Source organism: Nonomuraea soli, assembly GCF_013761175.1.
Lineage (GTDB): Bacteria > Actinomycetota > Actinomycetes > Streptosporangiales > Streptosporangiaceae > Nonomuraea > Nonomuraea soli.
This window is the reverse complement of sequence record NZ_JACDUR010000015.1, coordinates 1-54,224: the sequence shown is the minus strand read 5'-3', so window position 1 is coordinate 54,224 and position 54,224 is coordinate 1. Positions and strand designations below refer to the sequence as shown.

Annotated in this window: 62 protein-coding genes and 1 pseudogene (1 of these 63 running past the window's edge); 17 read left to right on the top strand and 46 right to left on the bottom strand. The window is 69.1% G+C overall.

Features of this window, described 5'->3' with window-relative positions; genetic code table 11:
- Positions 1–679, bottom strand: partial view of an acyltransferase family protein gene (locus tag HNR30_RS46365; RefSeq protein ID WP_181616637.1) — the 5' portion only. Its footprint begins 431 nt before the window's first position; only the first 679 of its 1,110 coding nucleotides appear in the window; its start codon is at positions 677–679; its stop codon lies off the left edge, out of view.
- A gap of 234 nt (positions 680–913) precedes the next feature.
- Here HNR30_RS46365 and HNR30_RS46360 point away from each other — a divergent pair, with 234 nt between their 5' ends.
- The 4 genes from HNR30_RS46360 to rfbC are packed head-to-tail and all read left to right on the top strand — an operon-like array spanning position 914 to position 4,583.
- Positions 914–1,975 carry an NAD-dependent epimerase/dehydratase family protein gene (locus HNR30_RS46360; RefSeq protein ID WP_281390021.1) on the top strand — a complete coding sequence of 354 codons (1,062 nt, stop codon included), beginning with the start codon at positions 914–916 and terminating at the stop codon, positions 1,973–1,975.
- Entirely contained in the window at positions 1,965–2,915 is a 951-nt protein-coding gene (locus tag HNR30_RS46355; RefSeq protein ID WP_181616635.1) for an NAD-dependent epimerase/dehydratase family protein, read from the top strand. Before HNR30_RS46360 ends, HNR30_RS46355 begins: the two co-directional genes overlap by 11 nt.
- Complete coding sequence (locus HNR30_RS46350) at positions 2,908–4,011, top strand: aminotransferase class V-fold PLP-dependent enzyme (protein ID WP_181616634.1); 1,104 nt, start codon at positions 2,908–2,910, stop codon at positions 4,009–4,011. The genes HNR30_RS46355 and HNR30_RS46350 overlap by 8 nt, the downstream gene beginning before the upstream one ends.
- Complete coding sequence (gene rfbC, locus HNR30_RS46345) at positions 3,999–4,583, top strand: dTDP-4-dehydrorhamnose 3,5-epimerase (protein WP_181616633.1); 585 nt, start codon at positions 3,999–4,001, stop codon at positions 4,581–4,583. Before HNR30_RS46350 ends, rfbC begins: the two co-directional genes overlap by 13 nt.
- Here the strand turns inward: rfbC and rfbD are convergent.
- From rfbD to HNR30_RS46325, 4 genes are read right to left on the bottom strand one after another with little or no spacing between them, the layout of a single operon-like run.
- Positions 4,527–5,336 carry a dTDP-4-dehydrorhamnose reductase gene (gene rfbD, locus HNR30_RS46340; protein WP_181616632.1) on the bottom strand — a complete coding sequence of 270 codons (810 nt, stop codon included), beginning with the start codon at positions 5,334–5,336 and terminating at the stop codon, positions 4,527–4,529. The two genes, rfbC and rfbD, sit on opposite strands and share 57 nt — an antisense overlap.
- Positions 5,333–6,265, bottom strand: coding sequence for a dTDP-glucose 4,6-dehydratase (gene rfbB, locus HNR30_RS46335; RefSeq protein WP_181616631.1), 933 nt, complete (start codon positions 6,263–6,265; stop codon positions 5,333–5,335). Before rfbB ends, rfbD begins: the two co-directional genes overlap by 4 nt.
- Positions 6,262–7,323, bottom strand: a complete 1,062-nt coding sequence (locus HNR30_RS46330) for a glucose-1-phosphate thymidylyltransferase (protein WP_181616630.1) — start codon at positions 7,321–7,323, stop codon at positions 6,262–6,264. The genes rfbB and HNR30_RS46330 overlap by 4 nt, the downstream gene beginning before the upstream one ends.
- The gene (locus HNR30_RS46325) at positions 7,323–8,690 is read right to left on the bottom strand and encodes a sugar transferase (RefSeq protein WP_312895078.1); all 1,368 of its coding nucleotides are present in this window, start codon (positions 8,688–8,690) and stop codon (positions 7,323–7,325) included. The genes HNR30_RS46330 and HNR30_RS46325 overlap by 1 nt, the downstream gene beginning before the upstream one ends.
- Before the next feature lie 332 nt (positions 8,691–9,022).
- Here HNR30_RS46325 and HNR30_RS46320 point away from each other — a divergent pair, with 332 nt between their 5' ends.
- Entirely contained in the window at positions 9,023–9,832 is an 810-nt protein-coding gene (locus HNR30_RS46320) for a glycosyltransferase (RefSeq protein WP_220134771.1), read from the top strand.
- On the opposite strand, the gene HNR30_RS46315 is transcribed toward HNR30_RS46320, so the two are convergent.
- The 5 genes from HNR30_RS46315 to HNR30_RS46295 all read right to left on the bottom strand — a co-directional run bounded on the left by HNR30_RS46315 (position 9,784) and on the right by HNR30_RS46295 (position 13,630).
- The gene (locus tag HNR30_RS46315) at positions 9,784–10,902 is read right to left on the bottom strand and encodes a hypothetical protein (RefSeq protein WP_181616628.1); all 1,119 of its coding nucleotides are present in this window, start codon (positions 10,900–10,902) and stop codon (positions 9,784–9,786) included. The genes HNR30_RS46320 and HNR30_RS46315 overlap by 49 nt on opposite strands.
- On the bottom strand, positions 10,899–11,642 hold the full coding sequence (locus tag HNR30_RS46310) for a WecB/TagA/CpsF family glycosyltransferase (RefSeq protein ID WP_181616627.1): 744 nt from the start codon (positions 11,640–11,642) through the stop codon (positions 10,899–10,901). Before HNR30_RS46310 ends, HNR30_RS46315 begins: the two co-directional genes overlap by 4 nt.
- Before the next feature lie 79 nt (positions 11,643–11,721).
- Positions 11,722–12,072, bottom strand: coding sequence for a hypothetical protein (locus tag HNR30_RS46305; protein ID WP_181616626.1), 351 nt, complete (start codon positions 12,070–12,072; stop codon positions 11,722–11,724).
- 42 nt (positions 12,073–12,114) lie between these two features.
- Positions 12,115–12,717 carry a GntR family transcriptional regulator gene (locus HNR30_RS46300; RefSeq protein ID WP_181616625.1) on the bottom strand — a complete coding sequence of 201 codons (603 nt, stop codon included), beginning with the start codon at positions 12,715–12,717 and terminating at the stop codon, positions 12,115–12,117.
- Positions 12,680–13,630 carry an EamA family transporter gene (locus HNR30_RS46295; RefSeq protein WP_181616624.1) on the bottom strand — a complete coding sequence of 317 codons (951 nt, stop codon included), beginning with the start codon at positions 13,628–13,630 and terminating at the stop codon, positions 12,680–12,682. Before HNR30_RS46295 ends, HNR30_RS46300 begins: the two co-directional genes overlap by 38 nt.
- Before the next feature lie 62 nt (positions 13,631–13,692).
- Here HNR30_RS46295 and HNR30_RS46290 point away from each other — a divergent pair, with 62 nt between their 5' ends.
- Positions 13,693–14,121, top strand: coding sequence for a guanyl-specific ribonuclease (locus HNR30_RS46290; protein WP_312895077.1), 429 nt, complete (start codon positions 13,693–13,695; stop codon positions 14,119–14,121).
- Positions 14,118–14,411, top strand: coding sequence for a barstar family protein (locus tag HNR30_RS46285; protein WP_181616623.1), 294 nt, complete (start codon positions 14,118–14,120; stop codon positions 14,409–14,411). The genes HNR30_RS46290 and HNR30_RS46285 overlap by 4 nt, the downstream gene beginning before the upstream one ends.
- Positions 14,412–14,590: 179 nt before the next feature.
- Here HNR30_RS46285 and HNR30_RS46280 read toward each other — a convergent pair whose 3' ends face one another.
- From HNR30_RS46280 to HNR30_RS46270, 3 genes are read right to left on the bottom strand one after another with little or no spacing between them, the layout of a single operon-like run.
- Positions 14,591–15,073, bottom strand: a complete 483-nt coding sequence (locus HNR30_RS46280; RefSeq protein ID WP_181616622.1) for a GNAT family N-acetyltransferase — start codon at positions 15,071–15,073, stop codon at positions 14,591–14,593.
- A 10-nt stretch (positions 15,074–15,083) separates the two neighbouring features.
- Positions 15,084–15,977: a phosphotransferase gene (locus HNR30_RS46275; protein WP_181616621.1), complete on the bottom strand. Its 894-nt coding sequence runs from the start codon at positions 15,975–15,977 to the stop codon at positions 15,084–15,086.
- Positions 15,978–16,028: 51 nt separating this feature from the next.
- A complete protein-coding gene (locus tag HNR30_RS46270; RefSeq protein WP_181616620.1) occupies positions 16,029–16,373 on the bottom strand; it encodes an MmcQ/YjbR family DNA-binding protein in 345 nt (114 codons plus the stop codon).
- 78 nt (positions 16,374–16,451) lie between these two features.
- Between HNR30_RS46270 and HNR30_RS46265 the strand changes: the two genes are divergently transcribed.
- Positions 16,452–16,841 (top strand): hypothetical protein, encoded by a 390-nt coding sequence (locus tag HNR30_RS46265; protein ID WP_181616619.1) that lies wholly within the window; start codon positions 16,452–16,454, stop codon positions 16,839–16,841.
- A gap of 45 nt (positions 16,842–16,886) precedes the next feature.
- Here HNR30_RS46265 and HNR30_RS46260 read toward each other — a convergent pair whose 3' ends face one another.
- Together HNR30_RS46260 and HNR30_RS46255 are read right to left on the bottom strand one after the other, a co-directional pair.
- The gene (locus tag HNR30_RS46260; RefSeq protein ID WP_181616618.1) at positions 16,887–18,452 is read right to left on the bottom strand and encodes an ABC transporter permease; all 1,566 of its coding nucleotides are present in this window, start codon (positions 18,450–18,452) and stop codon (positions 16,887–16,889) included.
- Entirely contained in the window at positions 18,449–19,333 is an 885-nt protein-coding gene (locus tag HNR30_RS46255) for an ABC transporter ATP-binding protein (protein ID WP_181616617.1), read from the bottom strand. Before HNR30_RS46255 ends, HNR30_RS46260 begins: the two co-directional genes overlap by 4 nt.
- 74 nt (positions 19,334–19,407) lie before the next feature.
- On the opposite strand from HNR30_RS46255, the gene HNR30_RS46250 reads away from it, so the two are divergent.
- Complete coding sequence (locus tag HNR30_RS46250; RefSeq protein WP_181616616.1) at positions 19,408–20,691, top strand: FG-GAP-like repeat-containing protein; 1,284 nt, start codon at positions 19,408–19,410, stop codon at positions 20,689–20,691.
- A 17-nt stretch (positions 20,692–20,708) separates the two neighbouring features.
- Here the strand turns inward: HNR30_RS46250 and HNR30_RS46245 are convergent, their stop codons facing one another.
- Positions 20,709–21,170: a winged helix-turn-helix transcriptional regulator gene (locus HNR30_RS46245; RefSeq protein ID WP_220134770.1), complete on the bottom strand. Its 462-nt coding sequence runs from the start codon at positions 21,168–21,170 to the stop codon at positions 20,709–20,711.
- A 48-nt stretch (positions 21,171–21,218) separates the two neighbouring features.
- Between HNR30_RS46245 and HNR30_RS46240 the strand changes: the two genes are divergently transcribed.
- On the top strand, positions 21,219–22,019 hold the full coding sequence (locus tag HNR30_RS46240) for an SDR family NAD(P)-dependent oxidoreductase (protein ID WP_312895076.1): 801 nt from the start codon (positions 21,219–21,221) through the stop codon (positions 22,017–22,019).
- Between the two features lie 448 nt (positions 22,020–22,467).
- Here HNR30_RS46240 and HNR30_RS50830 read toward each other — a convergent pair.
- The 4 genes and pseudogenes from HNR30_RS50830 to msrA form a co-directional block, all read right to left on the bottom strand.
- Positions 22,468–22,575, bottom strand: a pseudogene (locus tag HNR30_RS50830) (peptide-methionine (S)-S-oxide reductase MsrA); the annotation flags it as partial.
- 13 nt (positions 22,576–22,588) lie between these two features.
- A complete protein-coding gene (locus HNR30_RS46235; protein ID WP_181616614.1) occupies positions 22,589–23,005 on the bottom strand; it encodes a type II toxin-antitoxin system VapC family toxin in 417 nt (138 codons plus the stop codon).
- Positions 23,002–23,208, bottom strand: coding sequence for a hypothetical protein (locus HNR30_RS46230; RefSeq protein ID WP_181616613.1), 207 nt, complete (start codon positions 23,206–23,208; stop codon positions 23,002–23,004). The genes HNR30_RS46235 and HNR30_RS46230 overlap by 4 nt, the downstream gene beginning before the upstream one ends.
- A 48-nt stretch (positions 23,209–23,256) precedes the next feature.
- Entirely contained in the window at positions 23,257–23,919 is a 663-nt protein-coding gene (gene msrA / locus HNR30_RS46225) for a peptide-methionine (S)-S-oxide reductase MsrA (protein WP_181616612.1), read from the bottom strand.
- Positions 23,920–24,017: 98 nt separating this feature from the next.
- Here msrA and rarD point away from each other — a divergent pair, with 98 nt between their 5' ends.
- Both rarD and HNR30_RS46215 read left to right on the top strand, forming a co-directional pair.
- The gene (rarD, locus tag HNR30_RS46220; protein WP_181616611.1) at positions 24,018–24,938 is read left to right on the top strand and encodes an EamA family transporter RarD; all 921 of its coding nucleotides are present in this window, start codon (positions 24,018–24,020) and stop codon (positions 24,936–24,938) included.
- Positions 24,935–25,288, top strand: a complete 354-nt coding sequence (locus HNR30_RS46215) for a hypothetical protein (protein ID WP_181616610.1) — start codon at positions 24,935–24,937, stop codon at positions 25,286–25,288. Before rarD ends, HNR30_RS46215 begins: the two co-directional genes overlap by 4 nt.
- Positions 25,289–25,799: 511 nt before the next feature.
- Here HNR30_RS46215 and HNR30_RS46210 read toward each other — a convergent pair.
- The 17 genes from HNR30_RS46210 to HNR30_RS46130 all read right to left on the bottom strand — a co-directional run bounded on the left by HNR30_RS46210 (position 25,800) and on the right by HNR30_RS46130 (position 44,062).
- Positions 25,800–26,789 (bottom strand): polyprenyl synthetase family protein, encoded by a 990-nt coding sequence (locus tag HNR30_RS46210; RefSeq protein WP_181616609.1) that lies wholly within the window; start codon positions 26,787–26,789, stop codon positions 25,800–25,802.
- 15 nt (positions 26,790–26,804) lie between these two features.
- Positions 26,805–28,388 carry an NADH-quinone oxidoreductase subunit NuoN gene (nuoN, locus tag HNR30_RS46205; protein WP_181616608.1) on the bottom strand — a complete coding sequence of 528 codons (1,584 nt, stop codon included), beginning with the start codon at positions 28,386–28,388 and terminating at the stop codon, positions 26,805–26,807.
- Positions 28,385–29,962 carry an NADH-quinone oxidoreductase subunit M gene (locus tag HNR30_RS46200; protein WP_181616607.1) on the bottom strand — a complete coding sequence of 526 codons (1,578 nt, stop codon included), beginning with the start codon at positions 29,960–29,962 and terminating at the stop codon, positions 28,385–28,387. The genes nuoN and HNR30_RS46200 overlap by 4 nt, the downstream gene beginning before the upstream one ends.
- Positions 29,962–31,806, bottom strand: coding sequence for an NADH-quinone oxidoreductase subunit L (gene nuoL / locus HNR30_RS46195; RefSeq protein WP_181616656.1), 1,845 nt, complete (start codon positions 31,804–31,806; stop codon positions 29,962–29,964). Before nuoL ends, HNR30_RS46200 begins: the two co-directional genes overlap by 1 nt.
- Positions 31,807–31,879: 73 nt before the next feature.
- Positions 31,880–32,176: an NADH-quinone oxidoreductase subunit NuoK gene (gene nuoK / locus HNR30_RS46190; RefSeq protein WP_181616606.1), complete on the bottom strand. Its 297-nt coding sequence runs from the start codon at positions 32,174–32,176 to the stop codon at positions 31,880–31,882.
- Positions 32,173–33,000, bottom strand: coding sequence for an NADH-quinone oxidoreductase subunit J (locus tag HNR30_RS46185; protein ID WP_181616605.1), 828 nt, complete (start codon positions 32,998–33,000; stop codon positions 32,173–32,175). The genes nuoK and HNR30_RS46185 overlap by 4 nt, the downstream gene beginning before the upstream one ends.
- Positions 32,993–33,508, bottom strand: a complete 516-nt coding sequence (gene nuoI / locus HNR30_RS46180; protein ID WP_181616604.1) for an NADH-quinone oxidoreductase subunit NuoI — start codon at positions 33,506–33,508, stop codon at positions 32,993–32,995. The genes HNR30_RS46185 and nuoI overlap by 8 nt, the downstream gene beginning before the upstream one ends.
- Positions 33,495–34,790: an NADH-quinone oxidoreductase subunit NuoH gene (gene nuoH, locus HNR30_RS46175; RefSeq protein WP_181616603.1), complete on the bottom strand. Its 1,296-nt coding sequence runs from the start codon at positions 34,788–34,790 to the stop codon at positions 33,495–33,497. The genes nuoI and nuoH overlap by 14 nt, the downstream gene beginning before the upstream one ends.
- Positions 34,787–37,150, bottom strand: coding sequence for an NADH-quinone oxidoreductase subunit G (locus tag HNR30_RS46170; protein WP_181616602.1), 2,364 nt, complete (start codon positions 37,148–37,150; stop codon positions 34,787–34,789). The genes nuoH and HNR30_RS46170 overlap by 4 nt, the downstream gene beginning before the upstream one ends.
- Positions 37,147–38,436, bottom strand: a complete 1,290-nt coding sequence (nuoF, locus tag HNR30_RS46165) for an NADH-quinone oxidoreductase subunit NuoF (protein ID WP_181616601.1) — start codon at positions 38,434–38,436, stop codon at positions 37,147–37,149. Before nuoF ends, HNR30_RS46170 begins: the two co-directional genes overlap by 4 nt.
- Complete coding sequence (gene nuoE, locus HNR30_RS46160; protein ID WP_181616600.1) at positions 38,433–39,089, bottom strand: NADH-quinone oxidoreductase subunit NuoE; 657 nt, start codon at positions 39,087–39,089, stop codon at positions 38,433–38,435. The genes nuoF and nuoE overlap by 4 nt, the downstream gene beginning before the upstream one ends.
- Positions 39,086–40,396, bottom strand: coding sequence for an NADH-quinone oxidoreductase subunit D (locus HNR30_RS46155; RefSeq protein ID WP_181616599.1), 1,311 nt, complete (start codon positions 40,394–40,396; stop codon positions 39,086–39,088). The genes nuoE and HNR30_RS46155 overlap by 4 nt, the downstream gene beginning before the upstream one ends.
- Complete coding sequence (locus HNR30_RS46150; protein ID WP_181616598.1) at positions 40,393–41,043, bottom strand: NADH-quinone oxidoreductase subunit C; 651 nt, start codon at positions 41,041–41,043, stop codon at positions 40,393–40,395. The genes HNR30_RS46155 and HNR30_RS46150 overlap by 4 nt, the downstream gene beginning before the upstream one ends.
- Entirely contained in the window at positions 41,040–41,591 is a 552-nt protein-coding gene (locus HNR30_RS46145; RefSeq protein WP_181616597.1) for a NuoB/complex I 20 kDa subunit family protein, read from the bottom strand. Before HNR30_RS46145 ends, HNR30_RS46150 begins: the two co-directional genes overlap by 4 nt.
- 3 nt (positions 41,592–41,594) lie before the next feature.
- Positions 41,595–41,954 (bottom strand): NADH-quinone oxidoreductase subunit A, encoded by a 360-nt coding sequence (locus HNR30_RS46140; protein ID WP_181616596.1) that lies wholly within the window; start codon positions 41,952–41,954, stop codon positions 41,595–41,597.
- A gap of 55 nt (positions 41,955–42,009) precedes the next feature.
- Complete coding sequence (locus tag HNR30_RS46135; RefSeq protein WP_181616595.1) at positions 42,010–43,263, bottom strand: geranylgeranyl reductase family protein; 1,254 nt, start codon at positions 43,261–43,263, stop codon at positions 42,010–42,012.
- Between the two features lie 85 nt (positions 43,264–43,348).
- On the bottom strand, positions 43,349–44,062 hold the full coding sequence (locus HNR30_RS46130) for a demethylmenaquinone methyltransferase (protein ID WP_181616594.1): 714 nt from the start codon (positions 44,060–44,062) through the stop codon (positions 43,349–43,351).
- A gap of 119 nt (positions 44,063–44,181) precedes the next feature.
- Here HNR30_RS46130 and HNR30_RS46125 point away from each other — a divergent pair, with 119 nt between their 5' ends.
- Positions 44,182–45,369 carry a hypothetical protein gene (locus HNR30_RS46125; protein WP_181616593.1) on the top strand — a complete coding sequence of 396 codons (1,188 nt, stop codon included), beginning with the start codon at positions 44,182–44,184 and terminating at the stop codon, positions 45,367–45,369.
- Here the strand turns inward: HNR30_RS46125 and HNR30_RS46120 are convergent.
- Entirely contained in the window at positions 45,366–45,584 is a 219-nt protein-coding gene (locus HNR30_RS46120) for a DUF4229 domain-containing protein (RefSeq protein WP_181616592.1), read from the bottom strand. The genes HNR30_RS46125 and HNR30_RS46120 overlap by 4 nt on opposite strands.
- Positions 45,585–45,839: 255 nt before the next feature.
- Between HNR30_RS46120 and HNR30_RS46115 the strand changes: the two genes are divergently transcribed.
- Positions 45,840–46,061 carry a BldC family transcriptional regulator gene (locus HNR30_RS46115; protein WP_181616591.1) on the top strand — a complete coding sequence of 74 codons (222 nt, stop codon included), beginning with the start codon at positions 45,840–45,842 and terminating at the stop codon, positions 46,059–46,061.
- Positions 46,062–46,099: 38 nt separating this feature from the next.
- On the opposite strand, the gene HNR30_RS46110 is transcribed toward HNR30_RS46115, so the two are convergent.
- Positions 46,100–46,357 carry a hypothetical protein gene (locus HNR30_RS46110; RefSeq protein ID WP_181616590.1) on the bottom strand — a complete coding sequence of 86 codons (258 nt, stop codon included), beginning with the start codon at positions 46,355–46,357 and terminating at the stop codon, positions 46,100–46,102.
- 10 nt (positions 46,358–46,367) lie between these two features.
- A complete protein-coding gene (locus tag HNR30_RS46105; protein ID WP_181616589.1) occupies positions 46,368–47,216 on the bottom strand; it encodes a hypothetical protein in 849 nt (282 codons plus the stop codon).
- Between the two features lie 77 nt (positions 47,217–47,293).
- Between HNR30_RS46105 and HNR30_RS46100 the strand changes: the two genes are divergently transcribed.
- The gene (locus HNR30_RS46100) at positions 47,294–47,605 is read left to right on the top strand and encodes a PLDc N-terminal domain-containing protein (RefSeq protein WP_246380410.1); all 312 of its coding nucleotides are present in this window, start codon (positions 47,294–47,296) and stop codon (positions 47,603–47,605) included.
- On the opposite strand, the gene HNR30_RS46095 is transcribed toward HNR30_RS46100, so the two are convergent.
- Positions 47,602–47,928 carry a winged helix-turn-helix transcriptional regulator gene (locus HNR30_RS46095; RefSeq protein WP_181616587.1) on the bottom strand — a complete coding sequence of 109 codons (327 nt, stop codon included), beginning with the start codon at positions 47,926–47,928 and terminating at the stop codon, positions 47,602–47,604. The genes HNR30_RS46100 and HNR30_RS46095 overlap by 4 nt on opposite strands.
- A 75-nt stretch (positions 47,929–48,003) precedes the next feature.
- Between HNR30_RS46095 and HNR30_RS46090 the strand changes: the two genes are divergently transcribed.
- Positions 48,004–48,867, top strand: a complete 864-nt coding sequence (locus HNR30_RS46090; RefSeq protein ID WP_181616586.1) for an NAD(P)-dependent oxidoreductase — start codon at positions 48,004–48,006, stop codon at positions 48,865–48,867.
- Here HNR30_RS46090 and ccsB read toward each other — a convergent pair.
- Genes ccsB through HNR30_RS46065 form a run of 5 tightly spaced genes read right to left on the bottom strand, consistent with a single transcriptional unit; the run spans position 48,844 to position 53,231 of the window.
- Complete coding sequence (gene ccsB, locus HNR30_RS46085; protein ID WP_181616585.1) at positions 48,844–49,764, bottom strand: c-type cytochrome biogenesis protein CcsB; 921 nt, start codon at positions 49,762–49,764, stop codon at positions 48,844–48,846. The genes HNR30_RS46090 and ccsB overlap by 24 nt on opposite strands.
- Positions 49,754–51,244, bottom strand: a complete 1,491-nt coding sequence (resB, locus tag HNR30_RS46080) for a cytochrome c biogenesis protein ResB (protein ID WP_181616584.1) — start codon at positions 51,242–51,244, stop codon at positions 49,754–49,756. The genes ccsB and resB overlap by 11 nt, the downstream gene beginning before the upstream one ends.
- Entirely contained in the window at positions 51,244–51,987 is a 744-nt protein-coding gene (locus HNR30_RS46075) for a cytochrome c biogenesis CcdA family protein (protein WP_181616583.1), read from the bottom strand. The genes resB and HNR30_RS46075 overlap by 1 nt, the downstream gene beginning before the upstream one ends.
- Positions 51,980–52,546, bottom strand: coding sequence for a TlpA family protein disulfide reductase (locus tag HNR30_RS46070; protein ID WP_181616582.1), 567 nt, complete (start codon positions 52,544–52,546; stop codon positions 51,980–51,982). The genes HNR30_RS46075 and HNR30_RS46070 overlap by 8 nt, the downstream gene beginning before the upstream one ends.
- A 55-nt stretch (positions 52,547–52,601) precedes the next feature.
- Complete coding sequence (locus HNR30_RS46065) at positions 52,602–53,231, bottom strand: histidine phosphatase family protein (protein WP_181616581.1); 630 nt, start codon at positions 53,229–53,231, stop codon at positions 52,602–52,604.
- A gap of 47 nt (positions 53,232–53,278) precedes the next feature.
- Between HNR30_RS46065 and HNR30_RS46060 the strand changes: the two genes are divergently transcribed.
- Positions 53,279–54,133, top strand: coding sequence for a DMT family transporter (locus tag HNR30_RS46060; protein WP_181616580.1), 855 nt, complete (start codon positions 53,279–53,281; stop codon positions 54,131–54,133).
- The last annotated feature ends 91 nt before the right edge of the window (positions 54,134–54,224 follow it).

The window sequence follows — 54,224 nt, the reverse complement described above, 5'->3', positions numbered from 1 at the left end:
GGCCCCGCCAGGTGCCCCGCTGGATCATCAGCGCGACCGCCATGCCCAGCGCGAACTCCAGCATGCGCGAGAAGGGCAGCACCCACACCAGGTAGTACGCCGGGTCGTGCGGCATCACCAGGAACAGCAGCGGCAGCGCCCAGATGGCGGCCAGCAGCCCGGCGGCGGCGATCCACATGCGCCGCACCCGCTTGAGCAGCGGCAGCAGCAGCGGGAAGGAGGCGTAGAAGAGCGCTTCGGCCGAGAGCGACCAGGCCGGGGTGTTGACGCCGAAGACGTAGTCGAAGTCGGGGATCCAGGCCTGGACCAGGAAGAGCCCGCTGACCACCTGGCCCGCGTTGGGCGCCGCCTCGCTGCTCAGGACCGTGAGACCGATCGCTACAACGATCCAAGTGACGACGTGGTTGGGATAGACGCGGGCGACGCGGCGGCGCCAGAAGGACGAGGGCCGGTCGCCGGGCTTGGCCGACCAGGTCAGCACCAGGCCGGACAGCAGGAAGAAGAAGGGGACGCCCACCGTGCCCGGCCAGAACAGGACACGGACGATCTCGGAGTAGACGGCGTTGTCGGAGATCTTGAGCTGGTCGATGTGGAAGCCGAAGACGACGAAGGCCGCGATCCACCGGAGCCCGGTTAAGGAGTGCAGGCGCACTGGAGTACCGGAGGCGGCCTCGGTCATGGTTTCCCCCTGATCAGAGCGGACGTACCCGTTCGATTGGAGCACAAGGACGGGGCTCAGGCTACAACTCGAAAATAATATTCATTCCCTACCTGTTAGCTATGTTTTGAACCGTTCCAGGCCGCGTGGACATGGCCCTGACATGTGTGCTTTGATCCCAGGGGTTACTGGCATTTCGGGGGAATGCGAAATCTGTAGAGTTCCTGCGAACTTTCGCGAGGGGGGAACGTCTCCATGCCCACAGAATTTGACAGCGAGTTATCCGATTCCCTGACTCTGGTCACAGGCGGAATGGGCTTCATCGGCTCGTATCTCACGGCGAGACTTCTCGCCCTGGGAGGCCGTGTCGTGGTCGTCGACTGCGACACCGACCCCGGCCGGCAGTCGCTTCTCCACGAGCTGCCGCAAGACCAGCGTTCCGGGCTGGAGATCGTGCACCTGGACCTGCGTGACCGCGACGCGGTGGCGGCGCTGATCCATGGCAGGAACTTCGACTACGTCTTCCACCTGGCCGGTTACTCGGTCATCGAGAAGTCGACGGCCTTCCCGTACGACTCGCTGATGACCAACGCCATCGGCGGGCTCAACGTCTTCGACGCCGTGCGCCGCAGCGATACGCCGCCGCGCCGCGTCGTCATCACCTCGACCGACAAGGTCTACGGCGAGATGGACGGCAGCCACTACCTGGAGGACTCGCCGCTGCGCGGCATCGGCATCTACGACGCGGGCAAGCTGACCGCCGATGTCATGGCACGCAGTCATTTCCACACCTTCGGCACCCCCATGTCGGTGCTGCGGCTGTGCAACGTCTTCGGCCCGCACGACTACAACGTCGGCTACCGGCTGTTCCCCAAGTCGCTGAGCAAGATCTTCAACCCGGTCGCGCCCGAGCCTCCGGTGCTCTACTACGAGTCCATGGACCACTGGCGCGACTACGTCTTCGTCGAGGACGTCATCGACGCGCTGATCACCATGGCCTGCCACGAGCAGTCGCTGGGCGAGGTCTTCAACATGAGCTCGGTGGTCCACCTGTCGACGCCCAGCGTCATCAAGGAGATCATCGACACCAGCGTCCGCATCCTGTCCGAGGTCGACCCGTATCGGGCCGAGCTGGTCGAGAAGAACGGCATGCAGGTCACCACCTACGGCCAGGGCGCTCTGGCGATCCAGCGGCAGCGGCTCGACCACACCAAGATCGCCCAGCGGCTCGGTTTCAGGACCTCCGTCACCTTCGAGCAGGGACTGGAGCGGACCATCACCCATCACACCGAACGGCTCCTCCGCAATGGCCACTAGGACCTGCCTGGTCACCGGTTCCGCCGGCTTCGTCGGCTCCGTCCTGGCCCGCACCCTCGTCTCGCGCGGGTGGCGGGTCGTCGGCGTCGACCGCGAGCCCGTGCCGTCCTGGCGCGAGTGCCCGGACGTCTCGCAGGTCCAGCTCGACCTGTGCGACCTGGAGGCGGTCCTCGCCCTCGTCGGCGAGACCGGGCCAGAGGTGATCTTCCACCTGGCCGCGCAGCCGTTCGTGCCTGTCAGCGTCGCCGAGCCGTACGCCACCGTCCGCGACAACGTGCTGGCCACCACCTCCGTCCTGGAGGCGGCCAGGCTGCACGGCGTCGCCCGGGTCGTGCACGCCTCCAGCGGCGCGATCTACGGCTCGGAGCCCGGAGAGCACACCTACTTCGAGAGCGACGAGCCCAAGGTGGGCGCCAACCTCTACGGCCCCTCGAAGATCGCGGCCGAGAACATCGTGCTGGCCTACTCCCGCACGTTCGGCCTCGACGTGCGGATCGGGCGCTTCATGAACACCTACGGCCCGGGCGACACCAGCCCGAGCCGCATCGTGCCCACCGCCGTCTGCCAGGCGCTGGGCGGCGACTGTTACGACTTCGGCGACCGCGACGACGGTTCCACCGCGCTCGACTTCGTCTACGTCGACGACGTCGTGGCCGGCTACCTGGCGGCGGCCGAGGTGGACGACGGGGCGCTGCAGGGCGTCTACAACTTCGGCACCTGCGACCCGGTCAGCGTGCGCGACCTGGTCCGCGCGGTCAGCCGCCTCGCCGACGGCACCGAGCGCGAGCCGGTCTTCCGCGGCCCGGTCGCCGACAACCCGCGGCGCAAGTGCCTCGACGCCGGCCGGGCGCGCAAGGAGCTCGACTGGGAGCCGCGCACCGACCTGATGACCGGGCTGCGGGCGACCGTGGACTGGTACCGGGAGCACCTCCATGCTTGATCGGCTCGTCGAGGAGCGCGAGCTCGAGTTCCCGATCACCCGAAGCCGGATCTTCATGGCCCACGCGGCCTTCTCGCCGCTGCCCGCCCGGGTGGCGGCCGCCGTGTGCGACCTGGCCACCGCGCTCGCCGAGCGCGGCCAGGGGTCGTTCCTGGAGGATCCGATCGAGCGCGGCGCCCGGGAGGCGGCCGGCCGCATGCTGGCGGTCCCGGCCCGCGACGTCGCGTTCGTCCTCAACACCTCGACCGGCGTCTCGCTGGCCGCCTCGGCGATCGACTGGCGGCCGGGCGACAACGTCGTGGTGGCGGCGGGCGACTTCCCCTCGGCCTCCGACCCGTGGCGGCGTCACGGGATCGAGGTGCGGGAGGCGGACGTGTGGAGCGGCCCCTTCCTCGACCTCGTCGACAACCGCACCAGGGCGGTCTGCGTCTCCACCGTCAACTTCGCCTCCGGGCAGGCCGTACGCGGCCTGGAGGAGCTGCGCGACCGGGGCGTGCTGACGGTCGTGGACGCCATCCAGACGCTGGGCACGCGCCCCTTCGACGCCTCGCCGTACGACGTGGTGGTGGCCGACGGGCACAAGTGGCTGCTGGCCCCCAAGGGCTGCGCGCTCATGTACGTCTCGCCGCGGGCGGCCGAGCAACTGGCCCCTCCGGTGGTCGGCTGGCGCAACATGACGACGGAGCGCCCGTACGGCCCCGGCCTCGACCTGGTCGCGGGAGCCGGGCGGTTCGAGGCGGGCTCGCCCAACGTGCTGGGCATCGCCGGCATGGGCGAGGCGCTGCGCATGTTCGGCGAGGTCGGGCTCGGCGCGATCGAGGAGCGGCTGGCCGAGCTGCGCTCGGCGCTCGTCACGATCCTGCTGAAGCACGGCCTGGCCGACGACGCCTGGGCGCCCGAGACCCCGCTGGTCTCTCTGCCGCTGGCCCAGGTACGCGCCGAGAGCCTCTACCGTCATCTGGAGGCCGCGCGGATCAGCACCTCGGTGCGCCACGACGCCGCCGGGCGGTGCTACCTGCGCTTCTCACCGCACTTCTACAACACGCTGGACGACCTGGCCCGGCTCGAGGAGGAGATCGGCGCATGGAGCCCCTGAGCATCCAGGGAGCGTGGACGCACACCCCCGTCGTGCACCGCGACTCCAGGGGCGAGTTCCTGGAGAGCTTCCGCGCCTCCGACCTGGCCGCCGTCGCCGGTCACCGGCTGGAGCTGGCCCAGGTCAACTGCTCGGTCTCCGAACGCGGCGTCATCCGCGGGCTGCACTTCGCCGACGTGCCGCCTGGCCAGGCCAAGTACGTCACCTGCGTGGCGGGCACGGTGCTCGACGTGATCGTCGATGTGCGGGTCGGCTCGCCGACCTTCGGCCAGTGGACCTCGGTGCTGCTCGACGACGAGACACGGCGCGGCGTCTACGTCGCCGAGGGCCTGGCGCACGGCTTCTCCGTGCTCAGCGACCGGGCGACCGTCACCTACCTGTGCTCCCAGCCGTACGCTCCCGGGCGCGAGCACGGCATCCACCCGCTCGATCCGGATCTCGACATCGACTGGCGGCTCGACGTCGAACCGGTGCTGTCCGACAAGGACGCGGCCGCGCCCACGCTCAAGGAGGCCTCAGGGCTGTTGCCCGGCTACCAGGCCTGCCTGGATCTCTACGAAAGCCTCTCCTAGGGCCTCGCGCCAGTCGCGCAGCCGGGGGTTGCCCAGGACGCTGTAGGCAGGCCTGGGCGCCGGCACGGGGTAGTCGGAGGCCGGGATCGGCTTGACCCTGGCGGGATCGGCTCCGAGCAGCGTGAAGACCTCCTGGGCCAGGCCGTGCCAGGTCGTCTGGCCTGCGTTGGTGCCGTGGTGGACGCCGGGTGGCGCGTCTGCCAGCGTGGCCACGTAACGCGCCAGGTCGGCGCTCCACGTCGGCCCGCCGTGCTGGTCGGCGACCACGCTGACGCTTTCGCGCTCCCGCTCCAGCCTGATCATCGTCTTGACGAAGTTCCTGCCGCTCGCGCCGTACAGCCAGGCCGTACGGACGATCACGTGGCCGTCCGCCGCGAGCTCGCCGGCGAGCTTGGTGCGGCCGTAGGCGTTGACCGGCCGTGTCGGCGCGTCCTCGGCGTACGGCACGCGGGCGGTGCCGTCGAAGACGTAGTCGGTGGAGATCTGGATCAGCCGCGCCCCGGTGCTCGCCAGGTTGGCCACGGCGTGCCCGTTGACCGCGAGCGCCTCCTCTTCGTGGCGTTCGGCGTCGTCGACGGCGGTCCAGGCCGCGCAGTTGACGATCACGTCGGGCCGGTGCTCGCGGACGGCGCGCGTTACGGCGTCCTTGTCGCGGATGTCGAGCTCGGCCCGGCTCAGGGCCACGGCGTCGTCGAGCAGTCCGGCCAGGTCGGTGGCCAGCATGCCGCCCGCGCCGGTGATCAGCCACCTCACCGGCGTTCCTTCCACCACGAGGGGTTGTCGACGTACCAGCGCACCGTGGCCGCCAGGCCCTCGTCGAAGCCGATCTCCGGCTCGTAGCCCATGGCGCGCAGCCTGCTGTCATCGAGGGAGTAACGGCGGTCGTGACCCTTGCGGTCGGCCACCCGCTCAACCATGTCCCAGCCGGCCCCCAGAGCGTCGAGGAGATGCTGGGTGAGCTCCAGGTTGGTCAGCTCCGCCGTACCGGCGATGTGGTAGACCTCGCCCGCCTCGCCGCGCTCGGCGACGAGCCGGATGCCGCGGCAGTGGTCGTCGACGTGGATCCAGTCGCGCACGTTGCCGCCGTCGCCGTAGAGCGGGACCTTGCGGCCCTGCAGCAGGTTGGTGACGAACAGCGGGATGACCTTCTCCGGATACTGGCGGGGGCCGTAGTTGTTGCCGCAGCGCGTGATGGAGACGTTCAGTCCGTGGGTGACGGCGTAGGCGCGGGCGATCAGGTCGCCGCCCGCCTTGGCCGCGGAGTACGGCGAGCGCGGCGCGAGCGGGGCGTCCTCGCTCCAGGAGCCGATGTCGACCGAGCCGTAGACCTCGTCGGTCGAGACCTGGACCACGCGCGGGGTGCCGGCGTCGAGGCAGGCCTGCATGAGGGTCTGGGTGCCGAGCACGTTGGTGGTGACGAACGGGGCAGCACCCTCGATGGAGCGGTCGACATGAGACTCGGCGGCGAAGTTGAGCACCAGGTCGTGGCCCTGCACGACGGTCCTGAGCAGCTCGCCGTCGCAGATGTCGCCGTGCACGAAGGTGTGCTCCACACCGTCGAGGTTGGCCGGGTTGCCCGCATAGGTGAGCTTGTCGAGCACGGTCACCTCGTGCTCGGCCGCGGCCATGCGGGCATAGGCGGAGCCGATGAAGCCGGCTCCGCCGGTGATGAGGATCCTCATGAGGAGATTTGCACCTTGCTGTGGTCGCCGAGGACGAGTCTGTGCGCGCGGGGCGCGTGTGCTGCCGGGGTCACCTCGACGCCGCGCCCGATGAGCGAGGCCTCGATTCGCCCGACTCCGACGATAGAGGCCTCACGCAGCACGATCGAGTATTCGATCTCGCTGCCGATCACGTGGCAGTCGTCGGCGATGGAGGTGAAGGGTCCGATGTAGGAGTCGCGGATGACGGATCCGGCCCCGATGATCGCCGGACCGACGATGCGGGAGCCGGTGATCATCGCTCCGTCCTCGACCACGACCCTGCCGATGATCTCCGAGCTCTCGTCGACGTGGCCCCTGCTCTCGATGCTCTCCAGGACCAGCCGGTTGACCTCCAGCATGTCGGAGACGTTGCCGGTGTCCTTCCAGTAGCCGGAGATGACCGTGGAGTCGACCCGCAGACCGGCGTCGAGCAGCCACTGGATGGCCTCGGTGATCTCCAGCTCGCCCCGCCACGACGGTTCGAGCCTGGCCACGGCCTCGTGCACCGCCTTGGTGAACAGGTAGACGCCGACGAGCGCCAGGTCGCTCTTGGGCTCCTTCGGCTTCTCCTCCAGGCGCACCACGCGGCCGTCGGTGTCGAGTTCGGCCACGCCGAACTGGCGCGGGTCGGGCACCTTGGTGAGCATGATCTGCGCGTCGGGGCGCTGGGCGGTGAAGGTGGCCACGATGTCGTCGATGCCGCCGACGATGAAGTTGTCGCCCAGGTACATGACGAAGTCGTCGTCGCCGAGGAAGTCGCGCGCGATCAGCACCGCGTGCGCCAGCCCGAGCGGGGCCTCCTGGCGCAGGTAGGTGACGTCGATGCCGAACGCGGAGCCGTCGCCGACCGCCGCCTCGATCTCCGCCTGGGTGTCGCCGACGATGATGCCGACCTCGCGCACACCCGCCTGGGCGATGGCCTCCAGGCCGTAGAAGAGCACCGGCTTGTTGGCCACCGGCACGAGTTGCTTGGCCTGCGTGTGCGTGATGGGGCGCAGCCGGGTGCCCGAGCCGCCGGCCAGCACGATCGCCTTCATCAGTACGCCCCTTCGCCGCCGATGACGGCGGAAATCGTCTTCCACAGGATCTGCAGGTCCAGCATGAGCGACCAGTTCTCGACGTAGCGCAGATCCAGCCTGACCGACTCCTCCCACGACAGGTCGCTGCGGCCGCTCACCTGCCACAACCCCGTGATGCCCGGCTTGACGACCAGGCGCCGGCGCACGTCCGCGCCGTACTGCTCCACCTCTGACGGTAGCGGCGGCCGGGGACCGACCAGTGACATGTCGCCGCGCATCACGTTGAACAGCTGCGGCAGCTCGTCGAGCGAGTAACGGCGCAGGAACCCGCCGACGCCCGTGATCCGGGGGTCGTTGCGGATCTTGAACAGCACGCCGTCGAACTCGTTGTCGTCGGTCAGCAGGAGCTTGACCTGCTCGGCGTCCTGCCGCATGGTGCGGAACTTCACGACCTTGAACTCCTGGCCGTTCCTGCCCACCCTGACCTGGTAGAACAGCGCGGGGCCGGGGCTGGTGCTCCGGATGATCAGCCCGATGACGAGCATCGGCAGGCCGATCGCCAGCAGGATCAGCGAGGCCACGATCTTGTCGAACACCGACTTGACCAGCTGCGCCGCGCCGTCGAGCCGCGGATGCTCCACGTACAGCAGCGGCATGCCCGCCATCGGCCGGATGCTCGTGCGCGGGCCCGCCACGTCCAGGAGCGCGGGCGCGACGAACAGCTCCGTGCCCTTCGTCTCGATGCTCCACGCCAGCCGCCGCAGGGCTGCGCCGTCGAGCTCGGGACAGGCCAGCACCGCCACCGCGTCGGCGCCGGTCTTGTCGACCACGAGCGCCACGTCGCTGAAGTCGCCCATCACGGGCACGCCGTCGAGGCCGTTCCTGCGCCGGCCGAACTCGATGTACGGCACGCACGCCGCGACCACCTTCATGCCGTGGTGCGACTGCCGCTTGAACTGCCTGACCAGGTCCAGGACCGACGACTCGTGCCCCACCGCGACGACGCGGCGCACGTTGATGCCCACCGCGCGCCTGCGGTGCAGCCGCCTGCGCATGCGGTGGTGGAAGACGAGCGTGAAGAGCGTGGCCACCGGCAGCATCGCCACCACGTAGCTACGCGCGACCGTCGCCTGCGTCATATAGGACGAGATCGCCACGACGGCGGTCAGGCCCAGCCAGGCGTTGACGACCGCGCGGAACTCCTCGCTGCCCTCTCCGAGGACCCGGCGCCGGTATCCGCCGCTGATCGCCAGCGCCAGCGGCCAGGCCAGGCCGATGGCCGTGCCGAAGACGATGTCGTCGGTGGTGATGTAGATGTCCAGCCACAACCGCACGGCGGTGCCCCCGGCCAGCGCCAGGAAGGCGCAACCGAGGTCTCCTGCCACCAGCGCCCGACGATACGACCGCGTCCACGAGCCCCCCTCGGGCCGGACGATCGTCTCCTCGGCTAGCTCATGAACTTTTGATAACCCTGTCCGACCATTCACGCGTCGCCCCACCCGCTACTAAAAACTCGATCACCTAGGCCATAGACGCCTAATGCACCTCATGGGTTGTCATGTTTCACAGAATTCACATTGGCCCCAGGCACCACCCGTCCCCACCGTGATCAATGCTAGATACGAACTAATCTGTCGGGAATGACACAGACTGGCCTGATCCGGACTCAATCGGTCCTTGACGGAACGGTCCAGGAGTGCTTCGTTGCTCTGTTGTGGTGAGCATCGTGATTCCCGCGCACAACGAGGCCGCAGTGGTCGGCCGGTTGCTGTCCGCACTTCAGCCCTCCGAGTTCGACATCGTTGTCGTGGCCAACGGATGCACCGACTCGACGGCCGCCGTCGCCGCCTCGCACGGCGCCCGCGTGATCGAGACGCCCGTCCCGTCCAAACGCGAGGCCTTACGCCTGGGCGACCAGGCCGCTGTCGGTTTTCCCCGGCTGTACGTCGACGCCGATGTGGTGATCGGCGCCGACGACGTCCGCAAGTTGTGTGACGCGCTCGGCGCCGGAGGAGTTCTGGCCTCCGCCCCCGAACGTGATCTCGCGCTCGCCGACCGGCCGCTGGGCGTGCGCTGGTACTACTCCGTCTGGTCGCGGCTGCCCGAGGTCGCCTCCCAGCTCTTCGGACGCGGCGTCATCGCCGTCTCCGAGGAGGGCAACAAGCGCATCATGGAGCTTCCCCAGGTCATGGCCGACGACCTGGCGGCCTCGATGGCGTTCTCCGCCTCCGAGCGGACCGTCGTGCGAGGGGCCAGGGTCGAGATCCAGACCCCGCGCACCGTCGAGGACCTGCTGCGCCGCCGCATCCGCGCCGTCACCAGCGTCGCGGAGTACGAACAGTCGTCGAGTTCCTCGGCCCGCACCGGGCTGGGCGACCTGGCCCGCATCGCCGTGCTGCGCCCGCTCCAGGTGGTGTGGTTCATGACCGTCGCGGTGCTCGCCCGGCGCGCGGGCCGCAAGATGATCGCCGCGGGCGACTACTCCACCTGGCTGCGCGACGAGTCGAGCCGGAATCCCCAGGCGTAGAGGAGCCAGCCCAGCTCGTACGGCCTGCACTCCCTGTCCACCGCCACCGGCGGGTAGACCCGGTCGAGCACGGCCACGCGGGTGCCCTTCTTCAGCCTGGTCGCCGCGGCCCTGACACCTCTGACCAGCTTCTTCGGGTCCTGCCTGGCCGCCTTGCGCCAGGTGAGGTCGTCGAAGACCAGCTTCTCCTGGGTCTCGGGGCGCTCGTGCATCCAGCGCAGGCCCAGCTCGATCTCCTCGATCCGGTTCCTGCCGCCCGCCTCCATCAGGTCGAGCAGCGCCATCGGGCCCATCGACAGCTGGTGCACGCTGTAGACGGGGTAGCCCTCGACCACCGAGCCGTCGCGGGAGTCGTAGTGCCACCACCACTGGCCCTCGGGGCCCTGAGCCTGGCAGATGCGGTCGGCGACCAGCTCGGCCGTCTTGACCGCCTCGGCGTCTCCCGCCCTGGCCAGGGCCTGGATCGGGTAGACCTGGTCGGCGAAGCAGCCGACGTGGCCGCGATACCAGGGCTGGCTCGCGTCCTGGCCGATGACGTGAGGGTAGAGGCCGCCCGCGCCGATGTTGTCGACGATCCTGGACCTGGCCGCCTTGTAGCGGTCGTCGGTGACCTTGGCGGCGGCGAGCGCGGCCAGCACCCACGACGCCTCCACCGTGTAGACGGCGCCCGCCACGTCCACCTCGGCGAGCCTGGCCAGCGCCTCCGCCACCCGGTCGCTGCCGGTCTCGGCCGCCGCCCAGCAGATCAGCCCCACGTCGCCCAGGTTCGTCACCGACGGCAGGCGGTCGACCAGCGCGTCGACCAGCTCGGCCAGGCTGTCTCCGGCCAGGGCCGCACGCTGGCGCGCCTCCGGCACGGTGGCCAGGCCAAGCGCCACGATCGCGCTGTACCTGACGCTGCGCCCCTCGGGCTCGGCGACCCACGAGCCGTCGGCCTGCTGCTTTCCCCGCCGGGTGAAGACGAACTCGCGGTCGCCCTTCACGTAGCCCGGAGTCAGCCCCCGCACGGACATGTCCACCATCTCGGTGACGAATCCGGCCTGATCACCGAGCATGGCGATCCGCGTCACTTGGTCCTCCCCATTCGCTGCTGCGCGATCATCAGGATGAAGCGCGCGTTGGTCTTCAGGTAGCGCGGGCCGAGCCGTACCGGCTCCTGGATCAGCCGGTAGAACCACTCGAGGCCCAGCCGTTGCCAGCTCAGCGGCGCCCGCTTCGTCTGCCCCGACAGGATGTCGAACGAGCCGCCCACCCCGTGGACGACCATCGCCCCCGTGTGCCCGCCCCACTCCCTGACGAAGATCTCCTTCTTCGGCGAGGTCATCCCGAGGAAGAGCAGGTCGGCGCCGCTGTCGCGGATCTCCTGCGCCACCTGCCCGCTCTGCGCGTCGTCGAAGTAGCCGTTGCGCGCTCCGGCGATGACCAGGCCGGGGAACCTGTGGCCGATCTCGGCCGTCATCCGGTCCAGGACTTCCTGCGTGGCGCCCAGGAAGAACGCGCGGTATCCGCGCCGGTCCCCCTCGGCCAGCAGTTCCATGAAGAGATCGACGCCCGCCACCCGTTCGGGCAGCTTGGCGCCGAGCACCCGCGAGGCCCAGACCACGGCCTGGCCGTCGGCCAGCACCAGCTCGCAGGTCTCGACCGACTCGCGTAACAGCGCGTCGGCCCTCATGTTCACCAGCTTCGCCGCGTTGACGACACCGATCGTCAGCGGCCTGCGTAATGCGATGGCGTCGACGCACCGGCGGATGACCTCGTCCATCGTGAGCGGGTCGATCCGAGCGTCGAGCACCTCGCTGCGTAATGTCATGTTTTGCCGCACCCCACCCATACGCCAGCTATTGCAACTTTGTACCAGCCGCGTGCGAGATCAGAAAGGGGGGCGACTTTTAGTCATATTCCAGGTCAGGAAGTGCGCTCGGCGGATCGGGGCTGCGCCAGACCACGACAACGCCATCCATGGCCGACTCGGAAGCCAGATGCAAGCGGTCGAGATCGAAATCTGGCAAATACCTCAAGCGGGCAAGAAAGGTGGCATCAGTGGCGCTTCGCGGCACCACACAACCCTCCCCATCGCGGTCCAGGAGGATGTAGAAAACGTCGGCCTCCGGCTCGGCGCGCACCCGGACCTCGACCACGTCCTCCCACGCTAGGGCTTCGACGCTTCCGTCGGCGTAGTGTCGCGTGACGCCCTCTTCCGTGACGTACACGTAGGAGTCCGGCATCGCATTGCCGTGCATGGCCGCGATTCTCGCGACAACTATGCACATCCCGCAAGAGCCCTACGCCTCCCCCCAGGAATGGCTCAGATGCTCCGCGACCGCCGCTCTGCCGTCACCCTCGGCGATGGCGTCCAGGAGTGCCCGGTGCTCGGACACCAGTTGCTCCCGGTCGGCGTAGGTGTCGCGCAGGCGCACCAGCCCCAGCCGGGTCTCTGCCGCCAGCGTGTTGTACAGCCTGACCAGGCGCGGGCTGCCGACCGCCTCGATCAGCGCCTCGTGCAACGCCATGTGCTCGGCCACCAGCTCCGACCAGGGCGCGTCGGCCTTCAGCGCCATCCGCTCCAGCGCCGCCTGCGCCGCCTCGACCCTGCGGCCCCCGAGCCGGCGCGCCATCAGGTCTTCCAGCGGCCTGCGCACCAGCATCAGATCGTCGAGGTCCGCCAGCGTGACGTCGGGGACATAGGCGCTGCGGTTACGCTCCCTGCGCAGCAGGCCCTCGTGCACCAGCGCCGCGATCGCCTCACGCACCGTCGGCCTGGCCACGCCGTACATCGCCGCGATCTCCTGCTCGGGCAGCGGCGTGCCGGGCTCGATCTCCCCCGACAGCACCCGCTGCCGCAACGCGTCAACCAGCGCGTTGACCGCTGACACCGGCTTCAGCACGAGGTTCCTCTCCGCTTTTCCGCTCCGGTACGGCTACCGCCACGAGGCTAGCGCCCAGGAGCAGCAGTCCGGCCACGGACAACGCGGTCAGGCTCTCGTGCAGCACCAGCAGGCCGAGCAGGGCGGCCACCCCGGGCTCGGCCAGCGCCAGCGTCGCCGCCGTGGCCACCGGCGTGGTGCGCAGGCCCTTGCCGTACAGGAAATAGGCCAGCGCCGTGGTGCCCAGCCCCAGGTAGAGCGCGCCGAGCAGGCTCCTGGGCTCCACTATCCAGCCGGGGCCCGTCCACAGCAGCACCGGCAGCATGACCACCGCGGCGCCGCCGAACATCACGCCCATCACGGCGTTGGAGTCGGCCCCCGCCCCGATGTGACGGGCGGCCATCACCGCGTAGAAGGCGTAGATCAGACCGCCCAGCAGGGCCAGCCCGATGCCGGCGAGGTCCTCGGCCGCCGCGGCGTTGAGGCCGACAGCGTGGTCGCCCCCGCCGCCCCCGGCGCCGCCGACGGCGCCGCCGTCGCCGCCGTCGCCGCCGGCGCCGAGCAGGAGCGCCGCGCAGCCCGCGATCGCCGCCGCCGTGGCCGCGGCCCATCTGCGCGACGGCCTCTGCCCGTGGAGCAGCCAGCTGAGCAGGCCCGTGAAGACCGGGCCGCTGCCGATGGCCACCACCGTGCCGACGGCCACGCCGGTACGGCTCACCGCGGCGAAGAAGCACAGCTGGTAGGCGGCCACGGCCAGCGCCGCCAGGAGCAGGCCCGGCCTCAGCTCGACGCGTGTCCCCCTGGCCAGCACCGCGAGCACCACACCGCCGATGACCAGGCGCGCGGCGGCCACCGAGATCGGGTCCGCGGTGATCAGCAATCCGGCCGTGCCCGCCGTACCCCACAGGACGGCTGCGGCTACCACTTTCCACATGGCATCGATTGTCTGACAACCAGACAAGATTCGTCCAGTCTTTTGCTGGGCAGGCACACAGGGTGAACATCCGGGGACTGCTCGCACCGGTGCTGGCCGCCTCGGCGTTCCTGCGCGGGCTGCTGTCCCTGCGCGGGCTGCTGTCCTTGGGCAGGCTGGCGCTCCTGGGCGGACTGGCGCTCCTGGGCGGATGCGGCGCGACCGCGACGGACGCGCGACCGCTCTCCTCGCTGCCCGCCCAGGCGTCACACACCTGGGAGCTCATCCAGCGAGGAGGACCCTTTCCCTACCCCCGCGACGGCGTCGTCTTCGAGAACCGCGAGCGCCTGCTGCCCGCGCAGCGGCGGGGGTACTACCACGAGTACACGGTGCCCACCCCTGGACGCTCCGACCGCGGCGCCCGGCGGCTGGTCACCGGCGAACGCAACGCCGAGCTTTACTACACCCCGGACCACTATCGGAGCTTCGTCGTGGTGGATGTGACGAGATGAGCCTGGCCAGCTACCAGATCGCGGGCGCCAGTCCCGGCGACGTGATCGCCAAGATCGCGCGCGAGCTGTCGTTTCCCGACTACTTTGGGGGCAACCTCGACGCGCTCTACGACTGCCTGACGGACCTCGGGTGGCTGCCGCCTGGTGACCACATGCTCATCTGGTCGGGGACCAGCGCCCTGGCGGCGGCCGACGCCGAGAGTTACGCGCGACTCGCGGCAGTGCTCACCGACGCGGTCGCCGCCGGAACCGGCACCAACCGGCGCCTGAGCGTCATCTTCTGGCCCTAGCGTCACCTTCTGGCATCGCCTTTCGGCATCGCCTTCTGGCACCTTGGCACCTTCTGGCACCGCCTCTTGGCACCGCCTCTTGGCACCGCCTTCTGGGGGCTTGGCGGCGTCTTCGGGTCCTTGGGGCATCGCCTTCGGATCTTTGCGGCGCCTTTCGGGTCCTGGCGGCGCCAGCGCGGTCAGTCGTCGGCGAGGCGGGCGTGGCGTTCGACGTCGTAGCGCACGCCGTCGTAGAGGAGCTTGCCCCGCTCGATGCCCTCGACCCTGAACCCCGCCCTGGTCGCCACCCGGCACGACGCCGGGTTGTTGGTGCGATGGCCCAGCTCCAGCCGATACAGCCCGCGCTCCTCGAACGCCCACTCGGCCAGCAGCGAGGCGGCGGCCGACGCCACCCCGCGCCCCCTGACCTCGCGCACGGTCCAGTAGGACACCCATCCGTTGAGGTGCCGGTCGATGTCGGTGACCGCGACGTTGCCCACCACCGCGCCGTCGAGGGTGACCGCGAAGGAGTGCTCGACGCTCTTCACCGCGGCCACCCATCCGACCGCGTCCTGGATGGTCACGATCGGCATGGCGGTCTGGCGGCTCATCCCGGGGTCCTGGAAGGCCTTGAGCACCACGGGCGCGTCCTCCTCGCGCCACTCGCGCAGCTCGATCAGCACGGACGTCCTTTCAGAGCGGGAACCTGGCCGTATCCACGGTAATCAGGTCCGCGAAGAACGCCGCATGCCGGGGGTCGGCCCAGTCGTCGTTGCACACCGACCAGACGCCCCACTCCAGCAGCATGTAGGTCAGCGCGGTCGGCCACAGCGCCCGCTCGGTCTCGGTCAGCTCCACGTGCCCGAGGTAGGCGTCGCGGAAGGCCGCCCACTGGTGCTCGTCGAAGAGCGCCGCAGGCTCTCCGGCGAGGTCGTTGTGGAACAGCAGCGTCGCCAGCGCCAGGTCGAGCAGGCGCGGGATGTGCTCGCCGTTGTCGGGATCGATGAGCACCGGCCCCGCTTCGGTGTAGACGAGGTTGACCGCCTTGTAGTCGACGGTCGCGTCGACCGCGGGCAGCCCGGCGTCGCGGATCGCGGGCAGGGTGGTGGACATGAAGGCGCGCAGCAGCGGCGCCAGCCGGTCGAGCACCTGCTCGCGCAGGTCGGGACGGTAGGTGCTCAGGGCCTTGGTGAGCCCGTCGATGTCGTCCTGCACCGACTCCTCGTCGTGGTCGGGCCAGGGGAAGGCGGGCAGCGACCCGCCCGGCTGGGCGTGCAGCCGTCCCAGGAACGCCCCCGCCGCGGCGACGTCGTCGATCGATCCGTCGTAGGCCCGTCCGTCGATCCACGGATAGGCGACCCAGTGGAAGTCGCCGATCTTGTGGGGTCCGGCCAGCGGAGTCACCACGGCGATGCCCTTGCTGTGGAGCTCGCGCACCCAGGGGCCCATGAACTCGGCGTAGTGGGTGCGCTTCACGGCGACCTGGCGGCCCTCGATCTCACCGCGGAAGACGGGAGAGTAGGGATATATCGAATCCTGCGGCTCGATGCCGAACCGCTGGAAGACCTCTGAATAGTCGGCAGTCACCCCGCCGACCCTAGGATGTCGCACTTGTAACGTGCATCCAGTTTTGACCGTTCAGCGTTGGGCCTCGTGCGCGTCGAGCAGCTGCTTGGGCGCCGTCAGGCACCAGGCCTCGTCGACCAGCTCCTCCAGCTCGTCGCGGTCGATGCGGTCGAGGTAGACCACGACCCAGCCGAATCTGCCGGCGGTGAACTGGATCTCGAACACCTCGGGCCGCTCGGCCACCAGCGCCAGCTGCTCGGCGATCGTCGCCTTCAGACCGACCGTGCGGGTCTTCTCCCACAGGTAACCGAAGCCCTTGCCGCGCACCTTGATCGCGGTCCACTCGCCGCCGTCGCTCAGCTTGACCTCGGGCAGGCCTTCCACGATCTCCAGGAACTCATCGACACTCACACCCATGCGGTGATGAAACCAGACGGCACCGACAGTCCGCCAAGGGTGATGCGATACTTCCGGATTGTGCCGAGAACCGTGCGCGTGGCCCAGCTGCTGATCTTCCTCCAGGCGGCCTTCAGCCTGCTCACCATCGGTCAGCTCGTCGCGGGCATCGGCGCGGCCGCCCCGCTCATCGTGCTTCTCCTGGTCGCCGCGCATGTCCCCTGGATCGTCGCGGGGTGGCTGGCGGGGCGGTGGCGCGCGCCCCGGCCGTGGCATCTGGGGGCCGCGCTCGCGATGCAGGTCGTGGGTGGCGGCGTCGGGGAAACGATGGGGCTTCTCGAAGGGGAGGAGCTCAGCGGACTGACCGACGGCACGTTTGCGATGACCTCGGCCGTCGTAATCCTGCTCGTCATGCCCGCCTCCTTCGCTTGGTTCCGCAAGCCCGTCGACGCGGCGCCCGAGATGAGCACCGCCGCCCCGACGCCGTAACCGAGCACCCGTCCCGCGCCCCGGACGAGCGCCCCTCCCCGCCCCTCAGACAAGCGCCCGCCGTCGCAGCCCGCCCAGCCCCGCCGCGACCAGCGCCGCCGTCACCGCGAGCATGATCACCAGCGGCACCACCGTGAACGCCTCCCCCGAGACGACCATCGGCAGGTTCGGATAGGGCACGAAGAACTTGGCGATCCAGTAGTCGATCCCCAGGATCGGCCCCAGCACCTCGCCGAAGAGGTTGACGAACAGGAAGCCCGCCCAGCTGATCGCCGCCGCCGCTTTGGGCAGCAGCCCGAAGGCGGCCACCCCGAACCCCGCCATGATCCACGTCGCGGGGACCTGGACCAGCGCGCCCGCCAGCACCTTGCCCGGCTGCCCGACGGCCAGCCCCATGGCCAGACCTGCCGCCGTCAGGATCGCCGCGCTGCCCAGCAGGGCGATCGCCAGGTGACCGGCCGCCCAGCGCAGCCGGTCGACCGGCCCGGCGAGCAGCAGTTCCGCCCGTCCCGACAGTTCCTCGTTGCGCATCCGCAGGACGGCCAGCAGCGGGTACAGCGCCGAGACGTAGCCGAGGCTCAGCACGATCAGCCACAGGTAGGCGTCGGTCATGGTGGCCTCGGGGCCGCCGGTGTAGCGGCGGAAGAACTCCTCGATCGCGGCGCCCTGCCGCGACACCTCGCCGATCGAGGCGGCCAGGGCTCCGAAGACCAGTCCCGCGACCGTGTAGCCGATGGTCCAGCCGGCCAGCAGTCCGCGGTGCAGCCTCCAGGCGAGGGCCAGGGGGCTGCTCAGCCGTACGGAACCCGCGGGTCCCGGCCGTTCGGGCAGCAGGCCGGCGCCCAGGTCGCGCCGGCTGTTGAGCCGTACGGCCAGCATGATCGCGGCCGCGCAGAAGGCGACGCTGATCCCGAGCACCGCGAAGTCGTTGTCGCCGTACGGCCTGGCCAGGTGCGACCAGCCCTGCGGCGACAGCCACTTCAGCGCGCTCACCCCGCTGCCGTCGGCGGCGAATCGCAGCAGGTAGCTGAGTCCCAGCCCGAGCCCGGCCAAGCCGATCGCGGCGCGGGCGCTGCGGGTGAGCTGCGCCGCCACGGCGCCGATGCCGAGGAAGGCCAGGCCGGCGGCGGTGACGGCGGCGCCGAAGGCGAGCGAGCCGGTGGTGTCGGCGCCCGCCTTGATCATCGCGACGGCGGTGATCAGTCCGGCGAGCACGGCCGAGGCCGCGGTGACGGCCAGCGCGGCGGCCAGCGGTGCGAGCCGGCCGACGACCCCCGCCCCGACCAGCTCGGCGCGGCCGCTTTCCTCCTCGCCGCGCGTGTGGCGGACGATCGTCAGGATCATGATGAGGCCGAGGACGGTGTAGATCGCGTCGGCGTTCTTCCACACCGCCATGCCCGCCACGGTGGCCGAGTGGACCTCTCCCGCGAAGGCCGTCAGCGCCCTGTTGCCCGCCATCTCGGCGGCGAAGGCCCTGATGTCGGGGATCTGCGCGGCATAGCGTCCGTACTGCCCGGCGGCGAGGACGGCCAGCAGGAGGATCCACAAGAGGGCGACCAGCCGTTCCCTGCGGATGATCAACTTGGCGAGGGTCCAGGTCCCGGTCATCATCGCTCGCTCCCGTAGTGCCGCATGAACAGGTCTTCCAACGAAGGCGGACGGCTGGTCAGGCCGACGATCCCGGCCTGTGCCAGGCGCTCCATGGCCTTGCCGAGGTCCTCGCCCGCCACCTGGAAGGTCAGCCTCGTGCCGTCGGCCACCAGGTCGTGGGCCCACGGCAGATCGGGTGCCGGGCCGGCGAGCTCGACATCGATCCTGGTCATCGTCAGGTGCCTGAGCTCGGCCAGCGTGCCCGCCTCCACCGTGCGGCCGTTCCGGATGATGCTCACCCGGTCGCACAGCGCCTCGACCTCGCTCAGGATGTGGCTCGACAGCAGGATCGTGCGGCCCTGGGCCTTCTCCTCCGCCACGCACCGCTGGAAGGTCGCCTCCATCAGCGGGTCGAGCCCCGAGGTCGGCTCGTCCAGGATGAGCAGGTCCGCGTTCGACGCGAACGCCGCCACGAGCGCCACCTTCTGCCTGTTGCCCTTGGAGTAGGCCCTGGCCTTCTTCCGCGGGTCCAGCTCGAATCTCTCGACCAGCTCGCGCCTGCGCCCCTCGTTGAGGCCGCCGCGCAGCGTGCCGAGCAGGTCGATCGCCTCCCCGCCCGTCAGCGCGGGCCAGAGGTTCACGTCGCCGGGCACGTAGGCCAGGCGCCGGTGCAGGCGGGTGGAGTCCTTCCACGGGTCCCCGCCGAGCAGCACGGCGCTGCCGCGGTCCGGGCGCATGAGGCCGAGAAGGATGCGGATGGTGGTCGACTTGCCCGCGCCGTTCGGACCGAGGAAGCCGTGCACCTCCCCTGTGTTGACGGTCAGGTTCAACCCGTCGAGTGCGTGTGCCCGGCCGAAGCTCTTGTGCAGCCCGGTGACGGCGATCGCGGTGGTGGTGTTCACAGGTCAAGACGCTAGAAGCGACCGCTTTCTCCGGGTATCGGACATCTGCCCTATGTTCCGGCTAGGGTGCCGACATGACCTCTCGCGCCCTGGCCGTGGCGCTGGCACTGGTGCTCCCCGCCGTCACCGTCGAGCCCGCCACCGCCGCCGCGGCGCCTCCCATCCGGGGCGACGTCAACGGCGACGGCGGAGCCGACCTCGTCGTCGCCGGAACCGGCAACCTCACCATCCAGTCGCTGCGCGGCAGACCCGTCACCCTCCCCCAGGCGGCCACGGCGCTGTCCACCGGCGACTTCGACGGCGACGGCCTCGCGGACGTGGCCACCGGAGCCTCGGGCAAGGTCACCATCAGGTACGGCACACGCGGCCCCGCCTACGTCTCCCGCACCGCCCACTTCACCCCCGGCCAGGGCGGCGTGCCCGCACTCGGCACCGGCCACGGCTTCGGCAACGCGCTGACCACCTCCGACTTCAACCGCGACGGCTTCACCGACCTCGCCGCCGGCGCACCCGAGACCACCCTCGGCAGTGCGGCCGTGCACGGCGGCGCCGCGATCGTCCTGTACGGCTCCCGCCGCGGCCTCACCGCCGCCCGCGCCCTCAGGCTCAGCGAGAACACCCCGGGCGTGACAGGGTTCAGCCAGCACAGCCGCCTGTTCGGCGCCGCGCTCGCAGCCGGCGACGTGACCGGCGACGGCTACCCCGACCTCGTCGTCACCGCCCCCTCCGGCCGCCCCGGCTTCGACATCGGCGGCGCCGTCCACCTGTTCAAGGGCTCGGCCAAGGGCGTCACCCTCGCCGGCGACACCATGGTCACCAGCGGGAACGTCGACGGGCGCGTGATGAACATCCACGACTGCTCGGGCGGCGCGCAGGGAGCGGACGACAAGACCAAGACCGGGATGTGCACACGCGAGGCCTTCGGGTGGTCCGTACGGGCCGGGCGCTTCTACGGGGGCAAGTACGCCGACGTGGCCATCGCCTACGGCGGCGGCAGGCTCGTGGTGATGCGCGGCGGGCCCGGCGGGATCTCCCGCAGCCGGATCACCAAGGTGACCGTGCCCGGGCTGCTGCCCGCCACCGCCGGGGCCCTGGCCGCCGGCGACATCGACAAGGACGGCCGCTCCGACCTCGTGGCCGCCACGAAGAGCGAGGTCGTTGTGCTGCGCGGCTCCGCCGGCGGGCTCCGGGAGTCGCAGCGCCTGGCGGTGGCCGGGGCCACGGTGGCGCTGATCGACGTGGACGGCGACTCGTCGCCGGAGCTCGCAGCGGCGACGGGGGCGGCGGTGCAGGTGCACTGGTTCAGGGGCGGCAAGTCCCGCAACGTCCCGATCCCCGGCACCTTGATCGCCCGCTAGCCCTCTCCCCAGGCCCGTCACCCCTCCGCCCTTCGCGCCTCCGCCCTTCGCGCCTCCGCTGCTCTCGTCTCCGCCCCTGGTGCCTCCGCCCCTCGTGCTTCCGCCATTTCCGGCGCATGCCGTACCGCCCAATCGGCCAGCGCCGACAACGGCTCCAGCAGCGACACCCCCAGCTCCGTCAGCCCGTACTCCACCCCCGGCGGAACCGTCGGATGCACGTGCCGCCACACCAGCCCGTCATCCTCCAGCCCCCTCAACGTGCGCGTGAGCATCCGCTGGCTGATCCCCTCGATGGCCCGGTGCAACTCGTTGTACCGATGCGCCCGCCCACCCAGCAGGATCACCACCAGCATGCTCCACTTGTCGCCCACCCGGCGGAACACCTCACTCGCCGGACACGCCGCCAGCTCATCCATCGGCACCGGCCGCGGCAACTCGTGAGCGAGCACGGAGGGCACACGCGTGTTCGTATCAGACATGAAACTGCCTTCTTCCCGCTTCAGCTGCCGTCTCGCACGATGGGTGCCGTGCCCAAGAACGTAGTCATCAGCGGCGGCACCAGCGGCATGGGCCGCGCCACCGCCCTCGAGCGCCTCGACCGCGGCGACACGGTCACGGTGATCGGATCATCGCCCAGCACCCTGCCTTCGCACCCCAACCTGCACACGATCCAGGCCGACCTGTCGTCGATCGCCGAGGTGGAACGCGTCGTCACCCACCTCTCAAGACACTACGACGCCATCGACGCCCTCGCCCTGTTCGCCAACCGCCCCAGCCCCCACCGCCGCGAGACGCCCGACGGCCTGGAGTACACCTTCGCCCTGTACTACCTGAGCCGCTACCTGCTCAGCCACCGCCTCGCACCCCTGCTCGACGCCGCCCCGCACCCCGTGATCGTCAACGTCGCGGGCGTCGGCACCACGGCGGGCCGCATCCACTGGGACGACCCCCAGCTCACCCGCGGCTACGGCCAGATCCGCGCCCAGCTCCAGGCGGGCCGCGCCAACGACCTGCTCGGCGTCGACTTCGCCACCCGCTCGTCGAGCAAGGCCCGCTACCTGCTCTACCACCCCGGCTTCACCCGCAGCGGCGTCGACAACCACCCGTCCCCCGTGGTGCGAGCCTCACTCAAGCTCCTGGGCAAGCTCTTCGCCCGCCCGGTGACGGCCTCGGCCAAACCGATCGTCGAGTGGATCGACCACCCGCCGCCGGATCCCCTCACCGCCATCGACCGCGGCAAGAAGCTCGACCTGTCACTCACAACCCTCGCCCCCACCGACGCTGCCCGCCTGGCGTCGTACACCGAGAGCCTGCTGAGCCGGCTCTGATCGACACCCAGGAACGAGATACTCCTTCGCCGACACCCCGAAGCCCGCTCATGCGCTGGTCACCGTGACAGCCGCCCTGCTGTACACATCCCTCCTCCCACTCCCGCCGCGTCTCCTTCCGCCTCGCGCAAGCGGAAGGTGAACGAGCACAGACCGTCAGAGTTTTCTACGCCAAAGACAGCCAGGCGGAGTTGGAGCGCCTGAGCACCTTCCGCCGCCTGGTGATCGCCAAGAACGTCCGGCTTCCGTGGCGCGTGACGACAACGCTCAGGCAAGGCCAATGCGTGCTGCTGGGTGCAGGCGACGGGGTGGAGGGCGTGACCTACCGGCTGGACACGTTCATCGACGGGAAGAAGGCGTCCAGCCGGGTGCACTGGGTGGCCAAGAAGACGGTCTGCGCCTGATCCACCGATCCCCACACCGGCCGCGAACACGGCCCGCCCGTGGTCTACGCCTCACCAGAGGTCAGACCGACCGGACAGGAGACCCCCGTCCCCCCACTCCCGCAGTAGCCGCCGGGATCCTTGTACAGACACCGCTGGTGGTAGTGGCTTGCCTCAAGCAGCAATTCACAGCTTCTCAGGGAGCAAGCTCAGCGAGCTCGTGTGAGCAGGCCTCACTACGGTGAAGTGGCGACGATCAAGCGTGGCAACCTCGCCGACGTTCAGTCGCTCAGCAATCGCGATCACGGAGGCATCCACGGCCCCCAGAGGCAGACTCGAATATTGCTCAACAAGGTGGCCCATCCGCGCGAGATCCGCATGCTCCAGATCCACAAGCGCCAGACCGGAGCCGAACGACTTCAGGAAAGCAGCCTCAGCACTACTACCCTGGCGCCTTTCGACGAGCTGACAAACCTCAGTGACGACCGTCGACGGGACCAGCAGAGGGCCCGGGTGTGTCCGCAGAAGTCGCACGCATGCAACATGGTGCAGGTCACGACTGTTGATCGCGGCAATCAGCGGGCCCGAGTCGAGAACGATCACGGAGAGGAATTGTCCTCCGAGCGGAGGATCTCCTCAGCTCGTTCCGCGAAGTCGGGCTCCGCCTCCAAGGTGCCGATGAACGGCAAGTCTCGAACGATAAGTGGTTCCGCCAACTGCTCACGCACAAGACGGAGCAGTGGACCCACCTTCTCTTCCGGCAGTCGATCCACTAGGTGATGGAGCTCCTCGCGCATCACGCTCATACTTCGAGTCTAGAAGACGCAGGCCCTTCCCCATCAGACCGCGTCGATTCAAGCCTCCCCAGACGTCAAACCCACCGGACAGGAGACCCCGGTTCCCCCGATCCCGCAGTAGCCGCCCGGATTCTTGTACAGATACTGCTGGTGGTAATCCTCCGCGAAGAAGAACGGCCCCGCCGGTGCGATCTCCGTGGTGATGTCCCCGTATCCCGCCGCGCCCAGCACCTTGCCGTAAGCGTCACGCGAAGCCAGCGCCGACTTCTCCTGCTCGGGCGAGTGGAAGTAGATCGACGACCGGTACTGCGTGCCCACGTCGTTCCCCTGGCGCATCCCCTGCGTGGGGTCGTGCGCCTCCCAGAACACGCGCAGCAGTTCCTCGTACGACACCTTGGCCGGGTCGAACACGACCCTGACCACCTCGGTGTGCCCGGTGCGCCCGCTGCACACCTCTTCGTACGTCGGGTTGGGGGTGTATCCCCCCTGATAGCCCACCGCGGTGGCCACCACGCCCGGCGTCTGCCAGAACTTGCGCTCGGCGCCCCAGAAGCAGCCCAGCCCGAAGTCGGCGATCTCCACGCCTTCGGGGTACGGCGGAGCCAGCGGGGCGTCGAGCACCGCGTGCCGCGCGGGCACGGGCATCTCGTCTGAGCGCCCCGGAAGAGCGTCGGAAGGGGAGACCATGGAGGTCTTGTTCGTGCCGAAAAGCCAGCCCATGTCATCAGCTTACGTCACCGGATGCTGAAGCAGCGCTTAACTGTCCGGATATCAAGACTTATTTGTCATTAAGCTGGTAACCAGCGAAAATGTCTTTCATGCCTGACTATCGCCGTGGGGTGCTCTTCGGAATCGCGGCCTACGCCATGTGGGGGCTCTTCCCCCTGTACTGGCCGCTGCTCAAGCCGTCCGAGCCGCTCGAGATCCTCGCGCATCGCATGGCGTGGTCGCTGGTGGCGGTGGTGGCCATCCTGGCCGTCCGGCGGCACTGGTCGTGGTTCAGGGAGCTGGTCAAGCAGCCGAAGACGATGGGACTGCTCGCGCTCGCGGCGGTGCTCGTCTCGCTCAACTGGCTGACCTACATCTACGCCGTCAACAGCGGCCAAGTGGTGGAAAGCGCACTCGGCTACTTCATCAATCCCCTCGTCAGCGTGCTCTTCGGGGTCCTGCTGCTCAAGGAGCGGCTGCGCAGCCTGCAGTGGGTGGCCGTCGGTTTCGGCGCCCTCGCCGTCGTCGTGCTCGCCGTCGGGTACGGCAGGCCGCCGTGGATCGCCCTCATCCTGGCGATGAGCTTCGGCGTCTACGGGCTGGTCAAGAAGAAGGCCAACGTCGGCGCCGCCGAGAGCCTCACCGTCGAGACGCTCGTACTGCTCGCCCCGGCGCTGGCCTACCTCGTCTACCTCGAGACGCAGGGCACCGCGACCTTCGGCCACAGCACCCCGTGGCACGCGCTCCTGCTCGCCGGAGCGGGCGTGATCACCGCGGTGCCGCTCCTGTGCTTCACCTCGGCGGCGATCCGGGTGCCGCTGAGCACGATCGGACTGCTGCAGTACATCGCACCTGTCCTGCAGTTCCTGGTGGGCGTGCTGATCGCCCAGGAGACGATGCCGGTGAGCCGGTGGCTCGGGTTCTCTATCGTGTGGCTGGCGTTGGCGATCTTCAGTTACGACAGCCTGCGTACGGCACGGCGGGCGCGCAAGGCTCTGGCGGAGGGGCCCGGCCTGGTCGCGTCACGATGATCGCCGGGATCTACGCGGGGGATGTGCAGGTGTTCCGGTTCTACCGGGACGGCATGGTGCTCGACGCCCTCGTACGGCCCGCACCCGGAGCCGCCGACGGTGAGGCGATCGCCCAGTGGCTGGTGCCGGAGGCCGCGACGCCCGGGCGTGGGATCTACGTGGCTCGGTATGCGGTGAGGGACGGGGTGCTGCGCTTCACGACGCGCAGCCACCTGCGGGACGAGGTGGTGGAGGTGGAGGCTCGCGTGGGCCGCGACCAACTCACGCTCACCCGCCGAGATGGCGGCCGCCGCACGAACGGCCTGCGCTTCGAGCGCATCCACAGCGGGGGCAGCAGCGGCCCCCGCTAACGTGCTGCCTCTACACGCCGCGAAGACCCGTCTGCACGAAGCTCCGTGTAGGCGCTCGTCAGCACGAGGCTCCCGTGCAAGGGCTTCGTCAGCACGGGAGTTCCATGCAAGGGCTCGGGCAGGGGCCCGGGGGGCGAGGGCCTGCGCCGAGGGCAGGGGCCCCGGGGCACGGAGCCGCGGCCTCGGACCGGCGGAGACGAACCCGCGGACGCGGATCTACGGGCACGGAGCTGCGAGCGCGGACCTACGGACGCGGACCTACGAGCACGGAGCTGCGGGCACGGAGCTGCGGGCACGGAGCTGCGGGCACGGAGCTGCGGGCACGGAGCTGCGGGCACGGAGCTGCGGGCCGCGAGCGCTACCTAGGCCGCCCGCTCGAAGCCGCCCTCGATCGGCGCCTCCCCGGGAGGCCGGCAGCCGCCGAAGCCGTGTCCGTCGCGCCGCAGTCAGCCGGAGCCGAAGCCGAAGGCGAAGGAGCGCCCCCGCTGCGCCGCCGCAGCGTTCTCGACCGTCAGCCGGAGCGCTCCACGACGTAGTCGCACAGCGCGAGGAACGCCTCCCGAGCCGGAATGTCCGGCAAGGCCGAAAGGTCGTTGCGCGCCCGGTCCACCCACGCGTGGAGCTCGGCCCGAGCCTCAGCCATCGCCGTGGAGCCCCGTAGCAGCGTGAGAGCCTCCTCCAGGTCCTCGTCGGCCACGGGCCCCGACAGGAGCTCCTTCAGCCGCGACGGCTCGCTGGAGCGCAGCACGTACAGCACCGGCAGGGTGCGGATCCCCTCGCGCAGGTCGGTGCCGGGTGTCTTGCCCGACTGCGACGACGAGGAGGCCACGTCGAGCAGGTCGTCGCCGAGCTGCCAGGCGACGCCGATGGCCTCGCAGGCGCGGCTGATGCGTTCCTCGACGTCGGAGGGAGCGCCGGCCAGCAGGGCGCCGAAGCGGCCTGAGGCGGCGATCAGGGAGCCGGTCTTGTCGGCGAGCACGTTGATGTAGTGGGAGACCGCGTCCTCACCGGGCCGGACGCCGATGGTCTCGCGGATCTGACCCTGGACCAGGCGGGAGAAGGTCTGCGCCTGGATGCGGATGAGCGCGGGCCCGAGGTCGGCGAGGATCTCCGAGGCCTGGGCGAACAGGTAGTCGCCGGTCAGGATGGCGACGGTGTTGCCGAAGCGCGTGTTGGCCGACTCCGAGCCCCGCCGTACGGTCGCCTCGTCCATGACGTCGTCGTGGTAGAGCGAGCCGAGGTGGGTGAGCTCGATGACCACGGCGCCGGGCACGACGCCCGGCGCCGACGGGTCTCCGAACTGGGCGGCGAGCAGCACCATGAGGGTGCGGAAACGCTTGCCGCCTGCTTCGATGAGGTGCTTGGAGGCCTCGGTGACGAAGGCGTCCTCGGTCTCGACAGAGGACCGCAGGAGCTTCTCGACCGAGGCCATCCCGGTGGACAGATCCTGCGCCAACCTTTCGTCGACGATCGGAAGGTCAACCACGGGTGGCGCAGCCATCTAAATCCCCCTACTTCACCGGATGAACAGGCCAGAGGCCGCATCTCTGGCGATGTCCAGAATAGGCTGCGGGAAAACACCCGCGATAACCGTCACTGCCATCGCCACACCGATTACGAACTGCAGGCTGAACGAGGGCGCCACCACGGTGGGCCCGTCGGCCGCCGGCTCGCTGAAGAACATCAGCACGATGACGCGCACGTAGAAGAAGGCGGCGATCGCCGAGGCGATCACACCCACCACCACGATGCCGGCCATCCAGCCGCCCAGCGAGTCGCCCGTCTCGTTACCGCTGCCCAGGGCGGCGGCGAACACGGCGTACTTGCCGAAGAACCCACTGGTCAGCGGGATGCCCGCGAAGGCCAGCAGGAAGAAGGCGAACGTGCCCGCCAGCAGCGGCGAACGCTTGCCCAGGCCGGCCCAGCGCGACAGGTGTCCTGCCTCGCCGCCGGCGTCTCGCACCATGGTGACCACCGCGAAGGCGCCGACCGTGGTGAAGCCGTAGACCAGCAGGTAGAACAGGATCGCCGACAGCGACTTGGAGTTGCCGTCAGCCGAGTCGTAGGTGGCCATCACGCCGATCAGCAGGAAGCCCGCGTGAGCGATCGAGGAGTAGGCCAGCATGCGCTTGATCTCGGTCTGCGTGATCGCCAGGACCGCGCCGACGAGCATGGTGAGCGCCGCGACGCCCCACATGACCGGGCGCCAGTCCCAGTCCATGTTGCCCAGCGCGACCCAGAAGACCCGCAGCACCGCGCCGACGGCCGCGACGAGGACGCCGGAGGCCATGAGCGCCGTGATGGGCGTGGGCGCGCCCTGGTAGACGTCGGGCTTCCAGGCCTGGAACGGAGCCGCACCGATCTTGAACATCAGGCCGACGCCGAGCAGCGCCAGACCGACGAGCAGGAGCGGGTCGAGCAGCGCGCCCGTGGCGAGAGCGGTGCTGATCTTGGCGAGCTCGACGGAGCCGGCGTAGCCGTAGATCAGCGCCGTGCCGTACAGGAAGAACGCCGAGGAGAAGGCGCCCAGCAGGAAGTACTTCAGCGACGCCTCCTGCGAGAGCAGGCGGCGACGGCGGGCCAGGCCGCACATGAGGTACAGCGGCAGCGACATGACCTCGAGCGCCACGAACATGACCAGCAGGTCGTTGGAGGCGGGGAAGAGCATCATGCCGCCGACGGCGAAGAGCACCAGCGGGTAGATCTCGGTGTGGGCGAAGCCCTCGCGCTCGGCCTCCTCCTCGTCGGAGGAACCGGGTACGGCTGCCGCCGAGGCCACGAAGTGGTCCTCGTCGTTGATCAGCAGCACCGAGACGAACGCCAGGACGATGATGACGCCCCAGATGAACAGCGCCGGGCCGTCGACCGCCACCGCACCCATGGCGACGGCGGATGTGGGAACGCCGGTCTTCGCTACCTGCCACACGACCAGAGCGAAGGCGCCGATCAGACCGACCAGCGTGAGCGGCAGGTGGATGGACCTGCGAAGGTAGCGAGGCGCGAAGGCCTCGACGAGTACCCCGATCACGGCCATGCCGAAGATCAGCAGCAGAGGCGCGAGCGTGCCGTACTCGATGGTAGGTGCCGGAATCGTATTCACTCGCCCGCACCCTTCTCAGCGACAGCGGGATTGTCGACCTTGACGTTGACCAGGGTGTCGGTCACCGCGGGCCGGATGATGTCGAGCAGCGGCTTGGGGAAGAAGCCGAAGCCGATGATCAGCGCCAGCAGCGGGGCGACGACCCACAGTTCGCGCTTGCTCAGGTCCTTCATGCCGGACACCGACTCGGCGGTGGGGCCGTGCAGCGTGCGCTGGACCATCCACAGGATGTAGACGGCGGCCAGGATGACCGCGAGCGCGGAGACGATCGCCGCCACCGCCAGCGCGCCGCTGCCGAACGCGGTGCTGGAGTAGGTGCCGATCATGACCATGAACTCGCTGACGAAGGACGACAGTCCCGGCAGGGACAGTCCGGCCAGACCGGCGATGAAGAACGCACCGGCCAGCAGCGGCGCCACCTTCTGCACGCCGCCGTAGTCGGCGATGTACGGCGAGCCGCGGCGGGCGATGAGGAAGCCCGCGGCCAGGAAGAGCATGCCGGTCGCGAAGCCGTGGTTGACCATGTAGAGGGTCGCGCCCTCCTGTGCGGTCTGCGACATCGCGAAGACGCCCATGGCGATGAAGCCGAAGTGCGAGATCGAGGTGTAGGCGATCAGGCGCTTCATGTCGGTCTGGCCGATCGCCACGATGGCGCCGTAGATGATGCCCACCACCGACAGCACGATCACCAGCGGCGTGGCCCACTTGGACGCCTCGGGGAACAGCTCGAGGCAGAAGCGAAGCATGCCGTAGGTGCCGACCTTGTCGAGCACGCCGACCAGCAGGACCGCCGCACCGGCCGGAGCCTGCGCGGCCGCGTCGGGCAGCCAGGTGTGGAACGGCACCAGCGGCGCCTTGATCGCGAAGGCGATGAAGAAGCCCGCGAACAGCCACTTGGCGGTGCCGGAGTCGATCGTCTGGGTCTTCAGCGCCTCGATGATGTCGGGGAACATGAAGGTGCCGTTGGCAAACAGCGGCTGCCCGTCGCCGCCGACCCAGCTCGTGGTGACCACGTAGAGGCCGATGACCGCGACCAGCATGAGCAGGCCGCCGAACAGGGAGTACAGCAGGAACTTGATGGCCGCGTAGGACCGCTGCGCCCCGCCGTACGACCCGATCATGAAGTACATCGGGATCAGCATGGCTTCGAAGAAGACGTAGAACAGGAAGATGTCGGTGGCCGCGAAGACACCGACCATCATCGCCAGCAGCGCCAGCATCAGGGCGAAGTACGTCTTCACGGAGTACTTGGCGTGCGGCGCGTCCGCGTCGTGCCACGAGGCCGCGATCACGATCGGGGTGAGCACCGCGGTCAGCCCGATGAGGACCAGCGCGATGCCGTCGACGCCGAGGCCGAACTTCACGCCAAAGGCGGGGATCCAGTCAGCCTCGAAGACGAACTGGAAGCGCTCGCCACCCGGCTTGAACTGGAAGGCCATGACCAGGGTGAGGGCCAGCACGACCAGGGAGGTCGCCAGGGTGAGCCACTTGGCCGCGGACTTGGGCGCCACACCCACGACCACGGCGCCCACCACAGGCACCGCGATCAGCAGTGGTAGCCAGAGTGACGTCATCACAGGTTCCCAACGAGGAGCAGGGCGCCGGTCAGGAGGGCGGCACCGAACAGGATGGACAGCGCATAGGTTCTCGCGAATCCGGTCTGGACCCTGCGGAGCCTGCCGGAGGAGCCGCCGATCGTCGCGGCCAGGCCGTTGACCAGGCCGTCGATGCCACGGTTGTCGAAGAACACCGCGAGGCGGGTCAGCCACTGGCCGGGGCGCATGAACAGCGACTCGTTGAGCGCGTCGCCGTACAGGTCACGACGGGCGAAGGTGGTGAGGAACGAACCGCGCGGGGCGGTGACGGGGACCTCGGCCTTGCCGTACTTGAACCAGGCGATGACGACACCCACGGCGACCAGCGCCAGGGTGGACAGGCCGGGCACGCTGAACGGGTGGAAGGCGGGCACGAAGTCGCGCGCGCCGCCGACCGCCGGAGCCAGCCACTGGTAGAGGCGGCCGCCGAGCACCAGGAAGGCGCCGAGCCCGATCGCACCGATCGACAGGATGATCAGCGGAACCGTCATGACCGCCGGCGACTCGTGCGGGTGGGCGTCCTTGTCCCAGCGCGCCTTGCCGAAGAAGGTCATGAAGATCATGCGCGACATGTAGAAGCCGGTCAGACCGGCACCGGCCACCGCGAGCCAGCCCATGACCGGGTTGTGCTCGATCGCGGTCTCGATGATGCCGTCCTTGGTGAAGTAACCGGACAGCAGCGGGAAACCGATGATCGCGAGGTAGCCGATGATGAAGGTGATCGCGGTGACCTTCATCTTGGAGAACAGGCCGCCGTACTTGCGCATGTCGACTTCGTCGTTCATGGCGTGCATGACCGAACCGGCGCCGAGGAACATGTCGGCCTTGAAGAAGCCGTGCGTGATCAGGTGGCCGATCGCGAACGCGTAGCCGACCGGGCCGAAGGCCGCGCCCAGCATCATGTAGCCGATCTGCGACATGGTCGAGCCGGCGAGGCCCTTCTTGATGTCGTCCTTGGCGCAACCGATGATCGCACCGGCGAGCAGCGTGGCGGTGCCGACGATGCCGGCGACCAGGGCCGCGGTGGAGCCGAGCGGGAAGAAGAATGCACCCGAGCGGACCACGAGGTAGACACCGGCGGTGACCATGGTCGCCGCGTGGATGAGGGCCGAGACCGGAGTCGGGCCCTCCATCGCGTCGAGCAACCAGGACTGCAGCGGGAGCTGGGCGGACTTGCCGCACGCACCCAGGAGCAGCAGGAGGCCGATCGCGGTGACGGTGCCGTTCTGCTCGATCGTCGCGTCACCCAGCCCGGCGAAGGACAGCGTGCCAAACGTGGTCCACATGACGAACATGCCGACCAGGAGGCCGAAGTCACCGACACGGTTGACGATGAAGGCCTTCTTGGCCGCGACCGCGGCCGACGGCTTGAAGTACCAGAACCCGATCAGCAGGTAGGACGCGAGACCCACGCCCTCCCAGCCAATGAAGAGCCCGACGTAGTTGTCGGCCAGCACCAGCAGGAGCATCGCCGCGACGAACAGGTTGAGGTAGGCGAAGAACCGCCGACGCTCGGGGTCGTGCGACATGTAGCCGATCGAATAGATGTGGATCAGTGATCCGACACCCGTGATCAGCAGTGCGAAGCTGATCGACAACTGGTCGACCAGCAGGCCCATGTCGACCATGCCGGGAATGAACTCGTACAGGTGCACGGCCTGCCGACGCTGCTCGGGGTCGAGTCCCAGCAACTGGACGAGGGCGAGCACGGCCACCACGAAGGCGCCGAGTGACATGGCGACACCGAGCAGATGTCCCCACTTGTTGGTGCGGCGACCACCGATGAGGAGGATCGCAGCGCCCACCAGGGGCAGAGCGATCATCAGCCAGGAGAACCCGATCACACCGCCAGCGGTGTTGCCGAGAATCTGTGCAGGATTTTCCACCGGTCGCCCCTCAGTACTTCAGCAGGTTCGCGTCGTCGACAGACGCGGACCTGCGGGTCCGGAAGATCGTCACGATGATCGCCAGGCCGATCACAACCTCGGCCGCGGCCACCACCATCACGAAGAAGGCGATGATCTGGCCGTCGAGGTTGCCCCACTGGCGGGCGAAGGTGACGAACGCAAGGTTGCACGCGTTGAGCATCAGCTCGACGCACATGAACACCACGATCGCGTTGCGCCGGATCAGCACGCCGACAGCGCCGATCACGAAGAGGATCGCGGACAGGACCAGATACTCCGTCGTCACTTGGCTTCCTCCTCGGCGGCGGAGCTCTCCGCGTCGAGCTCGCGCTTGACGCGGGCCGTCTCGGCGAACTCCGGCTCGGCCGCGTGGCGGATCGCCTCGGCCAGCTCCGGGTCGGCGGGCAGGTGCCCGTCTTCCACGTCGTGGCGGGCGATGGTGCGGTTGACCGACAGCTCGGAGAGGGTGCCGTCGGGCAGGCGCGCCGGCATGTCGATCGCGTTGTTGCGGGCGTAGGTGCCGGGGCCGGGAAGCGGCGACGGGTCGTTGCCGTCGAGGAAGCGGGCGCGGGCCAGCTCCTTCTGCGAGGGCCGGGAGCGCAGCTTCTCGCGGTGCGCCAGCACCATCGCGCCGAGCGCGGCGGTGATCAGCAGCGCCGAGGTCACCTCGAAGGCGAACACGTGGCGCGTGAAGATCAGCCTGGCCAGCGAGCCGACCGCTCCGCCGTTCTCCTGGTAGACCGCACCGAGCCCGGAGGGCGCGGTGAAGACCGCGTTGCCGAAGGCCAGCACCAGCAGGACCGCGAAGCCCAGGCCGGCGACGGCCGCCCAGAAGCGCTGCCCCTTGAGGGTCTCGACGAGGGAGTCGGCGGAGTCGACACCGACCAGCATGAGCACGAACAGGAAGAGCATCATGATGGCGCCGGTGTAGACGATGATCTGCACGGCGGCCAGGAACGGCGCCTCCTGCACGGCGTAGAGCGCGGCCAGGCAGAGCATCACCGTGCCGAGCATCAGCGCGGAGTACACCGCCTTGCGGTTGAACACCATGCCGAGTGCCGCACCGACGGAGACGACGGCGAGCACCCAGAATGTGACTTGCTCACCCATTGGTACGTCCCAGCCGGTAGTAGTCCTCTTCGGTCTCACCGAGACGCATCGGATGCGGAGGCTGCTCCATACCGGGAGTGAGGTCCGCGAGGAGCATCTCCTTGGTGTAGATCAGGCTCTCACGCGAGGTGTCGGCGAGTTCGTACTCGTTGGTCATGGTCAACGCCCGAGTCGGGCAAGCCTCGATGCACAGACCGCACAGGATGCACCGCAGATAGTTGATCTGGTAGGTGCGTCCGTAGCGCTCACCGGGAGAGAAACGCTCCTCCTCGGTGTTGTCCGCGCCCTCGACATAGATCGCGTCAGCCGGACACGCCCACGCGCACAGCTCGCAACCGACACACTTCTCGAGCCCGTCAGGCCAGCGGTTGAGCTGGTGCCTACCGTGGAAGCGAGGAGCCGTGGGCTTCTTCTCCTCCGGGTAGTTCGTCGTGACGGGCTTCTTGAACATGTGGTGGAAGGTGACCCCGAAGCCCTTGATGGGGTTCAGCCAGTCAGTTGCTCCCACTGGACACCTCCTTGCGGGTGACGCCGTGGTAGTGCGGCAGGTCGAGCGGCGGAACCGGGAATCCGCCGGCCTCCGGCTCGCTCCTGAGGGTTTCGTACTCCTCGTCGACCTCGGTCTTCTTGACTTCCTTGCGGCGCTGGTTGGCCGTGTCGAAGCGGGCCCAGATGGCCAGCCCGGCGATGAGGATGAGCGCCGTGATGCCGACCGCCCAGTACCAGTCGCCGGTGCCCATGTCCTGGCCGCGGACGGTCTGGATGCCGGCCACCAGGAGCAGCCAGGCCAGGTTGACCGGGATCAGGACCTTCCAGCCGAGCGCCATCAGCTGGTCGTAGCGCACTCGCGGAAGCGAGGCGCGCACCCAGACCACGAAGCTGAAGGCGAGCGCGAACTTGATGAAGAACCAGAGGAAGCCCCAGTAACCGTCGTCGGGCAGGAACCCGACCGGCGAGTGCCAGCCGCCCAGGAAGAGCGTGACCGCGATGCCGGCGGCGGTGAAGGTGTGGAGGTACTCGCCCATCATGATGAGCGCGAACTTCAGCGACGAGGAGTATTCGGTCTGGAAGCCGCCGACGAGCTCGCCCTCACCCTCGGGCAGGTCGAACGGGATGCGGGCGGCCTCGCCGAACATGCAGACCACGTAGATCAGGAACGACGGCAGCAGCAGGATCACGTACCACAGGTCGCCCTGCGCGCCGACGATCTCGGAGGTCGACAGCGTGCCCGCGAAGAGGAAGACGCCCACGAAGGACAGCCCCATCGCGATCTCGTAGGAGACCACCTGGGCCGCCGACCGCAGACCGCCGAGCAGGGCGTACGGCGAGCGCGACGACCATCCGGCCAGCACCACGCCGTAGACCGAGATGGCGCCCATGGCCAGCATGAACAGCACCGCGACCGGCAGGTCGAGCAGCTGCAGCGGCGTCTCGACGCCGAACAGGTTGACCATGCCCGCGAACGGGGTGATGGAGAAGGCGAGGAACGCCGGGATCACCATGATCACTGGCGCGAGCAGGTAGAGCACCTTGTCGACGGTGTTCGGGAAGAGGTCTTCCTTCAGACCCATCTTCAGACCGTCGGCCACCGACTGCAGCAGGCCGAACTTGCCGGCCCGGTTGGGGCCGTAGCGGTGCTGCATGCGCGAGATGAGCTTGCGCTCGTACCAGACGCCGAACAGGATGCCGAGCATCACCAGGACGAAGAAGAAGACCGTCTTGACGATGGTGATCCAGAGCGGATCCTTCCCGAAATCGGAAAGGGTCGGATCAGTAGCCAGGTGGATCATGAAGCGCTCCCGATAGTGACGATGTCACCGGAGGCGGCTCCCAGGACGGAAGAACCGCCGGAGTTGGCCGGCACCCACACGACGCGGTCAGGCAGATCGGCGATCCTGACCGGCAGGGTCACACTCTGCCCGAGCCCACCGACAGTTCCGGCGACCACCAGCTTGTCGCCATCGGAGACGCCGACTTCCGCGGCGGTCGACTCGGACAGCAGCACCTCCGCCGGACGGGCGGTCCCGGCCAGGTACGGCTCGCCGTCCTGCAGCCGGCCCCCGTCGAGCATGAGGTGCCAGCTGGCCAGCAGCGCCTGACCGGCCTGCGGCGCGGCGGAAGCCGTACCCGACAGGTTCGGTGCCGCGGCGCGGGAGCCGCGCCATGCGCCGAGCGAGCTGAGCTCGCGGCGTGCGGCGGCGGCGTCCGGCAGCCCCAGGTGGACGTCCATGTGGTCGGCGATCGCGGAGATCACTTCGAGGTCGCTCATCAGGCCGGGCACCTTGATGGCGCGCTCGAAGATGCGCCCGCGGCCCTCCCAGTTGACGAACGTGCCGCTCTTCTCCTGCACCGCCGCGACCGGGAGGATCACGTCGGCGCGGTCGGTGACGGCGCTGGCGCGGATCTCCAGGCTGACGATGAACGGGGTGTTCTCCAGCGCCGCGAGCGCGGCGGCCGGGTCGGGCAGGTCGTACGGGTCGACGCCCGCGACGACCAGCGCGTCGAGTTCCTCGTTGAGCGCCGCGGTCAGGATGCCCGTGGTGTCGCGCCCGGGAGCCGACGGCAGCGAGGTGACGTTCCACGCCAGGGCGACCTCGGCCCTGGCGGACTCGTCGTCGACCGGGCGGCCGATCGGCAGCAGGTTCGGCAGCGCGCCGGCCTCGATCGCTCCGCGCTCACCGGCGCGGCGCGGGATCCAGGCCAGCTTGGCGCCGGACGAGGCGCTGAGCCGCGCCAGGGCCGACAGCGCGCCGGGCACGGCGGCCAGGCGCTCGCCCGCGAGGATCACGGTGCCCTCGGCCAGCTCGACCGAGCCCAGGGCGTCGGCCTCGCCGCCCGGGGCGGTCTTGATCAGGGTGCCGCCCATCTTCGCCAGACCGGCGGAGGCGAACGGCGCGATCGAGGTGACCTTGAGGCCCTTCTTCCTCCATGCCTTGCGCAGGCGCAGGAAGAGGATGGGTGACTCGTCCTCGGGCTCGAACCCGACGAGCAGGACCGCCGGAGCGTTCTCGACGTCGGTGTAGGAGAGCTCGATGCCCTTGCCCGCCACCGCGTGCGCGAGGAACTGCGTCTCCTCCGCGCTCAGGGACCGGGCGCGGAAGTCGATGTCGTTCGTGGCGAGCGCCAGGCGGGCGAACTTGCTGTAGCCGTACGAGTCTTCGACGGTCAGGCGTCCGCCGACGAGCACGCCGGTCCTGCCGCGTGCGGCGGCCAGGCCGCGCGCGGCCACGGCCAGCGCCTCGGGCCACGAGGCGGGGACCAGCTGGCCCTCCTCGTCGCGGATCAGCGGGGTGCGCAGGCGGTCGGGCTGCGTCGCGTAGGTGAAGGCGAAGCGGCCCTTGTCGCAGTTCCACTCCTCGTTCACCGCCGGGTCGTTGCCGGCCAGGCGGCGGGTGACGCGGCCGCGGCGGTGGTCGGTGCGCAGGGCGCAACCACCGGCGCAGTGCTCGCACGTCGACGGGGTCGAGACCAGGTCGAACGGGCGGGCGCGGAAGCGGTAGGCCGCCGAGGTCAGCGCTCCGACCGGGCAGATCTGGATGGTGTTGCCCGAGAAGTAGGAGTTGAACGGCTTGCCGTCGGCCGTACGGACCTGCTCCTTGGCCCCGCGCTCGAAGAACTCGATGAGCGGGTCGCCGGCGATCTCGTCGGAGAAGCGGATGCACCGCGCGCACTGCACGCAGCGCTCGCGGTCGAGCAGGACCTGCGTCGACAGCGAGATCGGCTTGGGGAAGGTGCGCTTGTGCTCATGGAAGCGGGACTCGCCCTGCCCGTTGGACATCGCCTGGTTCTGCAGGGGGCACTCGCCGCCCTTGTCGCAGACCGGGCAGTCGAGCGGGTGGTTCATCAGCAGCAGTTCCATGGCCGCCCGCTGGGCCTTCTCCGCCACCGGCGAGGTCAGCGCCGTCTGCACGACCATGCCCTCGGCGACCTCGATGGCGCAGGAGGGCTGCGGCTTGGGGAAGCCGCGGCCGTTGCCCGCGTCGGGGATGTCGACGAGACACTGGCGGCAGTTGGCCGCCGGGTCGAGCAGCGGGTGGTCGCAGAAGCGCGGGATCTGGATCCCGAGAAGCTCCGCCGCCCGGATGATCAGAGTGCCCTTCGGAACGCTGACGGAGAAACCGTCAATCGTCAGGGTCACCAAATCGGTCATGAGTCACCCCAGAGAGTGGACTTCTTCGCGTCGAACGGGCAGCCGCCGATCTCGAAGTGCTTCAGGTACTCGTCGCGGAAGTACTTCACCGACGAGTGGATCGGGCTGGTCGCACCGTCGCCCAGCGCGCAGAAGGAGCGGCCGAGGATGTTGTCGGCGATGTCGGTGATGAGCGAGAGGTCGTCTTCCGTGCCCTCGCCCTTCTCCAGCCGCTTGAGCACCTGCTTGAGCCAGTAGGTGCCTTCACGGCAGGGCGTGCACTTGCCGCAGGACTCGTGCGCGTAGAACTCCGTCCAGCGCAGGACCGTACGGACCACGCAGGTGGTCTCGTCGAAGATCTGCAGCGCGCGGGTGCCGAGCATCGAGCCCTTGGCGCCGACCGCCTCGAAGTCGAGCGGCACGTCGAGGTGCTCGTCGGTGAAGATCGGCGTGCTCGACCCGCCGGGCGTCCAGAACTTGATCTGGTGACCCTCGCGGATGCCGCCCGCCATGTCGAGCAGCTCGCGCAGCGTGATCCCGAGCGGGGCCTCGTACTGCCCCGGCCGTGTCACGTGGCCGCTGAGCGAGAAGATGCCGAAGCCCTTCGACTTCTCGGTGCCCATGCCGGCGAACCAGTCGGCGCCGTTGGCGACGATCGAGGGAACAGAGGCGATCGACTCGACGTTGTTGACCACAGTGGGCGAGGCGTACAGGCCCGCCACCGCGGGGAAGGGGGGCTTGAGTCGCGGCTGACCACGGAAGCCCTCCAGCGAGTCGAGCAGAGCCGTCTCCTCGCCGCAGATGTAGGCGCCCGCTCCGCTGTGGACGACCAGCTCCAGGTCGTAGCCGGAGCCGAAGATGTCCTTGCCCAGGTAGCCCTTCTCGTAGGCCTCGCGCACGGCCGCGTGCAGGCGGCGGATGACGTGGAGGACCTCGCCGCGCACGTAGATGAACGCGTGGTTGGCGCGGATCGCGAAGGATGTGATGATGACGCCCTCGACCAGCGAGTGCGGGTTGGCCATCATCAGCGGGATGTCCTTGCAGGTGCCCGGCTCCGACTCGTCGGCGTTGACGACCAGATAGTGCGGCTTGCCGTCGCCCTGCGGGATGAAGCCCCACTTCATGCCGGTGGGGAATCCGGCTCCGCCTCGGCCGCGCAGGCCGGAGTCCTTGACCGCCTGGATGACGGCGTCGGGGTCCATCGCCAGGGCCTTCTTCGCCGCCTCGTAGGGCCCGTAGCCCTCGAGGGTGAACGAGTTCGGCTGGTCCCAGTTGGCGGTGAGGACCGGCGTCAGAGTAGTGCTCATGCCTCGGGGGCCTTCCATCCGTTGGCCTTGGCGACCTTCAGGCCCTCCAGCGACGCTCCGGCGGCCGACGGGCCGTCACCGGCCAGGTCGTCGGGCAGGCCGGACAGCACGCGCGAAGCCTGCTTGAACGAGCAGAGCTTGGAAGGGCCGCGAGTCGGCGAGACGCTCTTGCCGTCGCGCAGGTCGTCGACGAGCTGCTTGGCCGACTGCGGCGTCTGGTTGTCGAAGAACTCCCAGTTCACCATCATGACCGGCGCGAAGTCGCAGGCCGCGTTGCACTCCAGGCGCTCGAGCGAGATCTTGCCGTCGGCGGTCGCCTCGTCGTGGCCGACACCGACGTGCTCGCTGAGCTCGTCCCAGATCTCGTCGCCGCCCATGACCGCGCAGAGCGCGTTGATGCAGACGCCGACGTGGTATTCGCCCATCGGCTTGCGCTTGTACATGGTGTAGAACGTCGACACGCCCACGACCTCGGCCTTGGAGATGCCCAGCATCTCGGCGCAGAACTCGTGGCCGTCGTCGGAGACGTAGCCGTCCTCCGACTGCACCAGGTGCAGCAGCGGCAGCAGCGCCGAGCGCGTCTTCGGGTACTTCCCGATGATCTCCTTGGCGTCGCGCTCGAGACGCTCTCGGACTTCCGGTGCGTAAGTCACCGGTCCACACCTCCCATGACGGGGTCGATCGAGGCCACGGCCGCGATGACGTCGGCGACCTGGCCGCCCTCCGCCATGGCGGGGAAGGACTGCAGGTTCGTGAAGGACGGCTCGCGGAAGTGCACGCGGTACGGGCGGGTGCCGCCGTCGCTGACCACGTGCGCGCCCAGCTCGCCGCGCGGCGACTCGACGCTGGCGTACGCCTGGCCGGCCGGCACACGGAAGCCCTCGGTCACCAGCTTGAAGTGGTGGATCAGGGCTTCCATGGACTGGCCCATGATGTGCGCGATGTGGTCGGGCGAGTTGCCGAAGCCGTCGGGTCCGAGCGCGAGCTGCGCGGGCCAGCCGATCTTCTTGTCCTCGATCATCACGGGCTGGCCCTTCAGGGGACCGGCGAGCCGGTCGAGAGCCTGCTCGATGATCTTGAGGGACTCCTCCATCTCCTTCATGCGGACCAGGTAGCGGCCGAACACGTCGGCGCTCGTCTCGACGGCGACGTCGAAGTCGTAGGTCTCGTAGCCGCAGTAGGGCTGCGACTTGCGCAGGTCCCACGGCAGGCCGGCGGAGCGGAGGATCGGTCCCGTGATGCCCAGCGCCATGCAGCCGGTCAGGTCGAGGTAGCCGACGTCCTTGGTGCGGCGCAGGTAGACGGGGTTCTCGTCGAGGAGCTTGCGGATGTCCTTGATCCGCTTGGGCATCTCCTTGAGGAACTCACCGACCTTGTCGACGGCGCCCGCGGGCAGGTCGACGCTCACGCCGCCGGGCCGGATGTAGGCCATGTTCATGCGCAGGCCGGTGATGTACTCCAGCAGCTCCATGATCAGCTCGCGGTCGCGGTAGCCGAAGAGGAACGGCGTGGTCGCACCCAGCTCCATGCCGAACGTGCCCATCGCGACCAGGTGCGAGGAGATGCGGGTGAGCTCCATCGTCAGCACCCGGATGGCCTGGGCGCGCTCCGGGATGCGGTCGGTGATGCCCAGCAGCTTCTCGACGCCCAGGCAGTAGGCCGTCTCGTTGAAGATCGGCGCGAGGTAGTCCATGCGGGTGACGAACGTGACGCCCTGCGTCCACGTCCGGAACTCCATGTTCTTCTCGATGCCGGTGTGGAGGTAGCCGATGACGCCGCGCGCCTCGGTCACCGTCTCACCGTCGAGGGAGAGCACGAGCCGGAGCACGCCGTGGGTCGACGGGTGCTGCGGGCCCATGTTGATGATGAGGCGCTCGTCCTCGGAGTCGCGCACCTCGCTGACCAGCTGGTCCCAGTCGCCGCCGTCGACTGAATAGATCTTGCCCTCAGTCGTCGTCATGAGTAGGTCCTCCTCTGGTCCGGCGCGGGGATCTCGGCGCCGCGGTACTCGACCGGGATGCCGCCGAGCGGGTAGTCCTTGCGCTGCGGGTGCCCGTCCCAGTCGTCCGGCATCATGATGCGGGTCAGCGCGGGGTGGCCGTCGAAGACGATGCCGAAGAAGTCGTACGTCTCGCGCTCGTGCCAGTTGTTCGTCGGGTAGACGCCGACGAGCGATGGGATGTGCGGGTCGGCGTCGGGAGCGCTGACCTCCAGGCGCACCCGCCTGTTGTGGGTGATCGACAGCAGGTGGTACACCGCGTGCAGCTCCTCACCCGCGAGGTGCGGGTAGTGCACGCCCGACACGCCCAGGCACATCTCGAAGCGCAGCGCCGCGTCGTCGCGCAGCTTCTGGGCGACCTCCGGCAGGCGCTCGCGCTTGACGTGGAGCGTCAGCTCGCCGCGGTCGACCACGACCCGCTCGATCGCGTCGTCGAGCGCGAGGGTGTCGACGACGTCGTCGAAGTACTCGCCGTAGGGACGAGGCGTGGACAGCTGCGGCGGGCGGCGGACGACCAGGCCACCGAAACCGGAGGTGTCGCCCGAGTCGTGGGCGCCGAACATGCCGTGACGCGCCACCGGCTCTTCAGGTACGGCAGGCACTGTCATTTGGCGGTCCCCTGGTCGATGAGCGGAAGCTGGCGCAGAGCCTTGAGCTCGAGCTCGTCGATCTGCTTGGCACGGTGCGCGCCGAACTTCGTGTTCTGGATCTTGTCGTGCAGCTTCACGATCGCGTCGATCAGCATCTCCGGCCGCGGCGGGCAGCCCGGCAGGTAGATGTCGACCGGGACGATGTGGTCCACGCCCTGCACGATGGCGTAGTTGTTGAACATGCCGCCCGAGGAGGCGCACACGCCCATGGCGATGACCCACTTGGGCTCGGCCATCTGGTCGTAGATCTGGCGCAGCACCGGCGCCATCTTCTGCGACACGCGGCCCGCCACGATCATCAGGTCGGCCTGGCGGGGAGACGCGGAAGCGCGCTCCATACCGAAGCGCGCCAGGTCGTAGTGGGGGCCACCGGTGGCCATCAGCTCGATGGCGCAACAGGCGAGACCGAAGGTGGCCGGCCATACAGAGTTCTTGCGCGCCCAGCCCGCGACCTGCTCAACAGTGCTGAGGATGAATCCGCTGGGGAGTTTCTCTTCAAGTCCCATGTCTCAGTCCCACTCCAGGCCCTTGCGCCGCCACACGTACGCGTAGGCGACGAGCACGGTCACGATGAACAGCAGCATCTCGACCAGCGCGAACACCCCGAGTGCCTTGAAGGACACGGCCCACGGGTAAAGGAAGATGATCTCGATGTCGAACACGATGAACAACATCGCGGTGACCATGTATTTGAGCGGGAACCGTCCGCCACCGACAGGCTGGGGCGTCGGCTCGATGCCGCATTCGTATGCGTCAAGCTTGGCGCGGTTCCAGCGCTTGGGACCGGTGAAAGGAGCGATCGCGACGGAGAAGACCGCGAACCCTCCAGCGAGAACGGCGAGCACCAGGATGGGCACATAAAGGTCCACCGCTACGCCTCCTCAAGGATGTGTGACTGACAAGTTTGCCGGGTGGCTGATCTGTTCATGCGCGCGGGGCGACCTTCGAGAGTGCGTTGATGATCCGGTCTGACGCATCGCCTCGCCGGTCGGTGAGATTACCAAGGAGCTTCAGCGCGAAGCGCATCAGCCTCGGGTGCGGCAGTCCGTGCCGTACTCCAAAGCTCATCAGACCCGGCTTCCCAATCGCCTCGACAAACAACCTGCCCAAGGTGAAATATCCGCCATAAGCGTCCTTGAGGGTCTTGGGATAGGTCCGCAGGATGCGCTCCTGCTCGGCCCTCCCGGGCGCCTTCAGCGCCCGAGCGATGACCTCGGCCGCGATCTCGCCCGTCTCCATGGCGTAGGCGATGCCCTCGCCGTTGAACGGGTTGATCGCGCCCCCGGAGTCTCCGACCAGCACCAGGCCCCGGGTGTAGTGCGGTTGCCGGTTGAAGGCCATCGGGAGGGCCGCGCCACGGATCGGCGCGGTCATGTTCTCCTCGGTGAAGCCCCACTCGGCCGGCATGTTCTTGGTCCAGCGCCGCAGCAGGTCGCGATAGTCGACCTTGTTGAAGTGGTCGCTGGTGTTCAGCAACCCCAGACCGACGTTCGCGGTGCCATCTCCGACGCCGAAGACCCACCCGTAGCCGGGCAGCAGGGTCTCCTCGTCCCACAGCTCCAGCCAGATCTCCAGGTAGTCGTCGTCGTGGCGGGGGCTGGTGTAATACGTGCGCACGGCCACGCCCATCGGGCGGTCCTCACGCTTGTGCAGGCCCATCGCCAGGGCCAGCCGCGTGGAGTTGCCGTCGGCGGCGACCACGAGGCGGCTCCTGAAGGTGGCGCCGTCCTTGGTCGTCACGCCCACGATGTGGCCGCTGCGGTCGTCGAGGACCGGGCCCGTCACGGTGACGCCCTGCATCAGGCGCACGCCGGCCTTGACAGCGTTGTCCGCGAGGATCTCGTCGAAGTCCTGACGCGTGCGCACCAGGCCGAAGTCGGGGAAGCGCTCCAGCTGGGGCCAGTCGAGGTCGAAGCGGTGCCCGCCGCCGACCACCCGAAGGCCCTTGTTGCGCACCCAGCCGGGGGCGTCGAAGTCGATGCCCATGTTCATGAGCTGCTTGACGGCTCGGGGAGTCAGGCCGTCGCCGCAGACCTTCTCGCGCGGGAAGGTCGTCTTCTCCAGAAGAAGCACGTCCAGACCGGCCTGGGCGAGGTAGAACGCGGTAGCGGAGCCTGCGGGACCGGCGCCGACGACGATGACGTCGGCGTCAGCCTGTAGTGCGGCTGGCACGGTCACGGGACTGTCCTAAGTTGACGCTTTGTGAAGGTCTTCACAAACTTTACCGCCCGGCAGTCTAACGCCTTTTACCGGGTACGTGGCATCAGGGTTTGTAGCCGCGATGCAAAGCCACGATTCCGAGCGACATGTTGCGCCACGCGACCCTCTCCCACCCCGCCCGCTGGATGACCGCCGCGAGCGAAGGCTGGTCGTGCCAGTCACGGATCGATTCGGCCAGGTACTCATAAGAGTCGTCGTTCGACCCGAACACCTTGGCCACCTTCGGCAGCATCCGCATCAGGTACTCGCGATACACCACATCGAACGACTTGATCGTGACGTGCGAGAACTCCAGGATCACCAGCCTCCCGCCCGGCCTGGTCACCCGCAGCATCTCGCGCAGCGCCCCCTCGGTGTCGTTGACGTTGCGCAACGCCACCGAGATGGTCACCGCGTCGAACGAGTCGTCGGCGAACGGCAGCCGGGTCGCGTCGCCGGCGATGAACGGCACTCCGTCGCCCGACAGCGCGTTGCCGCCCCTGCGGCGGACGCCGGTGGCGAGCATGCCCATGGAGAAGTCGCAGGCGATCGCCCTGGCGCCCAGCGTGGTGAAGGAGTCGGTGGAGGTGCCCGTGCCGGCGCCCAGGTCGAGCACGACCTCGCCGGGGCCCGCGTCGACCGCGGAGGCGACGGCCTTGCGCCACAACCTGACCTGGCCCATCGAGATCACGTCGTTGACCAGGTCGTAGCGGCGGGCCGTGCGATCGAACATCGCGGCGACCTCGTGCGGCTTCTTGTCCAACTGGGCGCGGGTCATGCGTCAAGCCTACGGGTCATGCGTCAAGCCTAGAGGCCGCGCGTGACGGCCCCGCGCACGGCACGGGCAAACGCGTAAAGTAGCAATGTCGTTACAAAGAGTGTGCTAGGACTTGGCGCATGATTGCCCGTACGGTCCTTGCGGCGGCGCTCGCCATGACTCCGGTCGCCCACGCCCGCGTGGTCACCGCCGATCCTGTCGACTACACCCCGCACGTCCTCGACGGCATCGTGAACGCGCTCGCCCTGGTCGGTGACACGGTTGTCGTGGGCGGATCCTTCAGCGAGGTGGCCGACGCCTCCAGGAGCAGGACCTATCCGCGCGACAACCTGTTCGCTTTCGACCTGCGGACCGGCCGCGTCAAGGAGGCGTTCGCGCCCGGGCTCGACGGTCCGGTGCACGCGCTGGCGGCGGGCGCCGACGGCACCGTCTACGTGGGCGGCGACTTCCCGACCGCCAAGCTGCGCCGCCTGCGCCTGTCGGACGGCGGCGCCGTACGCGGCTTCTCTCCCAGGGTCTCCGGCGGCATGGTGACCGCGCTGGCCCGCCGCGGCGCGCAGTTGTACGTGGGCGGCGACTTCGTCCGCCCGCGTACGGCACTGGCCAGGCTCGACGCCGGCACCGGTGCGGCGGATCCGGCCTTCGACATCGTCGCGGGCGCGCCGCGCACCCCGCGGGTCAAGGTCCACGCCATGGCGGTCTCCAAGGACCGTTTGGTGGTCGACGGCACCTTCACCACGCTCGACGGCCTGCCGCGGCCGCAGCTGGGGGTGATCGACACCGGCTCGGCGAAGGTCGCCGACTGGCACACCGACGCCTACGAGCCCGAGTGCATGGACGTCTTCCCGTCGTACGTGCGCGGCCTGGACCTGTCGCCCGACGGCCGCTACTTCGCGGTGGTGACGACGGGCGGCCCGGCGGGGCCCGGCAAGATGTGCGACACGACGGCCAGGTTCGAGACGTACGCCAAGGGCACGGGCATCGATCCCACGTGGGTCAACCACACGGGCGGCGACTCGTTGTACTCGGTGGCCGTGACCGGCAAGGCCGTATATGTGGGTGGTCACCAGCGGTGGCTCGACAACCCGTTCGGCCGCGATTCAGCGGGGCACGGAGCGGTGGAGCGCGAAGGCATCGGGGCGATTCATCCCACGACCGGAAAGGCGCTCGGCTGGAATCCCGGTCGCGAACGCGGCATCGGGGTCAAAGCATTTCTTGCGCACCGCGACGGTCTACTCGTCGGTAGTGACACAACGCGGCTTGGTCAGGAGTACCATGCCCGGATTGGCATGTTCCCCCTGCCTTAGGCCCCTTCTGTGGGCTTGGGCTGGTCGAGCCTGTTGCTGATCTTCGAACTCACCGCGTCGCGCTGCTTCGACAGCAGCACATAGCTGGCGACTCCGCTCACCACGAAGGCGAGAGCCAGGAGCAGAATCCCTCTGGCGCCGAGGAGAAAGAGAAGCCCGAGGCTGACGACGAACAGGCCGATTCGGGACAAGGTGTAAACGAGGACGGGATGCACAGGTCGAGATTACTCGGCCTCGCGGGTGTCCGCTCTTCGCATCCGGCGCGTGCGCTGCTACTGTTCCCAGTCAGGTGCTTTCGTAAAGAAACACCCACGAGAGCCCCAAAGAGGCTCTATCATATAACAATCGGGCAGTCAGCTGGTAACAACCGTGGATCATTGGCTGAAACCACGGATAAATCAGGCTTCGCTCGACACACTGGTTACCTGTCCGCCCGCTGGCAGGAAGCGGGATGCGAGGGGGAGAGATTGGTGGAGAGTAGCAGCGAGCGTCTGCTGACCCCGGGTGAGGTTGCCGCCCTCTTCCGGGTAGACCCAAAGACGGTGACGCGCTGGGCCGCGGCAGGCCGCATCAGTAGCATCCGCACCCCCGGAGGGCACCGGCGCTTCCGTGAATCGGAAGTTCATGCCCTTCTTCGTGGCGAGGACGTGCTCACGGCCGACAGGCCGACGGGCGAGTCCCCGCGCGTCTGACGTTCCGTCATCGGTGATCCTGCGTCACAACCGCAGGGTCACCGCTCGGATTCGCGCTGCGCCTCTTTCTGGGCCTTGTACTCCTGGAACTCCCGCTCCAGCTCGTCGTTCTCCGCCGCCCAGCGCTTCTGCCGCTCGGCCAGCTCGTCCTCGGTGACCGACTCCCCCACCCACTTGTCGTAGTCGGGGTCGTCGGGAGAGAGCTCGACGTAGGCATTGCCGATCAACCGCCCGTCTTCGCTGGTGACGCTCTGCGGCACGCGCAGGGTCCCGTCAGCGAGGCGGATGACGTACATGGGTGACCACCTAAATCCCGTAGCGCCGGTTGAAGAAGAGCATGATGTCGAGCGCCAGCCTCGTGTCGCCGCTCAGCATGTCGACCAGCGCGGGGCGTTGCCTCGACGCGATCGCCGCGAAGGCGTCGGCGAAGAACTCCTTGCGCCCCAGCCCGCCGCCCTGCCGGTGGAACGAGGAGGCCAGTAACGGTCTGGCCCGATCGTAGAGTGCCATGAACTGGGGCGAGTCGGAGACCCAATCGCCATACGCGGCGTCGACGTCGTCGATCGCGTGCCCCACCTCGTGCATCATCACGTCGGGCGTGGGCGAGGGGCGATCCCCCACCACGATCTTGCGGTCGCCGTACGCGCCCGCGCAGATGTCCCACGTGGCCCGCCCCGACGGCAGCGGCGCACCGCGCAGGTAGCCCATGTCGTCGAGTTCGGGCACGCCGCCCGGCCCCACGTAGATGCCCTCCAGCCGGTCGGCCAGCAGCTCCTTGAGCCGGTCGGGCAGCCGCGCCAGGCTCTCCACGGCTCGTACGGCATCGGCGGACGGTGGCCCGCGCCGCGCGTCCCACTGGCGGTGCAGGATGCGCTCCAGTTTGCCGCAGTGTTGCAGCCCGTCGCCCCTCGGCGGCGAGTCGGGCCGGTTGGGCTGGGCCCGCGGCGACTCGTAGGCCAGCTCGAAGTCCTGCCAGGTGTACTGAGGCCGGTCCACGACGGCCGCTGGGAGCCGCTCAGGCGCCCGCTCGGGCTTGTCGACCCAGATGGAGCGGTCGGAACCCCTGGGCGCGTCCTTGCGCCGGGAGAACAGGTAGGAGCCTCGCCGCCACCAGCTCCCCCGCCGATGGCGGCCGCCGTCATCCGAGCGCGACATCACGCCCAGAAGGTTACGACGTGCTCCCCCTCCTGCGACAGGTCTCGCACGGCCCCGGAATGGCTTACAGTGCGGGCATGGCAGGTGTTCTTATCAGCCTTGCGGTGCTGGCCTTCTGGCTCTACTCGCTCTTCGACGTCATCACCACGCCCGAGGAGGAGACCAGGAACCTGCCGAAGGTGCTCTGGGTCCTCGTGATAGTCCTCGTCCCGATCATCGGCAGCCTGTTCTGGCTGATGCTCGGCCGCCCGCAGGGTCCGCGCGCCCCGCGCATGAGGTCTCCGCGGCTCGGCGGCGAGCCCCAGCCTCCCGCGCAGCCCCCGAAGGGCCCCGACGACGACCCCGACTTCCTCAAGGACCTCGAACGACGCATGCGCGGCGAAGACTAGCCGGCGGCCTTCACCGCCAGCACGTTGCGGCGCCCCCACTCACCGAGGGGCGCCAGCGCCTCGTTCAGCGAGACACCCAGCTCGGTCAGCGAATACTCCACGTGCGGCGGCACCTCGTCGAAGACCCGCCGGTGCACGATCCCGTCGACCTCCAGCTCGCGCAGCTGGGCCGCGAGCACCTTCTCGGTGGCGCCGACCTCGCGTCTCAGCTCGCCGAACCGGTGCGGACGGTCCTCCAGCGCCCACAGGATCAGCACCTTCCACTTGCCGCCGATCACGTCCATCGCCGCGTCGATCCCGCAGTGGTAAGCCCCCGGCCTCATCACTAACCCTCCGGTAACCACGCACTCGAAAGTGCGTACTTGCTGGCTGCAGCTCCGGAAGCCAGCCTAATCGGCATGAATATCTCTGTTCTTGGCGCCGGTGCGATGGGTGCCGCTCTGATCCGTTCGTGGCTGGCGGCCGGTGCCGGCGTGACCGTGTGGAACCGTACGGCGAGCAGGGCGCGAGCCATCGAGGGCGTCCACGTGGCGGACACGGCCGCCGAGGCGGTCGCCGCGTCCGACCTGGTGATCGTGGTGCTGCTCGACGACGCGTCGGTCGGGCAGGCCCTGGCGGGGGCCGACCTGGCGGGCAAGGACGTGGTCAACCTCACGACGAGCACGCCCGCCGAGGCCAGGGCGCGTGCCGAGTGGGCCGCGGACCGGGGCGCGCGCTACCTCGACGGCGGCATCATGGCGGTGCCGCCGATGGTCGGCGTGCCCGAGGCGGGTGGCTACGTCTTCTACAGCGGGCCCGCGGAGGTGTTCGAGGCCCACCGTGACACCCTGGCCGTCCCCCTGGGCACCCGCTACGCCGGTGCCGACGCGGGGCTGGCGGCGCTCTACGACATCGCCCTGCTCAGCGCGATGACCGGGTTGTTCGCCGGCATCTCGCACGCCTTCGCCCTGGTACGCGGCGAGCAGGTCGACCTGAAGCAGTTCGCCCCGCTGCTGACCGGATGGCTGGCGGCGATGGGGCCTGTCACCGACGAGATCGCCGCGCAGCTCGTCAGCGGCGACTACGTCACGGGGGTGACCTCCAACCTCGCCATGATGGTCGAGGGCAATGCCACCCTGCTGCGCACCGCCGAGGAGCAGGGCGTCAGCCCCGAGCTGCTGACGCCCTACATGGACCTGATGGCCAGGCGGCTGGCCGCCGGGCATCCCGACGAGGGTTCGACGGGAGTGATCGAACTGCTAGACACCGGCGTAGCTGTGTAGCCCGCCCAGGAAGATGTTGACGCCGATGAGGTTGAACAGCAGGCAGCCGAAGGCCAGCAGCTGCACGACCGTGGCCGACCTGCCGCGCCATCCTGCCGTCACGCGGGCGTGCAGGTAGGCGGCGTAGGCCACCCAGGTGATGAAGGCCCACACCTCCTTGGGGTCCCAGCCCCAGTAGCGGCCCCAGGCCTTGTCGGCCCACATGGCGCCCGCGATGACGGCGAAGGTCCACAGCGGGAAGGCCAGCACGATCGCCCGGTGCGCGATGCGCTCCAGGTCGGCGCGGGCGGGCAGGCGGGAGACGCCGTCGCCGCGCACCAGGTACAGGATGCCCGCGACGGCGGCCACCACGAACAGGCCGGTGGCCAGGATCGCGGCGGTGACGTGGATGGCGATCCAGTAGGAGTTGAGCGCCGGGACGACGGGGCCGGCGGTGGTGTACCAGAACTTCACCGCCGCACCGAGCCCGAGCGTGCCCGCGATCATCACGAACGTGCCGAGGACCTTGACGTTGTAGCGGGTCTGCGTGATCAGGAATGCGGCCACGGCGGCGAAGCTGATCGAGATCACGAACTCGTACAGGTTGCCCCAGGGCCACCGGCCCACCGCCAGGCCGCGCAGCACGATGGCCAGCAGGTTGGCGAGCGCGCCGATCCAGGCCACCAGCAGCGCGGCCTTGCCCGCGGTCAGCGCCCAGGCGGGAGGTTCCGGGGTGCGCTCCTGCTCGCCCGGCTCGGCCTCCGCTCCGGCCGCGCCGACCGCGACCTTCTGCGGCTTCTCCGCGCGGGCCTTGCCGTACGCCAGCTCCAGAGCGAAGCCGATCATGGCGGCGAGGTAGGCCAGGACGGACACGAGGATGAGCGTGTCGCTCACCTCGGCCATCATCTCAACGGACATCCCTGTCTCCATCGGATAGGACCTTGACGATGTCAGAGAACTCCTCGGCGAAGCCCGCCGCGGAGCCCTCGGTGCGGGTGAGCGCGCCGACCTCGCCGGCGCGCACGAAGACGCGGCGACGGCGGATCATGAGCGACAACACGATGCCCACGACGGCCAGCACGGCGGAGACCAGCGCGGGCGTGCGGCCGGGGTCGTAGGCGATCTGGAGCGTCATCCACTCCCTCACCCCGGTGAACTCGACCTTCGCGGTGCCGTCGGGCAGCGAGAACGAATCGCCGACCTTGAGTGGCTGCGAGCCCATGAAGCTGCGCTTCATCTTGGCCAGCACCTCCTCGGGGGCGATCTGGTAGACCGAGGCGGGGATGCCGGACCGGGCGCCGAGGTCGCCGCTGAAGACGGCCATCAGGCGCAGCTCGGGCTCCAGCGCCGCCGGGTGGTACGAAGCCCCGTGGCCGTCGCTCGAGGGCAGGAAGTTGAAGTACAGGCCCAGCTGCGAGGGCTGGGCGTCGGGCAGCTTGACCACGCACTCCGACTGCAGCGTGGCCTTGGCCAGGATCAGGCAGGGCACCGCGCGGTCGGCGACCACGTCGCCCTTGCCGTCGGTGACCTTGATGATCGGGGCGTAGCCGTGGCCGATCAGGTAGGTCTGGGTGCCGTTGATCTCCAGCGGCTCGTTGACCTTCAGCTCGTAGTCGTCGGTGTCGTTGACCTTGAGGAAGGCGGAGTAGTCGAGCTCCTGGCCGGTGGCCGAGTAGCTGGTCTTGAAGTCGTCGAGCGTGAACCAGAAGGGTTCGAGCGACTCGGCGTTGACCTGCGAGCCCGGGATGAAACGGTCGTAGGTGGCCACGGTGTTGGCGAAGCCGTCGCCCTCGACGACCAGCACGTTGCCGCGGTAGCCGTACAGGGAGCCGATGCCGACCGCGACCAGCAGGCCGAGCAGCGAGACGTGGAAGAGCAGGTTGCCGGTCTCGCGCAGGAAGCCCTTCTCGGCGGAGACCCAGCCATCGCCGGTCTGCACGCGGAAGCGCAGCTTGCGCAGGCGGCGGGCCGCCTCCTCCAGCGAGACGTCGACCGGCGCGTGGTGCGGCAGGCGCGACAGGTTGCGCGGCGCCTCCGGCGGCCTGCGCCGCAGCTCCTTCACGAAGGTGAGGGTGCGCGGGATGATGCAGCCGATCAGCGAGGTGAACAGCAGCAGGTAGATCGCGGCGAACCACGGCGAGGTGAAGACGTCGAACAGCGACAGCCGTTCGTACCACTCGGCCAGCGCCGGGTCGTTCTGGTAGATCTGCGCGACCTTCTCCGGCTCCACGCCGCGCTGCGGCACCAGCGAGCCGGGGATGGAGGCCAGCGCGAACAGGAACAGCAGGATCAGCGCGGTCTTCATCGAGGTCAGCGTGCGCCAGATCCAGCGTAGCCAGCCGACCACGCCGAGCCCCTTCGGCTGCTGGGCAGCCTTCTCGGGAGTTTCCACAGCCATCAGATCACCGGCCTGAATCCGCCGATCCACGACTGCATCGAGGCCACCAGCTGGCCCCACAGTCCGGTCACGAGCAGCAGTCCGACGACCACCAGCAGGCCTCCGCCGATCCGGGTGATCATCGGGGTGTACCGCCTGATCGCCTTGAAAGTGGACAGCGCCTTGCTGTAGGCCAGCGCGGCGACGATGAAGGGGATGCCCAGGCCCAGCGCGTAGGCGACCGCCAGCAGCGCACCGCGTCCGGCGCTGCCCTCGGTGACGCTCAGCGAGAGCACCACGGCGAGCATCGGGCCGATGCACGGGGTCCAGCCCAGGCCGAACACCACGCCGAGCAGCGGGGCGCCCGCCAGGCCCGCGGTGGGCGCGCGGTGGATGCGCACGTCGCGCATGAAGCCGGGCAGCACACCGAGGAAGGCCAGGCCCATCACGATGGTCAGCACACCCACGACGCGGGTGATCACGTCGGCTCCGCCGTACAGCAGCGAGCCGAGCCCGCCGAACAGCGCGCCGCCCGCGACGAAGACGGCGGCGAAACCCGCCACGAACAGCAGCGTGCCGGTCACCAGGCGGCCGCGGCGCGGGTCGGCGCTCATGCCGGTGACGTACGACAGGTAGCCGGGCACCAGCGGCAGCACGCACGGCGACAGGAACGAGACCAGCCCCGCCAGGACCGCGATCGGGAAGGCCAGGAGCAGCGAGCCGGAGGCGACGGTCTGCGACCAGGCGTCGACGAGGTCACTCATCGCGCACCTTGGTGACGGCGTTCATCAGGTCGGTGTACTTGACCGCGCCCAGCGCGCGGGCGGCGATGCGGCCCTGCTCGTCGATGATCAGCGTGGAGGGGATCGCGGCGGGCGGGATGGTGCCCTGGAAGGCCAGCGCGAGCCTGCCCGGCTGGTCGAACAGGCTCGGGTAGCCGGGCTGCTCGCTCTTCTCGAACGCCAGCGCCTCGGCCTTGCTGTCCTTGAAGTCGATGCCCAGGAACTCCACGCCGCTCGCCTTGGTCTTGGCCGCCACGTCCTTGAGGATCGGCGCCTCGGCCCGGCAGGGGTTGCACCAGGAGGCCCAGAAATTGAGCACGACGACCTTGCCTTGGAGCGCCTTGAGCGAGGCGGTGCCGCCGTCGAGCGTCGGGCCCTCGATCGCGGGCGCGGGCTTGCGGTCGGCCGCCTCGAAGATCGTCATCTTGCCGTCGCCGGCGACGAAGCGGGTGTCGCCCGCCTGCGGCTGGCCATCCTGACCTGCCGCGCAGCCCGTGGCGACGACGGCGAGGAGTGCGAAAGCGAGGGAGGCAGCGCGCACGGAGGAAGATCTCCTTGTACTACAAGCGGTAGAGCTTGCAACTCTACCGGCGACGTCAGGCGCCCGGCACAGTAGGGCCCTGGATGAGACTCCTGGCGGGCTCGCTGTAGCCGACGCTCACCAGCCGGTCGCCGTCGAAGGTCAAGCTCGTCAGGCTCGCGAGCTCGCACTGGCGGCGGCGCGGATCGTGCCACAGCCGCCTGCCCTCGGCGGCCAGGCGGCTCACCCAGATCGGCAGCTGGTGGCTGACCAGCACCGCCTCGTGGCCGCGCGCCTGCTTGCGCGCCGCCAGGATCATCGAGCGCATGCGGGCCACGACCTCGACGTACGGCTCGCCCCACGAGGGCCTGCGCGGATTGAGGAAGTAGCGGTAGTTCTCCGGCCTGCGCATGAAGCCGGCGACCACCTTGCCCTCGAGGAAGTTGGCCGCCTCGATCAGGCGCTCGTCGAGCTCCGGCTCCATGCCGAGCGAGGCCGCCAGCGGGGCCGCCGTCTCCTGGGCGCGCTCCAGGGGCGAGCTGAACAGGGCGACGATGTCGCGGCCCGCCACCGACTTGGCGACGATCTCGGCCATCTGCCGCCCGCGCTCCGACAGGTGGTAATCGGGCAGCCTGCCGTACAGGACGCCCTGGGGATTGTGGACCTCACCGTGCCGCAGCAGGTGAACGACGGTCGTCTCAGCCATGGTGTGGCCAGCCTAGCGCGGCGGCGGGCGTGAAAGGGTGGGAGGTCGTGAGCCCCCTCGCCATGTCTCTCGTCCTGGTCGCCGCCGTCTGCCACGCCTCGTGGAACCTGCTCAGCAAGCAGGCATCCCGGGTCGACGGGGTCGTGTTCGTGTGGATCGTCGCGGTGGCCTCGACCGCGCTGTGGGCGCCGGTGGGCGCCGGCTACGTGCTCGTCACCGGCGACGTGCCGGCCTGGGGCGACCTGGCGGTCGTGACCGTCAGCGCCGCCCTGCACACCGCCTACTTCGTGGCGCTCCAGCGCGGCTACCTCAAGGGCGACCTGTCCGTGGTCTACCCGATCGCCCGGGGCACCGGGCCGATGCTCGCCAGCGCCTTCGCCGTCGTCGTGCTCCACGAGCGGCCCGGGCTCGTCGGCGGGCTGGGCATCGTGCTCGTCGGCGTGGGGGTGTTCCTGATGAGCGGCGGCGGGCGCGCCGACGGGCCCGGCATCCTGTTCGGGCTGCTCACCGGGCTGTTCATCGCGGGCTACACGGTGTGGGACGCCCAGGTGGTCGGGGCCTTCGGGGTGGCGCCGCTGCTCCTCACGCCGCTCGGCGAGGCGGGGCGGGTGGCGCTGCTGGCGCCCGCCGTCCTCGGGCGCAGGCGGGGCATGATCGCGGGCGTCTGGCGTGAGCACCGGTGGCGGATCATGGCGTCGGCGGTGCTGATGCCGCTGTCGTACCTCCTGGTGCTGTTCGCCTTCACCATGGCGCCCGTCAGCGTGGTCGCGCCGGCGCGGGAGGTGAGCGTGCTCATCGCGGTGCTGCTCGGCGGCAGGCTGCTGGCCGAGGGCGACCTGCGGCGCCGGCTGATGGCCGCCGGGGTGATCCTCGGCGGCGTGGTGGCGATAGCGCTCAGCTAGACGAGTAAGTCCTAAGTCGGGTTAGTGGTCGTAGGCGATCAGCGAGCGGGTGATCGGCTGGCCTGTATGGCGGTTGTGCCAGATCGCGGCT

Excerpts from the sequence above, each read along its gene's own strand:
- HNR30_RS46360 (WP_281390021.1), top strand. The coding sequence starts at position 914 with ATGCCCACAGAATTTGACAGCGAGTTATCCGATTCCCTGACTCTGGTC.
- HNR30_RS46355 (WP_181616635.1), top strand. The coding sequence starts at position 1,965 with ATGGCCACTAGGACCTGCCTGGTCACCGGTTCCGCCGGCTTCGTCGGC.
- HNR30_RS46350 (WP_181616634.1), top strand. The coding sequence starts at position 2,908 with ATGCTTGATCGGCTCGTCGAGGAGCGCGAGCTCGAGTTCCCGATCACC.
- rfbC (WP_181616633.1), top strand. The coding sequence starts at position 3,999 with ATGGAGCCCCTGAGCATCCAGGGAGCGTGGACGCACACCCCCGTCGTG.
- rfbB (WP_181616631.1), bottom strand. The coding sequence starts at position 6,265 with ATGAGGATCCTCATCACCGGCGGAGCCGGCTTCATCGGCTCCGCCTAT.
- HNR30_RS46330 (WP_181616630.1), bottom strand. The coding sequence starts at position 7,323 with ATGAAGGCGATCGTGCTGGCCGGCGGCTCGGGCACCCGGCTGCGCCCC.
- HNR30_RS46310 (WP_181616627.1), bottom strand. The coding sequence starts at position 11,642 with ATGACATTACGCAGCGAGGTGCTCGACGCTCGGATCGACCCGCTCACG.
- HNR30_RS46305 (WP_181616626.1), bottom strand. The coding sequence starts at position 12,072 with ATGCACGGCAATGCGATGCCGGACTCCTACGTGTACGTCACGGAAGAG.
- HNR30_RS46295 (WP_181616624.1), bottom strand. The coding sequence starts at position 13,630 with ATGTGGAAAGTGGTAGCCGCAGCCGTCCTGTGGGGTACGGCGGGCACG.
- HNR30_RS46285 (WP_181616623.1), top strand. The coding sequence starts at position 14,118 with ATGAGCCTGGCCAGCTACCAGATCGCGGGCGCCAGTCCCGGCGACGTG.
- HNR30_RS46270 (WP_181616620.1), bottom strand. The coding sequence starts at position 16,373 with ATGGGTGTGAGTGTCGATGAGTTCCTGGAGATCGTGGAAGGCCTGCCC.
- HNR30_RS46260 (WP_181616618.1), bottom strand. The coding sequence starts at position 18,452 with ATGATGACCGGGACCTGGACCCTCGCCAAGTTGATCATCCGCAGGGAA.
- HNR30_RS46250 (WP_181616616.1), top strand. The coding sequence starts at position 19,408 with ATGACCTCTCGCGCCCTGGCCGTGGCGCTGGCACTGGTGCTCCCCGCC.
- HNR30_RS46245 (WP_220134770.1), bottom strand. The coding sequence starts at position 21,170 with ATGTCTGATACGAACACGCGTGTGCCCTCCGTGCTCGCTCACGAGTTG.
- HNR30_RS46230 (WP_181616613.1), bottom strand. The coding sequence starts at position 23,208 with ATGAGCGTGATGCGCGAGGAGCTCCATCACCTAGTGGATCGACTGCCG.
- msrA (WP_181616612.1), bottom strand. The coding sequence starts at position 23,919 with ATGGGCTGGCTTTTCGGCACGAACAAGACCTCCATGGTCTCCCCTTCC.
- rarD (WP_181616611.1), top strand. The coding sequence starts at position 24,018 with ATGCCTGACTATCGCCGTGGGGTGCTCTTCGGAATCGCGGCCTACGCC.
- HNR30_RS46215 (WP_181616610.1), top strand. The coding sequence starts at position 24,935 with ATGATCGCCGGGATCTACGCGGGGGATGTGCAGGTGTTCCGGTTCTAC.
- HNR30_RS46210 (WP_181616609.1), bottom strand. The coding sequence starts at position 26,789 with ATGGCTGCGCCACCCGTGGTTGACCTTCCGATCGTCGACGAAAGGTTG.
- HNR30_RS46200 (WP_181616607.1), bottom strand. The coding sequence starts at position 29,962 with ATGACGTCACTCTGGCTACCACTGCTGATCGCGGTGCCTGTGGTGGGC.
- nuoL (WP_181616656.1), bottom strand. The coding sequence starts at position 31,806 with ATGATCGCTCTGCCCCTGGTGGGCGCTGCGATCCTCCTCATCGGTGGT.
- HNR30_RS46185 (WP_181616605.1), bottom strand. The coding sequence starts at position 33,000 with ATGGGTGAGCAAGTCACATTCTGGGTGCTCGCCGTCGTCTCCGTCGGT.
- nuoH (WP_181616603.1), bottom strand. The coding sequence starts at position 34,790 with ATGATCCACCTGGCTACTGATCCGACCCTTTCCGATTTCGGGAAGGAT.
- HNR30_RS46170 (WP_181616602.1), bottom strand. The coding sequence starts at position 37,150 with ATGACCGATTTGGTGACCCTGACGATTGACGGTTTCTCCGTCAGCGTT.
- nuoF (WP_181616601.1), bottom strand. The coding sequence starts at position 38,436 with ATGAGCACTACTCTGACGCCGGTCCTCACCGCCAACTGGGACCAGCCG.
- HNR30_RS46155 (WP_181616599.1), bottom strand. The coding sequence starts at position 40,396 with ATGACGACGACTGAGGGCAAGATCTATTCAGTCGACGGCGGCGACTGG.
- HNR30_RS46150 (WP_181616598.1), bottom strand. The coding sequence starts at position 41,043 with ATGACAGTGCCTGCCGTACCTGAAGAGCCGGTGGCGCGTCACGGCATG.
- HNR30_RS46145 (WP_181616597.1), bottom strand. The coding sequence starts at position 41,591 with ATGGGACTTGAAGAGAAACTCCCCAGCGGATTCATCCTCAGCACTGTT.
- HNR30_RS46130 (WP_181616594.1), bottom strand. The coding sequence starts at position 44,062 with ATGACCCGCGCCCAGTTGGACAAGAAGCCGCACGAGGTCGCCGCGATG.
- HNR30_RS46125 (WP_181616593.1), top strand. The coding sequence starts at position 44,182 with ATGATTGCCCGTACGGTCCTTGCGGCGGCGCTCGCCATGACTCCGGTC.
- HNR30_RS46110 (WP_181616590.1), bottom strand. The coding sequence starts at position 46,357 with ATGTACGTCATCCGCCTCGCTGACGGGACCCTGCGCGTGCCGCAGAGC.
- HNR30_RS46105 (WP_181616589.1), bottom strand. The coding sequence starts at position 47,216 with ATGTCGCGCTCGGATGACGGCGGCCGCCATCGGCGGGGGAGCTGGTGG.
- HNR30_RS46100 (WP_246380410.1), top strand. The coding sequence starts at position 47,294 with ATGGCAGGTGTTCTTATCAGCCTTGCGGTGCTGGCCTTCTGGCTCTAC.
- HNR30_RS46095 (WP_181616587.1), bottom strand. The coding sequence starts at position 47,928 with ATGAGGCCGGGGGCTTACCACTGCGGGATCGACGCGGCGATGGACGTG.
- HNR30_RS46090 (WP_181616586.1), top strand. The coding sequence starts at position 48,004 with ATGAATATCTCTGTTCTTGGCGCCGGTGCGATGGGTGCCGCTCTGATC.
- ccsB (WP_181616585.1), bottom strand. The coding sequence starts at position 49,764 with ATGTCCGTTGAGATGATGGCCGAGGTGAGCGACACGCTCATCCTCGTG.
- resB (WP_181616584.1), bottom strand. The coding sequence starts at position 51,244 with ATGGCTGTGGAAACTCCCGAGAAGGCTGCCCAGCAGCCGAAGGGGCTC.
- HNR30_RS46075 (WP_181616583.1), bottom strand. The coding sequence starts at position 51,987 with ATGAGTGACCTCGTCGACGCCTGGTCGCAGACCGTCGCCTCCGGCTCG.
- HNR30_RS46065 (WP_181616581.1), bottom strand. The coding sequence starts at position 53,231 with ATGGCTGAGACGACCGTCGTTCACCTGCTGCGGCACGGTGAGGTCCAC.